51 protein-coding genes and 1 pseudogene (2 of these 52 running past the window's edge) are annotated in these 55,624 nt (G+C 60.7%); 29 read left to right on the top strand and 23 right to left on the bottom strand.

The features are described 5' to 3' along the window. A protein-coding gene (locus tag PPUTUW4_RS26310; RefSeq protein WP_015097258.1) for a transporter substrate-binding domain-containing protein crosses the window boundary here: on the bottom strand, positions 1–517 show its 5' portion. It extends 68 nt beyond the left edge of the window; only the first 517 of its 585 coding nucleotides appear in the window; its start codon is at positions 515–517; its stop codon lies beyond the left edge, outside the window. 135 nt (positions 518–652) lie between these two features. On the opposite strand from PPUTUW4_RS26310, the gene PPUTUW4_RS26305 reads away from it, so the two are divergent. Further along, on the top strand, positions 653–1,078 hold the full coding sequence (locus tag PPUTUW4_RS26305) for a DUF4399 domain-containing protein (protein WP_015097257.1): 426 nt from the start codon (positions 653–655) through the stop codon (positions 1,076–1,078). 59 nt (positions 1,079–1,137) lie between these two features. On the opposite strand, the gene serA is transcribed toward PPUTUW4_RS26305, so the two are convergent. Then, positions 1,138–2,367: a phosphoglycerate dehydrogenase gene (gene serA, locus PPUTUW4_RS26300; RefSeq protein ID WP_007976393.1), complete on the bottom strand. Its 1,230-nt coding sequence runs from the start codon at positions 2,365–2,367 to the stop codon at positions 1,138–1,140. A gap of 204 nt (positions 2,368–2,571) precedes the next feature. Between serA and PPUTUW4_RS26295 the strand changes: the two genes are divergently transcribed. The 4 genes from PPUTUW4_RS26295 (at position 2,572) to PPUTUW4_RS26280 (ending at position 6,869) form a co-directional block, all read left to right on the top strand. Next, positions 2,572–3,966: an FAD-binding oxidoreductase gene (locus PPUTUW4_RS26295; RefSeq protein ID WP_032829505.1), complete on the top strand. Its 1,395-nt coding sequence runs from the start codon at positions 2,572–2,574 to the stop codon at positions 3,964–3,966. A gap of 40 nt (positions 3,967–4,006) precedes the next feature. Beyond that, entirely contained in the window at positions 4,007–4,672 is a 666-nt protein-coding gene (locus PPUTUW4_RS26290) for a fumarylacetoacetate hydrolase family protein (RefSeq protein WP_015097256.1), read from the top strand. Positions 4,673–4,928: 256 nt separating this feature from the next. After that, a complete protein-coding gene (locus tag PPUTUW4_RS26285) occupies positions 4,929–5,855 on the top strand; it encodes an SdiA-regulated domain-containing protein (RefSeq protein WP_015097255.1) in 927 nt (308 codons plus the stop codon). Positions 5,856–5,951: 96 nt separating this feature from the next. Continuing rightward, on the top strand, positions 5,952–6,869 hold the full coding sequence (locus tag PPUTUW4_RS26280; protein WP_015097254.1) for an SdiA-regulated domain-containing protein: 918 nt from the start codon (positions 5,952–5,954) through the stop codon (positions 6,867–6,869). A gap of 145 nt (positions 6,870–7,014) precedes the next feature. Here PPUTUW4_RS26280 and rpiA read toward each other — a convergent pair whose 3' ends face one another. Further along, positions 7,015–7,689: a ribose-5-phosphate isomerase RpiA gene (gene rpiA, locus PPUTUW4_RS26275; RefSeq protein WP_015097253.1), complete on the bottom strand. Its 675-nt coding sequence runs from the start codon at positions 7,687–7,689 to the stop codon at positions 7,015–7,017. A 317-nt stretch (positions 7,690–8,006) separates the two neighbouring features. Here rpiA and ilvA point away from each other — a divergent pair, with 317 nt between their 5' ends. From ilvA to PPUTUW4_RS30450, 3 genes and pseudogenes are all read left to right on the top strand, one after another. Then, complete coding sequence (ilvA, locus tag PPUTUW4_RS26270; protein WP_007976404.1) at positions 8,007–9,521, top strand: threonine ammonia-lyase, biosynthetic; 1,515 nt, start codon at positions 8,007–8,009, stop codon at positions 9,519–9,521. A gap of 39 nt (positions 9,522–9,560) precedes the next feature. Beyond that, positions 9,561–9,986 carry a DUF2269 domain-containing protein gene (locus tag PPUTUW4_RS26265; RefSeq protein WP_015097252.1) on the top strand — a complete coding sequence of 142 codons (426 nt, stop codon included), beginning with the start codon at positions 9,561–9,563 and terminating at the stop codon, positions 9,984–9,986. An 8-nt stretch (positions 9,987–9,994) separates the two neighbouring features. Beyond that, positions 9,995–10,084: pseudogene (locus PPUTUW4_RS30450) on the top strand (outer membrane lipoprotein carrier protein LolA); the annotation flags it as partial. 8 nt (positions 10,085–10,092) lie between these two features. Here the strand turns inward: PPUTUW4_RS30450 and PPUTUW4_RS26260 are convergent. Further along, complete coding sequence (locus PPUTUW4_RS26260) at positions 10,093–10,749, bottom strand: HAD family hydrolase (protein ID WP_015097251.1); 657 nt, start codon at positions 10,747–10,749, stop codon at positions 10,093–10,095. Positions 10,750–10,892: 143 nt separating this feature from the next. Here PPUTUW4_RS26260 and PPUTUW4_RS26255 point away from each other — a divergent pair, with 143 nt between their 5' ends. Beyond that, on the top strand, positions 10,893–11,372 hold the full coding sequence (locus PPUTUW4_RS26255; protein WP_003229203.1) for an RNA pyrophosphohydrolase: 480 nt from the start codon (positions 10,893–10,895) through the stop codon (positions 11,370–11,372). Between the two features lie 22 nt (positions 11,373–11,394). After that, on the top strand, positions 11,395–13,674 hold the full coding sequence (gene ptsP / locus PPUTUW4_RS26250; protein WP_015097250.1) for a phosphoenolpyruvate--protein phosphotransferase: 2,280 nt from the start codon (positions 11,395–11,397) through the stop codon (positions 13,672–13,674). Between the two features lie 114 nt (positions 13,675–13,788). On the opposite strand, the gene PPUTUW4_RS26245 is transcribed toward ptsP, so the two are convergent. Next, positions 13,789–14,535, bottom strand: a complete 747-nt coding sequence (locus PPUTUW4_RS26245; RefSeq protein ID WP_015097249.1) for an NRDE family protein — start codon at positions 14,533–14,535, stop codon at positions 13,789–13,791. Between the two features lie 134 nt (positions 14,536–14,669). On the opposite strand from PPUTUW4_RS26245, the gene PPUTUW4_RS26240 reads away from it, so the two are divergent. The 3 genes from PPUTUW4_RS26240 (at position 14,670) to PPUTUW4_RS26230 (ending at position 17,377) form a co-directional block, all read left to right on the top strand. Continuing rightward, positions 14,670–15,452, top strand: coding sequence for a sulfite exporter TauE/SafE family protein (locus tag PPUTUW4_RS26240; RefSeq protein WP_015097248.1), 783 nt, complete (start codon positions 14,670–14,672; stop codon positions 15,450–15,452). Between the two features lie 97 nt (positions 15,453–15,549). Further along, positions 15,550–16,356, top strand: coding sequence for a prolipoprotein diacylglyceryl transferase (lgt, locus tag PPUTUW4_RS26235; RefSeq protein ID WP_015097247.1), 807 nt, complete (start codon positions 15,550–15,552; stop codon positions 16,354–16,356). 49 nt (positions 16,357–16,405) lie between these two features. Further along, entirely contained in the window at positions 16,406–17,377 is a 972-nt protein-coding gene (locus PPUTUW4_RS26230; RefSeq protein ID WP_015097246.1) for a thymidylate synthase, read from the top strand. 124 nt (positions 17,378–17,501) lie between these two features. Here PPUTUW4_RS26230 and cadR read toward each other — a convergent pair whose 3' ends face one another. After that, positions 17,502–17,951 carry a Cd(II)/Pb(II)-responsive transcriptional regulator gene (gene cadR, locus PPUTUW4_RS26225; RefSeq protein ID WP_015097245.1) on the bottom strand — a complete coding sequence of 150 codons (450 nt, stop codon included), beginning with the start codon at positions 17,949–17,951 and terminating at the stop codon, positions 17,502–17,504. Between the two features lie 93 nt (positions 17,952–18,044). Between cadR and PPUTUW4_RS26220 the strand changes: the two genes are divergently transcribed. The 7 genes from PPUTUW4_RS26220 to PPUTUW4_RS26190 all read left to right on the top strand — a co-directional run bounded on the left by PPUTUW4_RS26220 (position 18,045) and on the right by PPUTUW4_RS26190 (position 26,621). Next, the gene (locus PPUTUW4_RS26220) at positions 18,045–20,306 is read left to right on the top strand and encodes a heavy metal translocating P-type ATPase (protein WP_015097244.1); all 2,262 of its coding nucleotides are present in this window, start codon (positions 18,045–18,047) and stop codon (positions 20,304–20,306) included. Positions 20,307–20,322: 16 nt separating this feature from the next. Then, positions 20,323–21,186 carry a LysR family transcriptional regulator gene (locus tag PPUTUW4_RS26215; RefSeq protein WP_015097243.1) on the top strand — a complete coding sequence of 288 codons (864 nt, stop codon included), beginning with the start codon at positions 20,323–20,325 and terminating at the stop codon, positions 21,184–21,186. A 251-nt stretch (positions 21,187–21,437) separates the two neighbouring features. Beyond that, positions 21,438–22,514, top strand: a complete 1,077-nt coding sequence (locus PPUTUW4_RS26210; RefSeq protein WP_015097242.1) for a putative 2-aminoethylphosphonate ABC transporter ATP-binding protein — start codon at positions 21,438–21,440, stop codon at positions 22,512–22,514. Further along, positions 22,514–24,238, top strand: a complete 1,725-nt coding sequence (locus tag PPUTUW4_RS26205; RefSeq protein ID WP_015097241.1) for a putative 2-aminoethylphosphonate ABC transporter permease subunit — start codon at positions 22,514–22,516, stop codon at positions 24,236–24,238. Before PPUTUW4_RS26210 ends, PPUTUW4_RS26205 begins: the two co-directional genes overlap by 1 nt. Positions 24,239–24,271: 33 nt before the next feature. Beyond that, complete coding sequence (locus PPUTUW4_RS26200) at positions 24,272–25,297, top strand: putative 2-aminoethylphosphonate ABC transporter substrate-binding protein (RefSeq protein ID WP_015097240.1); 1,026 nt, start codon at positions 24,272–24,274, stop codon at positions 25,295–25,297. Positions 25,298–25,432: 135 nt separating this feature from the next. Then, positions 25,433–25,999: a phosphonate degradation HD-domain oxygenase gene (locus tag PPUTUW4_RS26195; protein WP_015097239.1), complete on the top strand. Its 567-nt coding sequence runs from the start codon at positions 25,433–25,435 to the stop codon at positions 25,997–25,999. 91 nt (positions 26,000–26,090) lie between these two features. After that, a complete protein-coding gene (locus PPUTUW4_RS26190) occupies positions 26,091–26,621 on the top strand; it encodes a hypothetical protein (protein WP_015097238.1) in 531 nt (176 codons plus the stop codon). 12 nt (positions 26,622–26,633) lie between these two features. On the opposite strand, the gene PPUTUW4_RS26185 is transcribed toward PPUTUW4_RS26190, so the two are convergent. Beyond that, positions 26,634–28,010 (bottom strand): GTPase/DUF3482 domain-containing protein, encoded by a 1,377-nt coding sequence (locus PPUTUW4_RS26185; protein WP_015097237.1) that lies wholly within the window; start codon positions 28,008–28,010, stop codon positions 26,634–26,636. Then, positions 28,003–29,373: a DUF2868 domain-containing protein gene (locus tag PPUTUW4_RS26180; RefSeq protein ID WP_015097236.1), complete on the bottom strand. Its 1,371-nt coding sequence runs from the start codon at positions 29,371–29,373 to the stop codon at positions 28,003–28,005. The genes PPUTUW4_RS26185 and PPUTUW4_RS26180 overlap by 8 nt, the downstream gene beginning before the upstream one ends. A gap of 98 nt (positions 29,374–29,471) precedes the next feature. Between PPUTUW4_RS26180 and PPUTUW4_RS26175 the strand changes: the two genes are divergently transcribed. Beyond that, complete coding sequence (locus PPUTUW4_RS26175) at positions 29,472–29,984, top strand: dihydrofolate reductase (RefSeq protein WP_015097235.1); 513 nt, start codon at positions 29,472–29,474, stop codon at positions 29,982–29,984. A 116-nt stretch (positions 29,985–30,100) separates the two neighbouring features. Here the strand turns inward: PPUTUW4_RS26175 and PPUTUW4_RS26170 are convergent, their stop codons facing one another. After that, positions 30,101–31,492 (bottom strand): L-cystine transporter, encoded by a 1,392-nt coding sequence (locus PPUTUW4_RS26170; protein ID WP_015097234.1) that lies wholly within the window; start codon positions 31,490–31,492, stop codon positions 30,101–30,103. A 242-nt stretch (positions 31,493–31,734) separates the two neighbouring features. Between PPUTUW4_RS26170 and PPUTUW4_RS26165 the strand changes: the two genes are divergently transcribed. Beyond that, entirely contained in the window at positions 31,735–32,790 is a 1,056-nt protein-coding gene (locus tag PPUTUW4_RS26165; protein WP_015097233.1) for a haloacid dehalogenase-like hydrolase, read from the top strand. Between the two features lie 464 nt (positions 32,791–33,254). Beyond that, the gene (locus PPUTUW4_RS26160) at positions 33,255–33,542 is read left to right on the top strand and encodes a DUF6124 family protein (RefSeq protein WP_015097232.1); all 288 of its coding nucleotides are present in this window, start codon (positions 33,255–33,257) and stop codon (positions 33,540–33,542) included. Positions 33,543–33,723: 181 nt separating this feature from the next. On the opposite strand, the gene ilvD is transcribed toward PPUTUW4_RS26160, so the two are convergent. The 4 genes from ilvD to PPUTUW4_RS26140 form a co-directional block, all read right to left on the bottom strand. Next, positions 33,724–35,565 (bottom strand): dihydroxy-acid dehydratase, encoded by a 1,842-nt coding sequence (gene ilvD / locus PPUTUW4_RS26155; RefSeq protein ID WP_007976450.1) that lies wholly within the window; start codon positions 35,563–35,565, stop codon positions 33,724–33,726. 362 nt (positions 35,566–35,927) lie between these two features. Beyond that, complete coding sequence (locus tag PPUTUW4_RS26150; RefSeq protein ID WP_015097231.1) at positions 35,928–36,386, bottom strand: transposase; 459 nt, start codon at positions 36,384–36,386, stop codon at positions 35,928–35,930. 193 nt (positions 36,387–36,579) lie between these two features. After that, the gene (locus PPUTUW4_RS26145; RefSeq protein ID WP_015097230.1) at positions 36,580–37,776 is read right to left on the bottom strand and encodes an MFS transporter; all 1,197 of its coding nucleotides are present in this window, start codon (positions 37,774–37,776) and stop codon (positions 36,580–36,582) included. Positions 37,777–38,012: 236 nt separating this feature from the next. Further along, positions 38,013–39,209, bottom strand: coding sequence for a class I SAM-dependent rRNA methyltransferase (locus tag PPUTUW4_RS26140; RefSeq protein WP_007978942.1), 1,197 nt, complete (start codon positions 39,207–39,209; stop codon positions 38,013–38,015). Positions 39,210–39,362: 153 nt separating this feature from the next. On the opposite strand from PPUTUW4_RS26140, the gene PPUTUW4_RS26135 reads away from it, so the two are divergent. Both PPUTUW4_RS26135 and mutM read left to right on the top strand, forming a co-directional pair. Continuing rightward, positions 39,363–40,232, top strand: coding sequence for an HDOD domain-containing protein (locus tag PPUTUW4_RS26135; RefSeq protein WP_015097229.1), 870 nt, complete (start codon positions 39,363–39,365; stop codon positions 40,230–40,232). 42 nt (positions 40,233–40,274) lie between these two features. Continuing rightward, positions 40,275–41,087 (top strand): bifunctional DNA-formamidopyrimidine glycosylase/DNA-(apurinic or apyrimidinic site) lyase, encoded by an 813-nt coding sequence (gene mutM / locus PPUTUW4_RS26130; protein ID WP_015097228.1) that lies wholly within the window; start codon positions 40,275–40,277, stop codon positions 41,085–41,087. A gap of 135 nt (positions 41,088–41,222) precedes the next feature. On the opposite strand, the gene PPUTUW4_RS26125 is transcribed toward mutM, so the two are convergent. From PPUTUW4_RS26125 to PPUTUW4_RS26105, 5 genes are all read right to left on the bottom strand, one after another. Further along, entirely contained in the window at positions 41,223–41,474 is a 252-nt protein-coding gene (locus PPUTUW4_RS26125; protein WP_003195146.1) for a YfhL family 4Fe-4S dicluster ferredoxin, read from the bottom strand. A 179-nt stretch (positions 41,475–41,653) separates the two neighbouring features. Then, entirely contained in the window at positions 41,654–42,133 is a 480-nt protein-coding gene (gene coaD / locus PPUTUW4_RS26120; protein WP_015097227.1) for a pantetheine-phosphate adenylyltransferase, read from the bottom strand. 115 nt (positions 42,134–42,248) lie between these two features. Then, the gene (locus tag PPUTUW4_RS26115) at positions 42,249–43,844 is read right to left on the bottom strand and encodes a GMC family oxidoreductase (protein WP_015097226.1); all 1,596 of its coding nucleotides are present in this window, start codon (positions 43,842–43,844) and stop codon (positions 42,249–42,251) included. Positions 43,845–43,996: 152 nt separating this feature from the next. Beyond that, a complete protein-coding gene (locus PPUTUW4_RS26110) occupies positions 43,997–44,542 on the bottom strand; it encodes a hypothetical protein (protein ID WP_015097225.1) in 546 nt (181 codons plus the stop codon). 28 nt (positions 44,543–44,570) lie between these two features. After that, positions 44,571–46,001, bottom strand: a complete 1,431-nt coding sequence (locus PPUTUW4_RS26105; protein ID WP_015097224.1) for a coniferyl aldehyde dehydrogenase — start codon at positions 45,999–46,001, stop codon at positions 44,571–44,573. A gap of 145 nt (positions 46,002–46,146) precedes the next feature. Here PPUTUW4_RS26105 and PPUTUW4_RS26100 point away from each other — a divergent pair, with 145 nt between their 5' ends. Further along, complete coding sequence (locus PPUTUW4_RS26100; RefSeq protein WP_015097223.1) at positions 46,147–46,818, top strand: TetR/AcrR family transcriptional regulator; 672 nt, start codon at positions 46,147–46,149, stop codon at positions 46,816–46,818. 34 nt (positions 46,819–46,852) lie between these two features. Continuing rightward, complete coding sequence (locus tag PPUTUW4_RS26095) at positions 46,853–47,707, top strand: sulfurtransferase (RefSeq protein ID WP_015097222.1); 855 nt, start codon at positions 46,853–46,855, stop codon at positions 47,705–47,707. A 129-nt stretch (positions 47,708–47,836) separates the two neighbouring features. Here PPUTUW4_RS26095 and PPUTUW4_RS26090 read toward each other — a convergent pair whose 3' ends face one another. Genes PPUTUW4_RS26090 through PPUTUW4_RS26070 form a run of 5 tightly spaced genes read right to left on the bottom strand, consistent with a single transcriptional unit; the run spans position 47,837 to position 53,181 of the window. Further along, the gene (locus PPUTUW4_RS26090; RefSeq protein ID WP_015097221.1) at positions 47,837–48,676 is read right to left on the bottom strand and encodes an AraC family transcriptional regulator; all 840 of its coding nucleotides are present in this window, start codon (positions 48,674–48,676) and stop codon (positions 47,837–47,839) included. Positions 48,677–48,679: 3 nt separating this feature from the next. Further along, positions 48,680–49,678: a hydrolase gene (locus PPUTUW4_RS26085; protein ID WP_015097220.1), complete on the bottom strand. Its 999-nt coding sequence runs from the start codon at positions 49,676–49,678 to the stop codon at positions 48,680–48,682. Between the two features lie 56 nt (positions 49,679–49,734). Next, positions 49,735–50,343, bottom strand: coding sequence for a 16S rRNA (guanine(966)-N(2))-methyltransferase RsmD (gene rsmD / locus PPUTUW4_RS26080; protein ID WP_015097219.1), 609 nt, complete (start codon positions 50,341–50,343; stop codon positions 49,735–49,737). Then, complete coding sequence (locus PPUTUW4_RS26075; RefSeq protein ID WP_015097218.1) at positions 50,343–51,833, bottom strand: pitrilysin family protein; 1,491 nt, start codon at positions 51,831–51,833, stop codon at positions 50,343–50,345. Before PPUTUW4_RS26075 ends, rsmD begins: the two co-directional genes overlap by 1 nt. After that, the gene (locus tag PPUTUW4_RS26070; RefSeq protein WP_015097217.1) at positions 51,826–53,181 is read right to left on the bottom strand and encodes a pitrilysin family protein; all 1,356 of its coding nucleotides are present in this window, start codon (positions 53,179–53,181) and stop codon (positions 51,826–51,828) included. Before PPUTUW4_RS26070 ends, PPUTUW4_RS26075 begins: the two co-directional genes overlap by 8 nt. A gap of 343 nt (positions 53,182–53,524) precedes the next feature. Between PPUTUW4_RS26070 and ftsY the strand changes: the two genes are divergently transcribed. After that, entirely contained in the window at positions 53,525–55,030 is a 1,506-nt protein-coding gene (gene ftsY / locus PPUTUW4_RS26065) for a signal recognition particle-docking protein FtsY (RefSeq protein ID WP_015097216.1), read from the top strand. Continuing rightward, positions 55,027–55,624, top strand: the 5' portion of a protein-coding gene (gene ftsE / locus PPUTUW4_RS26060; protein ID WP_007975383.1) for a cell division ATP-binding protein FtsE. Its footprint extends 74 nt past the window's final position; the window shows 598 of its 672 coding nt (coding positions 1–598); its start codon is at positions 55,027–55,029; its stop codon lies off the right edge, out of view. The genes ftsY and ftsE overlap by 4 nt, the downstream gene beginning before the upstream one ends.

Genomic DNA, 55,624 nt, shown 5'->3' with positions numbered 1-55,624 from the left:
CATCCTTGATTCGCTGCAGGGCGCTCTCCAGGCTGGCATGGAACGCCGGATTTCCCTTCTGAAAAGGAATCGCCAGGCTCACGACCGGGTTGGTTTTGGGCTTCTCTTCGGTCAACGACTGCACCAGCAGAATGGAGCGCGGCTCTTCTTTCTGCGCGATCAATTGAGCCTGGGCTTGAACGTAAGGTTCGCTGAAATCGAAACGATCCCTGAGATCCGGGGTCACTGCTATGTGGTTGATAGCGATGTCGTATTTGCCGCTTTCGACGCCGGTCAGCAGATCGCTGCCGTCGGTGACGACAAAGTCGGCCCGGACATCGAGTTCACTTGCCAGCAGTTGGCCCAGTTCGACTTCGAATCCGGCGAGCTTGTCGCCATCCTTGAAGTTGAATGGGGGAGTGTTGGCTTCAACGGCTATGCGCAACTCGCCCCGGTCGTTGACGTCATCAATCAGTTCGGCATGAGCCAAAGGGCTCAGAAGGGGTAGCAGGCAGATCAGGCCAGGCAGAAAGCGCATGGTCACTCCTTTGAATTTTTTATCGCGACCCTCTGATTCAGGCTCGCTTTGCTATGGTTGTCGAGTGCCTTCGACAACAAATGGCCATGAAGTTGTCATGGCCACGCGGATTTTACGAAAAAACTGGAGAAGAGAATGAAAACCTTTATGTCACGTGCTGCTTTGGCTGGCCTGTTGATGGGTGTTTCGGTGCTGGCCAGTGCTGCAACGCCGGCTCCGGAAGGCGCTAAAGTGTCGATCGTGTCTCCCAAGGACGGCGCGAATATTCCACAGACTGTCGTCGTCAAGTTCGCTGTCGAGAATATTGCCTTGGCACCGGCAGGCGATCCCACCAAGAACACCGGACATCACCATTTGCTGATCGATGTCGATGAGTTGCCAGCCGCCGGAGTACCGATTCCCAAAGACGCCAATCACCAGCATTTCGGCGCCGCGCAGACCCAGGCTGAAGTCACGCTCACGCCGGGCAAACACACCCTGCAGCTTGAACTGGGCGATAGCAACCACATGCCGTTCGATCCGCCGATCGTTTCCGAGAAGATCACCGTCAACGTCAAGTAACGTTGTTGCGTCAATGAAAAAGGGAGCCCGAAGGCTCCCTTTTTTGGCTCAAGCCGCAATCAGAACAACACACGACTACGGATGGTGCCTTTGACGTGTTGCAGCTTCTCTTGCGCCAGGTCCGAGTACTCGGCGTCGACGTCGATCACTACGTAGCCGACCTTCTCGTTGGTCTGCAGGAACTGACCGGAGATGTTGATGCCGTTTTCGGCGAAGACTTTGTTGATCTCGCTGAGTACACCCGGAATGTTTTCGTGGATGTGCAGCAGGCGGTGCTTGCCGGGGTGAGCCGGCAGGGCCACTTCCGGGAAGTTCACGGACGATACCGAAGTACCGTTGTCGCTGTACTTGACCAGTTTTTCCGCGACTTCCAGACCGATGTTGGCCTGGGCTTCAGCGGTAGAACCACCGATGTGCGGGGTCAGGATCACGTTGTCCAGGCCACGCAGCGGGCTTTCGAACTCTTCGTCGTTGGAGCGTGGCTCCACCGGGAATACGTCGATGGCCGCGCCGATCAGGTGCTTGTCCTTGATGGCAGCCGCCAGGTGGTCCAGTTCGACCACGGTGCCGCGGGCGGCGTTGATCAGGATGCCGCCTTTCTTGATGGCACGGATTTCTTTCTCGCCCATCATCCACTGGGTGGCGGCGGTTTCCGGTACGTGCAGCGAAACGATGTCGGACATCGCCAGCAGTTCGTGCAGGTTGCCTACCTGAGTGGCGTTACCCAATGGCAGCTTGGTGATGGTGTCGTAGAAGTACACCTGCATGCCCAGGCCTTCCGCCAGGACCGACAGTTGAGTACCGATCGAGCCGTAACCGACGATGCCCAGCTTCTTGCCACGGATCTCGAAGGAGTTGGCCGCGCTCTTGATCCAGCCGCCACGGTGGCAGGAAGCGTTCTTCTCAGGGATACCGCGCAGCAGCAGGATCGCTTCGGCCAGCACCAGCTCCGCTACGGAACGGGTGTTGGAGTAGGGCGCGTTGAACACCGCGATACCGCGTTCGCGGGCAGCGTCCAGGTCGACCTGGTTGGTGCCGATGCAGAAACAGCCGACCGCAACCAGCTTCTTCGCGTGATCGAAGATCTCTTCGGTCAGTTGAGTGCGCGAGCGAATGCCGATGAAGTGAGCGTCGGCGATCTTTTCCTTGAGCTGGGCTTCCGGCAGAGAACCCGTGAGGTACTCGATGCTGGTGTAGCCCGCCGCCTTGAGGACGTCGACAGCCGATTGGTGGACGCCTTCGAGAAGAAGGAACTTGATCTTGCTCTTATCGAGAGAAGTCTTGCTCATCTGCGTAAACCTGTATCCCGGAGAAAATTGGCAGGAAATGGTCAACAGACGCTGACCCGAGCGGCATGACAGCCGTCGCCGCAGAATAGCCGTTGGGCACTATGCTGCGGGGTCGGTATGCTAGCATATGCGCCCCGCTAAACACTCATTCCTGCGACGTGAAGCGTTCTCAGGATGACCATGAATTGTTCGAGAGTTCTGTCGATGACCAATCCTGCCCTGATTGAAGAGCTGAAGACCCTGGTTGAGCCTGGCAAGGTGCTGACCGATGCCGACTCCCTGAATGCTTACGGTAAGGATTGGACCAAGCATTTCGCCCCCGCTCCGACCGCCATCGTGTTCCCCAAGACCACCGAGCAGGTCCAGGCCATTGTCCTTTGGGCCAATAAACACAAGGTCGCGCTGGTGCCGTCCGGCGGTCGCACCGGCCTTTCCGCCGCAGCGGTAGCGGCCAATGGCGAAGTGGTCGTGTCGTTCGACTACATGAACCAGATCCTCGACGTGAACCTCACTGACCGCACCGCCGTGTGTCAGCCGGGCGTGGTCACCGAGCACCTGCAGAATGTGGCCGAAGAAAACGGTCTGTACTACCCGGTGGACTTCGCTTCGGCAGGATCGAGCCAGATTGGCGGCAATATCGGCACCAATGCCGGCGGGATCAAGGTGATTCGCTACGGCATGACCCGCAACTGGGTCGCTGGCATGAAGGTCGTCACCGGCAAGGGCGACGTGCTGGAACTAAACCGCGACCTGATCAAGAACGCCACCGGCTACGACATGCGCCAGCTGTTCATCGGGGCTGAAGGCACACTAGGGTTCGTGGTCGAAGCGACCATGCGCCTCGATCGCGCGCCGAAAAACCTGACCGCAATGGTCCTCGGCACCGCCGATTTCGACTCGATCATGCCAGTGCTGCACGCCTTCCAGAGCAAACTCGACCTGACTGCCTTCGAATTCTTCTCCGACAAGGCCCTGGCCAAGGTCATGGCCCGTGGCGACGTGCCGGCGCCGTTCGAGTCCGACTGCCCGTTCTACGCGCTGCTGGAATTCGAAGCGACCACCGAAGAAGTGGCCAACCACGCCCTGGAAACCTTCGAGCACTGCGTCGAGCAGGGCTGGGTGCTGGACGGCGTGATGAGCCAGAGCGAAACGCAGCTGCAGAATCTGTGGAAGCTGCGCGAATACATTTCCGAAACCATCTCCCACTGGACGCCGTACAAGAACGACATCTCGGTCACCGTATCGAAAGTCCCGGCGTTCCTGAAGGAAATCGACGCGATCGTCGGCGAACACTACCCGGACTTCGAAATTGTCTGGTTCGGCCACATCGGCGACGGCAACCTGCACTTGAACATCCTCAAGCCGGATAACCTGAGCAAGGACGAGTTCTTCGCCAAGTGCGCGACCGTGAACAAGTGGGTGTTCGAAACCGTCGAGAAGTACAACGGTTCGATCTCTGCCGAGCACGGTGTGGGCATGACCAAGCGGGATTACCTGACCTACAGCCGTTCGCCGGTCGAGATCGAGTACATGAAAGCGGTCAAGGCAGTGTTCGACCCGAACGGCATCATGAACCCGGGCAAGATCTTCGCGGTTTGAGCTGCAAACCTTAGGCACCCTTGAAGGCAGGAGACGGTAAATGAGCTATCAGCACCAGTATGTCGACGGAACGCGTATTCATTTCCCGTTGGGGAAAGTGGTGTGCATCGGCCGCAACTACGCCGAACACGCCAAGGAACTGGATAACCCGGTGCCGACCGAGCCGCTGCTGTTCATCAAGCCGGGTAGTTGCGTGGTGCCGCTGGAAGGCGGATTCAGCATTCCCACCGAGCGCGGCTCGGTGCACTACGAAGCGGAAATCGCGGTGTTGATCGGCAAGCCGTTGTCGACCAGACCGAGCCGTGAAGAAGTGCTCGACGCCATCTCCGGCTTCGCCCCGGCCCTGGACCTGACCCTGCGCGACAAGCAGGCCGAGCTGAAATCCAAGGGCCTGCCGTGGGAAATCGCCAAGTCCTTCGACGGTGCGGCGGTGATTGCTCCGTTCGTGTCCGGCAGCACCTTTGCCGACCTGACCGACATTGGCATCCGCCTGACCATCAACGGCGAAGTGCGCCAGGACGGCAACAGCAGCGCAATGCTCAACCCGATCGTGCCGATGATTCAGCACATGGCCGGCTGCTTTTCGTTGCAGGCCGGGGATGTGATCCTCACCGGCACGCCAGTGGGCGTTGGTCCGCTGAATGTCGGTGACGAGATCGTCCTGGAACTGCCGGGCGCCAGCCGCTTCACCAGCAGCGTTCGCTAGTTGTAGCGCCGCTGTACCTGTGGGAGCGGGCTTGCTCGCGAAGAGGGCGTGACAGTCGACATAAGTGTTGCCTGACACACCGCTTTCGCGAGCAGGCTCGCTCCCACATTGGTTTTGTCGTGGCCTGTATATAACTCACCCTGTCATTTCCCGTTTTTTTCACATCCAGTCTGGATAATTTCAGGGCTTTCGGCCTCTGAACCGGCCCCAAACTGTGCTATTACCCCTAGCCTGAATTTCTGGAACGCATTCCCCAATGGCCACTCCTCCGCTATCCACGCTTAATCCTGCCCGCCGCTCACGCTTCGCCCTGCGTTGGCACACCTGGCTTTTGTTGGTGGCCGTTGTCGCCTACGGCGTTGCATTTGCCATGCACTGGGATTCGCGGGGCGTGCTCTGGGTGAAAGAGCAATTCAAAAGCCCGGCCGAGCGTCAGGCCAGTATCTGGCTGCCGGACTATCGGGCGGTGATCGATGCCAAGCCGTTGCCGGGCATGGAGAAGGACGAAGCATCGGACGTGGCCTATGACCCTCAGACCAAGACCCTGTTTTCGGTCATGGGCAAGAACCCCTTCCTGGTCGAGTTGAACCTGCAGGGTGATGTGCTGCGCAAAATGCCGTTGGTCGGCTGGAGCAACCCTGAGGCCGTCACCGTGCTGGGCGACGGCCGACTGGCCATTGTCGATGAGCGCGAGCATCTGATCGCTATCGTCAAGGTCGATGCCGACACCCGCGAACTGAACATCGCCGATTTCCCGAAATACGACCTCGGCCCTTCCAAAGACCAGAACAAAGCCTTTGAAGCTGTTACCTGGGATCCGCGCAATCAGCAACTGGTGCTGGGTGAAGAGCGCCCGCCGGCATTGTTTGCCTGGAAGGGTGACGGCAAGGTCCTGACCGGCGACAAGCTGAAGCTGGCCAGCCATGCACTGGACATGCGCAACCTGTCGGCGCTGGCCATCGATCCGCGGACCGGCCACATGCTGGCGCTGTCCGCCGACTCGCACCTGTTGCTGGAGCTGGACAAGAAGGGCGAGCAGGTCAGTTTCATCACCCTGTTGCGTGGCTTCAACGGCCTGAAAAACACCATCCCGCGTGCCGAAGGCGTAACCATGGATGAAGCGGGCACGCTGTACGTGGTGAGTGAGCCGAACCTGTTTTATCGCTTCGAAAAACAGAGGTAATGCCTCTGTGTATGCGTAAAAGGCCCGCGGCCATTAAGCTTCAGTTCAGACGGGCGTGATATTTCATCCGCCTGTTTTGACCCTGAGTCCAACCGAATGCGTCGATTTGCCCGCCCCAAATCCCTGATTCTGATCCTGTCGGTGATCTCGCTGATCGCCGTGGTTGCGCTCGGCCAATACCTGCGTCTGTTCGAGCGTGCCTGGTTCAATCTGCATACGCTGTGGCAGCCGCTGAGTTCCCAGGCCATGGGCCTTGATCAATACCGGGTCGTGACCGAAGCGCAGGTGATCGATGGCCTGGCGGACAACGTTTCAGCGTTGACCTACGACCCGGTGCGCAAAAGCCTGTTCACCGTCACCAACAAACACAGCGAGCTGATCGAGTTGTCCCTCGACGGCAGGATTTTGCGCCGTGTGGCGCTGGTCGGTTTCGGCGATCCGGAGGCGGTGGAGTTCATCAGTGAGGACATCTATGTGGTCACTGATGAAAGCCAGCAGCGGCTGATCAAGATTCGTCTGGAGCAGGACACCACTTTCGTCGATGCGGCAGACGCCGAGCAGATGACCATTGGCGTCCACATGGGCGGCAACAAGGGTTTCGAGGGCCTGGCTTACGATTCTGTGGGCAAGCGCCTGTTCGTCGCGAAGGAACGCAACCCGATGCTGATCTACGAGGTGCACGGTTTCCCGCGTTTCAATCCTGAAGAATCCTACTCGATACACGTGATCAACGACCCCAAGCGTGATGCCGGGATGTTCGTGCGGGATCTGTCGAGCCTGCAATACGACGAGCGCAGCGGGCATTTGCTGGCGCTGTCGGATGAATCGCGGTTGATTCTGGAGCTGGATGTGAGCGGGCGTCCGCTGAGCACAATGTCATTGGGCAAAGGGCGCCAGGGCCTGCAAAACACCGTGCCGCAAGCGGAGGGGATCGCCGTGGACGACGACGGTACGTTGTACCTTGTCAGCGAGCCGAATCTGTTTTACGTGTTCAAGAAGCCCGCACAACTCTAACCGACACCACAAAATACTGTGGGAGCGAGCTTGCTCGCGATTGCGGTCTGTCATTCAACATTTCAGTCGACTGACACGGCCTCATCGCGAGCAAGCTCGCTCCCACAGGTATTTCATCTGCCCACAAACAGGTGGGTAGTCAGGCTTACTCGGCGCGCAGGGTCTTCACACCTTCGCTGGTACCCAACAGCAACAGATCCGCCGGGCGCGCCGCGAACAAACCATTGGTGACCACGCCGACGATCGCGTTGATCTGTGTCTCCAACTCCACCGGGTTGGTGATCTGCATGTTGAACACGTCGAGGATGATGTTGCCGTTGTCGGTCAGCACGCCTTCGCGGTAGACCGGGTCGCCACCGAGCTTCACCAGTTCGCGGGCCACATGGCTGCGGGCCATCGGGATGACTTCCACCGGCAGCGGGAAAGTACCGAGGACCGGCACCAGTTTGCTGGCATCGGCGATGCAGATGAACGTCTTGGCCACGGCCGCGACGATCTTCTCGCGGGTCAGCGCGGCGCCGCCGCCCTTGATCAGGTTCAGGTGCTCGTCGCTTTCATCGGCGCCGTCGACATAGAACTCCAGGTCGCTGACGGTATTCAGTTCGTACACCGGAATCCCGTGGCCCTTGAGGCGCGCGGCGGTGGCTTCGGAACTGGCGACGGCGCCATCGAATGCGCCCTTGTGCTGGGCCAGGGCATCGATGAAGCAGTTGGCGGTGGAGCCGGTGCCGACCCCGACGATGCTCTTGTCGTCGAGTTTCGGAAGGATGAAGTCGACGGCGGCCTGGGCCACTGCCTGTTTGAGTTGATCCTGGTTCATGCGGGCTCCGGGGTGCCGAGGAGGGAACGAAAGGCCGGCATTATAGGCTTCGGGGCGGGGAAGGTCATTGTCGGTGTGTCGAATGGTTCGTTGTGGCGAGGGGGTTTACCCCCGTTCGGCTGCGAAGCAGTCGTAAAACCGGCGAATACGGTACGCCTGAATATATGCAGGGGGAGCGCTGCGCACTCCAACGGGGGCAAGCCCCCTCGCCACAAGGTTTGTGTCAGTGCCTAAAACCACCGGTTTAGTGTGGTCGTGCGGCCGAAAGCCGGGTTAGACTCCTTGGTCCCGCCCAACCCGCTCAGTGATGCTTTCCGATGCTTGAACAGTACGTCAAAAAGATCCTCACCTCGCGCGTTTATGACGTTGCCGTAGAAACCCCGCTGCAGTCTGCCCGCCAGCTTTCCGAGCGGCTGGGCAACAGCATTTGGCTCAAGCGCGAAGACTTGCAGCCGGTGTTCTCCTTCAAGATTCGCGGCGCCTACAACAAATTGACCCAGTTGAGCGACGAGGAGCGCGCCCGCGGCGTAGTGACAGCTTCGGCGGGCAATCATGCGCAAGGCCTGGCGCTGGCGGCGAAGGTGCTGGGTGTGAAAGCGACCATCGTCATGCCAAAGACCACCCCGGAGATCAAGGTCGAAGGCGTGCGCTCGCGCGGCGGTAAAGTGGTGCTGCACGGCGATTCGTTCCCGGAAGCCCTGGCTTATTCGCTGAAACTGGTCGATGAAAAAGGCTACGTCTACATTCACCCGTACGACGATCCCCACACCATCGCCGGGCAGGGCACCGTGGCGATGGAGATTCTGCGCCAGCACCCGCAGCCACTGGATGCGATTTTCGTCCCGGTCGGCGGTGGTGGCCTGATCGCCGGCATTGCGGCGTACGTGAAGTACCTGCGCCCGGACATCAAGATCATCGGCGTCGAGCCGGATGACTCCAATTGCCTGCAAGCCGCCATGGCGGCGGGCGAGCGTGTAGTGTTGCCGACCGTGGGCATCTTCGCTGACGGTGTTGCGGTGGCTCAGATCGGTCAGCACACCTTTGACATCTGCAAGGACCATGTCGATGAAGTGATCACCGTCAGCACCGACGAAATCTGTGCCGCCATCAAGGATATCTACGACGATACCCGCTCGATCACCGAACCTGCCGGCGCATTGGGCGTGGCCGGGATCAAGAAGTATGTCGAGCAGCGCGGTGTCAGCGGCCAGACTTTCGTCGCCATCGACTCCGGAGCCAACGTCAACTTCGACCGCCTGCGCCACGTTGCCGAGCGCGCGGAACTGGGCGAGGGCCGCGAAGCCATCATCGCTGTGACCATTCCCGAGAAGCCGGGCAGCTTCAAGGCGTTCTGCGAAGCCATCGGCAAGCGCCAGATCACCGAGTTCAACTACCGCTACAACACCGGCAGCGAAGCGCACATCTTTGTCGGCGTGCAGACCCACCCGGAAAACGACCCGCGCAGCGCCCTGATCGCCAGCCTGAGCGAGCAAGGTTTCCCGGTGCTGGACCTGACCGACAATGAACTGGCCAAGTTGCACATCCGCCACATGGTCGGCGGGCGTGCGGCGCATGTGGTCGACGAAGTGATCCTGCGTTTCGAATTCCCGGAGCGTCCGGGGGCGTTGTTCAACTTCCTCAACAAGCTCGGCGGGCGCTGGAACATCTCGATGTTCCATTACCGCAACCATGGCGCGGCGGATGGCCGGGTCGTCGCGGGTCTGCAAGTGCCCCACGACGAGCGCCACCTGGTGCCGGCGGCGCTGGAGGAGATCGGTTACCCGTACTGGGACGAGAGCGACAATCCGGCCTATCAGCTGTTTCTTGGCTGAGGGGCTACGCTGATGGGCAGGTCATAAGGAAATCGAGCAATGGAAACGTTAACTGCCCTGAAAGCGGCGCACATGGTGGCAACGGTTGTACTGCTGGCCTGTGCGCTGGGTCTGGGCGTCTGGGTTTTGCTTGCGCGGCGCAAGGGTGATGCAACGGCGGGAAGCCGCACCCTGCAACGGCCACGTGTATTTGTCTGGCTGTTGATGGGGCTGGCGCTGCTGAGCATGCCGTTTACCGGCTGGTGGATGGTGCACCTGGTGGGCTGGCCGTTGGGACATACCTGGTTGCTAGCCTCCAGTGTGCTGTACACCGTGGCGGCACTGGCGTGGTTCTGGCTGCTGGTGCGGCTGAACAAGCTGCGCAAAGCGCCGGGTGGTGTGGGTAAGTTCACCTTTGCCCTGGCGTTGTTCAGTTTTGTCTGTTTTGTCGCCATTGCCGGGTTGATGGGCGCCAAGCCCGTGTAGGAGCGAGCCTGCTCGCGACGGGCGTTAACGAAAACGCGGGGCGCCTGAAGCCCCGCAACGATCTTGAGTTTTTCGCGAGCAAGCTCGCTCCTACAGTAAAGCGCTATCAGTCGCGCAACGAAATCACCGGCCAGCCGCGCTTCTCGGCCTCGGCCCGCAGGTTCGAATCAGGATCGACAGCGATAGGATTCGTCACCTGCTCCAGCAGCGGCAAATCATTCATCGAGTCGCTATAGAAGTAGCTGTCTTGCAGCGTAAACCCGGTTTCTTCCAGCCAGCGATTCAGCCGCGTCACCTTGCCTTCGCGGAAGCACGGAACATCGGTGCTGCGTCCGGTGTAGCGACCGTCGAGCATTTCGCATTCGGTGGCGATCAGGGTTTCGACGCCCAGGCGCTCGGCGATAGGCCCGGTGACGAAGCGGTTGGTGGCGGTGATGATCACCAGTTTGTCACCGGCGTCGCGGTGCTTGGCCAGCAGTTCGATGGCCTTGGGCAGCACGATCGGTTCGATGCAGTCGCGCATGTAGTCGCTGTGCCACTGATCCAGCGTGGCCATTTCGGTACGCCCGAGGACTTCCAGGCAGAAGTTCAGGTAAGCAGCGTTATCCAGTTTGCCGGCCAGGTAATCCTGGTAGAACTCATCGTTGCGTGCCTTGTAGGCGACGGCGTCGAGAAAGCCGCGCTCGCACAGGTAATCGCCCCAGGCGTGATCGCTGTCACCGCCCAGGAGGGTGTTGTCCAAATCGAATAAAGCCAGGCGCATTGCAGTTACCCGCTGAAAAGTCAGTAAAAAGGCGACAAGAATACGGTCTTTTCACAAGAGTGCACATAAGGTAGGAACCTTCGTTGCCGCCTTAACAACCTTTGTGGAACAATGCGGCGACATGCGTTTGCGAGGTTGTTGCCGTGATCGACCCCGATGGTTTTCGCCCCAATGTCGGGATCATTCTGACGAATGACGCCGGCCAGGTGCTATGGGCTCGCCGAATCAATCAAGATGCCTGGCAGTTTCCGCAGGGTGGAATCAACCCCGAAGAGACGCCGGAAGACGCCTTGTACCGCGAGCTGAACGAAGAAGTAGGCCTGGAGCGCGAAGATGTTGAAATTCTCGCCTGCACCCGGGGCTGGTTGCGCTATCGTTTGCCGCAACGTCTGGTACGTACCCACAGCCAACCGCTGTGCATCGGCCAGAAACAGAAATGGTTTCTCCTGCGCCTGATCTCAAACGAGCAGCGGGTGCGGATGGATTTGACCGGTAAACCGGAATTCGATGGCTGGCGCTGGGTCAGCTATTGGTATCCGTTGGGCCAGGTGGTGACATTCAAGCGCGAGGTGTATCGACGCGCTCTCAAAGAGCTTGCCCCGCGCCTTTTAGCGCGCGACTGACGACGGAGTTCGACCCCGAGCCATGCTCAATACGCTGCGCAAGATCGTCCAGGAAGTTAACTCCGCCAAGGATCTCAAGGCGGCGTTGGGGATTATTGTGTTGCGCGTCAAAGAGGCCATGGGCAGCCAGGTCTGCTCGGTCTACCTGCTTGACCCCGAGACCAACCGCTTCGTGCTGATGGCCACCGAGGGCTTGAACAAGCGCTCGATCGGCAAAGTCAGCATGGCACCCAACGAAGGTCTGGTTGGCCTGGTCGGTACGCGCGAAGAACCCCTGAACCTCGAAAACGCTGCGGACCACCCGCGCTACCGCTACTTCGCCGAGACCGGTGAAGAGCGCTTCGCCTCATTCCTCGGGGCGCCGATCATTCACCACCGCCGCGTCGTCGGCGTGTTGGTCATACAGCAAAAAGAACGTCGCCAGTTCGATGAAGGTGAAGAAGCCTTCCTCGTGACCATGAGCGCACAGCTCGCCGGTGTTATCGCCCACGCCGAAGCCACCGGCTCGATCCGTGGCCTCGGTCGTCAGGGCAAAGGCATCCAGGAAGCCAAGTTCGTCGGCGTACCGGGTTCGCCGGGTGCGGCAGTGGGTACGGCGGTGGTCATGCTGCCGCCGGCCGACCTGGATGTGGTGCCGGACAAGACCATCATCGACATCGACGCCGAACTCGGGCTGTTCAAGACCGCCATCGAAGGCGTGCGCGCCGACATGCGCGCGTTGTCGGCCAAGCTTGCCACGCAGTTGCGCCCGGAAGAACGGGCCCTGTTCGACGTCTACCTGATGATGCTCGACGATGCCGCGCTGGGCAGTGAAGTCACCACCGTGATCAAGACCGGTCAGTGGGCCCAGGGCGCGTTGCGCCAGGTGGTCACCGATCACGTCAACCGTTTCGAATTGATGGACGATGCCTACCTGCGTGAGCGCGCCTCGGACGTCAAGGACCTCGGCCGGCGCTTGCTGGCCTATTTGCAGGAAGAGCGCCAGCAAACCCTGGTCTACCCCGACAACACCATCCTGGTCAGCGAAGAACTGACGCCGGCAATGCTCGGCGAGGTGCCGGAAGGCAAGCTGGCAGGCCTGGTGTCGGTGCTCGGTTCCGGTAACTCCCACGTCGCCATCCTCGCCCGCGCCATGGGCATACCGACCGTGATGGGCCTGGTCGACCTGCCGTACTCCAAGGTCGACGGCATCCAGATGATCGTCGACGGCTACCACGGCGAGGTCTACACCAACCCGAGTGACGTGCTGCGCAAGCAGTTCGCCGAAGTGGTCGAGGAAGAGAAGCAACTGGCCCTCGGGTTGGATGCGCTGCGTGATCTGCCGTGTATCACGGTCGATGGCCACCGCATGCCGCTGTGGGTCAACACCGGCCTGCTGGCGGACGTTGCGCGGGCGCAGAAGCGCGGTGCCGAAGGCGTGGGCCTGTACCGCACCGAAGTGCCGTTCATGATCAACCAGCGTTTCCCGAGCGAAAAGGAACAGCTGGCGATCTACCGCGAACAGCTGGCCGCGTTCCACCCGCAACCGGTGACCATGCGCACCCTGGACATCGGTGGCGACAAGTCGCTGTCGTACTTCCCGATCAAGGAAGACAACCCGTTCCTCGGCTGGCGCGGCATTCGCGTCACCCTCGACCACCCGGAAATCTTCCTGGTGCAGACCCGTGCCATGCTCAAGGCCAGCGAAGGCTTGAACAACCTGCGCATTCTGCTGCCGATGATCTCCGGCATTCATGAACTGGAAGAAGCGTTGCACCTGATCCACCGCGCCTGGGGCGAAGTGCGCGACGAAGGCTGTGACGTGCCGATGCCGCCGATTGGCGTGATGATCGAGATCCCCGCGGCGGTGTACCAGACCAAGGAGCTGGCGCGGCAAGTCGACTTCCTGTCGGTCGGCTCCAACGACCTGACCCAATACCTGTTGGCCGTGGACCGCAACAACCCGCGGGTTGCCGATCTTTACGACTACCTGCACCCGGCGGTGCTTCAGGCATTGCAGAACGTAGTGCGTGACGCCCATGCCGAAGGCAAACCGGTGAGCATCTGCGGTGAAATGGCCGGTGACCCGGCGGCGGCCGTGCTGTTGATGGCGATGGGTTTCGACAGCCTGTCGATGAACGCCACCAACTTGCCGAAGGTGAAGTGGATGCTGCGCCAGATCAACCTGAGCAAGGCCAGGGAGTTGCTGGCCGAGCTGATGACCATCGACAACCCGCAGGTTATCCACAGCTCGTTGCAGCTGGCGCTGAAGAACCTCGGGTTGGCGCGGATGATCAATCCGGCGGCGATCAAGCCCCTATGAGCCTGTAGCGGCCTCTTCGCGAGCAAGCCCGCTCCCACAGGGGATTTGTGAACAACGCAAATCCCCTGTGGGAGCGGGCTTGCTCGCGAAAGGGCCCGCACGAACAACGCAAAACTATATTCTGATCTCCACTTCCCCAAGATGCCCGCCATACGGCCCGAAACTGCGTTCGACGATATGCCGCGTGCCATCCGCCTGCACAATCAACGCCGTACTCGCCCGCGTCCCATAACTCTGACTGGCAATGAACACACTCGACAGCAACGTCTCGGTCGCCAGCCCCACTCCAGTGTCCGGCAACTCGGCAAATGGCGCGGTCTGCGCATCGCTCAATAACGCCAGCAGTGCCTGAGGCTGCGGATCATCCAGCACCTCGCTCAACGCCGCCCTGGCCTTGAGCAGCTTTGGCCACGGCGTATCCAGCCCGGCATTGGATAACCCGTAGACCCCCGGGGCCAGCATGACGGCTTCCGATTCCCGTTGATTGAAGTGCCAGAGCTCATGGGGATTGCCGACCAGCAGGTTAAAGCCACCATATTCCAGCGAACGGTCGACAACGTCGGCTAAATATTCGTCAATTGGCATTTCCCCAGCGAGAAATCGCGCGACCAGTTCCCCACGAGACTTGCGCCCTGGCGGTCGATGGGGATCGCGGATGTTGGTCAGCGCCGCAAATCGTCCGTTGGCACCGACACCGAGCCAGGTACCACCGGCCTCGAGGTCACGCCCCGCATGCACGTGCGGTGCTTCGGGCCATGGCGCCAGAGGAAGGCTGGGGCGGGCGTAGAATTCATCGCGATTGGCCGCCACGACCAGCGGCTGGGCATGGCCCGGGCGCCAGGCAAAAACAATCAGGCACATAAGGGCGTCCTTGTGTGTTTTTTGCCCACTCTACGCAGACATCGCTCATCGATCCATCGCCTTGCACAGTGGAGCTTGAGGCTATGCATCCGTTACCATGCCGCTCCGGTTTTGGGGATGCGGGCGGGACAACCATGGAATTTCTGCTCTATCTGGCGCTCGGCGCCTGTGCAGGTGTGCTCGCCGGGCTGTTTGGCGTGGGTGGCGGAATCATCATCGTCCCGGTGCTGGTGTTCAGCTTCAAGGCCCAAGGCTTCGATCCATCGATCCTCACGCACCTGGCGGTGGGGACGTCCCTGGCGACGATCATCTTTACCTCGGTCAACGCGGTGCGCGAGCATCACCGCCGTGGCGCCGTGCTTTGGCCGATCTTCATGTGGATGACCGTCGGCATACTGATCGGTGCCGGGTTCGGCGCCTTGACGGCGGAAGCGATTTCCGGCCCCAACCTGCAGAAACTCATTGGTGTATTTGCCTTGGTGATCGCCGCTCAACTGGCACTGGACGTCAAACCCAGGGCCAGCCGAACCGTGCCGGGCAAACTCGGTCTGACCGTGGCCGGCAGCGTGATTGGCTGGGCCTCGGCGATTTTCGGCATTGGCGGCGGTTCGTTGACCGTGCCATTCCTGACCTGGCGCAGCGTACCGATGCAGCAAGCTGTGGCCACTTCATCGGCCTGCGGGCTGCCGATTGCCCTGGCCAGTGCATTAAGTTTCATGATTCTGGGCTGGCACGATCCGTTGCTTCCGGCCCATAGTCTCGGTTTTGTTTATTTGCCGGCGCTGCTGGGCATTGCCCTGACCAGCATGGTGTTCGCCCGTTTGGGCGCGCGACTGGCCCACAGGTTGTCGCCGAAGTTGCTGAAAAGGCTGTTTGCCGCTTTGCTGTTCTTTGTCGGCCTGAACTTTCTACTCTGAAGCATCTGCTCTGACGGGCAGCGCAATCCTGGCTTAATCCTGAGGTGGCAGCGTCGCCCGGGAATTTTTGAGATTTGAACTCTAACGAGGAGTCGCAATGCTGCCTTACCCGCAGATCGACCCGGTGGCTTTGGCCATCGGTCCGCTGAAAATCCACTGGTACGGCCTGATGTACCTGATCGGCATCGGCGGCGCCTGGCTGCTGGCCTCCCGCCGGTTGAACCGCTTCGACCCGACCTGGACCAAGGAGAAGCTCTCCGACATGGTGTTCTGGATGTCGATGGGGGTGATCGTCGGCGGACGCCTGGGTTATGTGCTGTTCTACGATCTGAGCGCCTATCTGGCCAACCCGACGCTGATTTTCGAAGTGTGGAAGGGCGGCATGTCGTTCCACGGCGGTTTCATCGGCGTGATGCTGGCGGCGCTGTGGTTCGGCAAGAAGAACAACAAGTCGTTCTTCCAGCTGATGGATTTCGTTGCACCGATGGTGCCGATTGGCCTGGGGGCCGGGCGTATCGGCAACTTCATCAACGCCGAGTTGTGGGGTAAGGCAACCGATGTGCCCTGGGCGATGGTCTTTCCGACCGATCCGGCGCAACTGGCGCGTCATCCGTCGCAGCTGTACCAGTTCGCCCTCGAAGGTGTGGCGCTGTTCCTGATCCTCTGGTTGTTCTCGCGCAAGCCGCGGCCGACCATGGCGGTATCGGGCATGTTCGCGCTGTTCTATGGCATCTTCCGTTTCATCGTCGAGTTCGTCCGCGTACCGGACGCGCAGCTGGGCTATCTGGCCTGGAACTGGCTGACCATGGGCCAGGTGCTGTGCCTGCCAATGATCGTCGGCGGCCTGGTCCTGATCTGGCTGGCGTATCACCGCGCCCCGGCAACGCCAGCGGCAGCCGTATAAAATTCGAACCCCGCAGCGATGGCTGCGGGTTCAAGGACACAGGTAATTCATGAAGCAATATCTCGAACTGGTCGCCCACGTCATCAAGAACGGCACCAAGCAGGCCAACCGTACTGGCGTGAACACCATCAGTTTTCCCGGCGCGATGCTGCGTTACGACCTGCAGGAAGGTTTTCCGGCGATCACCACGCGTAAGATGGCCTTCAAATCGGCCATTGGCGAAATGTGCGGATTCCTGCGTGGCGTGAACAACGCTGCCGAATTCCGCGCCTTGGGCTGCAAGGTCTGGGACCAGAACGCCAACGAAAACGCCCAGTGGCTGGCCAACCCGTTCCGCCAGGGCGAAGACGACCTTGGCGAAATCTATGGTGTGCAATGGCGCAAATGGCCGGCGTACAAGCAGATTCCGCTCAGCAACCCGGCCGCCATCGAGCAGACCCTCAAGCAAGGTTATCGCCAGATTGCCGAAGGCGAAGAAAACGGCCAGGCCTATGTGGTGCTGTACAAGGCTATCGACCAGGTTCGCCAGTGCGTCGACACCATCATCAAGGACCCGGGCAGCCGTCGCATCCTGTTCCACGGCTGGAACTGCGCCCAGCTTGATGAAATGGCCTTGCCGCCGTGCCACCTGCTGTACCAGTTCCACCCGAATGTCGAGACCAGGGAGATCTCCTTGACCCTCTACATTCGCTCCAACGACCTGGGTCTGGGCACGCCGTTCAATCTCACCGAAGGCGCCGCGCTGTTGAGCCTGATCGGTCGCCTGACGGGCTACACGCCACGCTGGTTCACCTATTTCATCGGTGATGCGCACGTCTACGAAAATCACCTGGACATGCTCAACGAACAGCTCAAGCGTGAACCGTTCCCGATGCCGAAACTGGTGATTTCCGACCGTGTGCCGGAGTTTGCCAAGACAGGCGTTTACCAGCCGGAGTGGCTGGAACTGGTCGAACCGGGCGACTTCTCGCTGGAAGGCTACGAGCACCACGCGCCAATGACCGCGCCGATGGCGGTCTAAAGTACAACACCTGAAACTGTGGGAGCGGGCTTGCTCGCGAAAACGGTGGATCAGTCGACGTTAATGTTGAATGAACAACCGTATTCGCGAGCAAGCCCGCTCCCACATTTGTTTTGTGGTGTTCTCAGTGGCCGTGACTACGGCCGACATGGGAGTGCTCAGCCTCTGTCGCCACAACCCCGCCGCTCACCTCCAGCCGCTGCAAAATCCCGCATTGATCGATACCCGGCCTCTCGCCGCAGCGTTGGCGCAGGTCGAGCAGTTGTGCCTGCAAGGCCAGCAGGCCGTCGATCCGCGCCTTGACGTGGTGGATGTGCTCGTCGATCAGTGCGTTGACGCTTTCGCACTGGTCCTGCGGACTGTCGCGAAATGCCAGCAGGCTGCGGATTTCCTCGAGGGTCATGTCGAGGGTGCGACAGTTGCGGATGAAGGTCAGGCGCTCGGCGTGGGTCTGGGTGTAGACGCGATAGTTGCCGTCACTGCGGGCCGGTTCCGGCAGAAGGTTCTCGCGCTCGTAGTAACGGATCGTCTCTACGGCGCAGTCCGTGAGTTTCGCCAATTCTCCAATCTTCATGACGACAATCTCCAAAACTCCAGAATGGGTGCTTGACCCTGTAGTGGCTACAGGGTCTTTACTGGGCAGCAGGCACTCTTATGGACGCAACCAATGAGCGATTCTCAGCATACCCACAAACCTGTGGCCGAACATGAAATCGGCGTTAAGCTTCGACCCTTACCCAAGCATGACCATGGCGGTCATGGCGACGCTTGCTGTTCATCAAAAACGGCAGCGCCTGCGCGGGTCACGCTGAGCGCATCGCCGACGGCGGGTGCCCGTCTGAGCAGCTTTCGCATCGAGGCGATGGACTGCCCGACCGAGCAGACGCTGATCCAGAACAAGCTAAGCAAACTGACAGGCGTGCAGCAGCTGGAGTTCAATCTGATCAACCGGGTGCTCGGCGTGACCCACGATTTGCCAGGCACCGAGCCAATCACCGAGGCGATCAAGTCCCTGGGCATGCACGCCGAACCGCTGGAGCAGGGGGCTGAAACACCGGCAGCGAAACCCGACAGGAAACACTGGTGGCCATTGGCGTTGTCCGGTGTGGGCGCATTGCTGGCGGAAGTCATCCACTTCACCGCGACCGCGCCTGATTGGATGGTAGCGGTAATTGCGCTGGTGTCCATCCTCAGCGGCGGTCTCGGCACCTATAAAAAGGGCTGGATCGCGCTCAAGAACCTCAATCTGAACATCAACGCACTGATGAGCATTGCCGTCACCGGCGCCGTCCTGATCGGTCAGTGGCCGGAAGCGGCGATGGTGATGTTCCTGTTCACCGTGGCCGAGCTGATCGAGGCTCGCTCCCTGGATCGTGCGCGCAATGCCATCGGCGGGCTGATGCAGATGGCGCCGGAGCAGGCGACGGTGTTGCAGGCCGACGGCAGTTGGGTCGAGCAGGATGTCAAAATCATCGAAATCGGCGCGCGGGTGCGTGTGCGTCCCGGCGAACGTATTGGTCTGGACGGCGAGGTCCTGTCCGGGCGTTCGACCATCGATCAGGCGCCCATTACCGGGGAAAGCCTGCCGGTAGAGAAAACCGTCGGCGACAAAGTGTTCGCCGGTACCATCAATCAGGCCGGTTCCCTTGAGTACGCGGTCACTGCCGTCGCGGGCAATTCGACTCTGGCACGCATCATTCACGCCGTTGAACAGGCGCAAGGCGCGCGGGCGCCGACCCAGCGATTCGTCGATCAATTTTCGAAAATCTACACCCCGGTAGTGTTTGTTCTTGCGCTGGCCGTGGCGGTCATCCCACCGCTGTTCATGGGCGCGTTGTGGTTCGACTGGATTTACCGGGCGCTGGTGCTGTTGGTGGTGGCGTGCCCGTGCGCACTGGTGATTTCCACGCCGGTGACCATCGTCAGCGGCCTCGCAGCGGCGGCGCGCAAAGGGATCCTGGTCAAGGGCGGCGTCTATCTGGAGGGTGGTTACAAGCTCGACTACCTGGCCCTGGACAAGACCGGCACCATCACCCACGGCAAGCCGGTGCAGACCGATTACCTGTCGCTGGACCCGACCGCCGATGCTTCGGCGCCAACCATTGCCGCCGCGCTGGCCGGGCGTTCGGATCATCCGGTTTCCCTGGCCATCGCCAAAGCGGCTGTGGATAACCAAAGCGCGACGCTGATTGTGGATAACTTCGAAGCCCTGGGCGGGCGCGGTGTGCGCGGCGAGATCAACGGCCAGCTCTACCATTTGGGTAACCATCGTCTGGTGGAGGATCTGGGCCTGTGCTCTCCGGCGCTGGAAGAAAAACTGTTTGCTCTGGAAAAGCAGGGCAAGTCGGTGGTGCTGCTGCTTGATTCGTCCGGTCCTTTGGCACTGTTCGCTGTCGCCGATACGGTAAAGGCCTCCAGTCGCGAAGCCATCGAGCAACTGCATGACCTGGGCATCAAAACCCTGATGCTCACCGGCGACAACGTCCACACCGCGCAGGCCATTGCCGCGCAGGTCGGCATCGATGAAGCCAGGGGCGACCTGTTGCCGGGGGACAAATTGCAGTCTATCGAGGCCCTATATGCTCAGGGGCACCGGGTCGGCATGGTCGGCGACGGCATCAACGACGCGCCTGCGCTGGCGCGTTCCGAGATCGGTTTCGCCATGGCCGCCGCAGGCACCGATACCGCGATCGAAACCGCCGATGTCGCCCTGATGGACGATGATCTGCGCAAGATCCCGGCATTCATTCGTCTGTCGCGGCAGACGTCGAGCATCCTCAAACAGAACATTGCCCTGGCATTGGTCATCAAGGCGATCTTTCTTGGGGTAACCTTCGCCGGGGTCGCTACCATGTGGATGGCAGTGTTCGCCGACATGGGCGTGAGTTTGCTGGTGGTGTTCAACGGTTTGCGCCTGCTGCGCAAGTAAAGAATGAGGGGCGGTTGTGCTGAGTGCCGAGCTGAAGGCGTTTTACATGGTGGCCCGCCTGGGCAGCATTACCCAGGCTGCCAAAAAGCTTGGCCTGAGCCAACCGACGGTGACGACGCAGATCCGCAACCTCGAGAGTCAGTATTCGGTTGAGCTGTTCTACCGTGGCGGTCGGCGTCTCAGCGTCAGCGAGGAGGGTGCGCGGCTGTTGCCGATGGTCAAGGTACTGATGCAGCAGGAAGCCGACATCGAGTTTTTCCTGCGTAACTGCGGCCAGGTCCAGGGCACATTGCGCATTGCCGCCACGGCGCCGTATTACATCCTCGACCTGGTGAAAACCTTTCGCGAGCGTTTGCCGCAGGTGGAGGTGTCGGTGGAAATCGGCAATTCCCAGCAAGTGCTCGAGGCGCTGGAAGATTACCGGGTCGATGTCGCGGCGTCGTCGCAGTTGCTCGATGACGCGCGCCTGATTCGCCGGGTGCTCGGCAGCGATCCGCTGGTGCTGGCGGTGCATCGCAATCATCCACTGGCGGTTTATGATCACGTACCACTTGGCGCCCTGGCCGGGCATACCTTGCTGATGCGCGAACCGGGCTCGACCACCCGCCGCCTGACCGAAGAGTTGCTGGCCAGCGCTGGAGTGAGTTTCGGGCCGCTGCTGGAGATCGGCAGCCGCGAATCGATCCGCGAGGCGGTGCTGCGCAACATCGGCATCAGCATCATCGCCCGCCAGGAAGTACCCCATGATCCGCAACTGCGGGTGCTGACCATCGAGAATGCACCGCAAATCCCCGAATACCTGTATTGCCTCAAGGAACGCAAGGGCGCGCGGTTGCCGGCGGCGTTTCTCGGGTTGGCGCAGGAAATGGCCCCGGCCTGAATTCTGGGGTGCCTGTACCAGCCTCATCGCGAGCAAGCTCGCTCCCACAGTGGGTTTGAGGTGAAACACAAATTGTGTGAACACCCAAAATCCCTGTGGGAGCGAGCTTGCTCGCGATGGCGGCTGATCAGGCGACTCAAAACTTAACCCCAAATCCTTGAATACCACTATCGGCAGTTTTTGCCTTACTGCCACATGACGGACTCATTACAACCCTAGGATGGCCTTCATCTGCCAGATGAGGTCCGTCCATGAACAACTCGATCGCAACTGCCCTGACCAATCCCGGCGCCCCGATGAAGGTGCGCGGCGTACAGAAACGTTTCGGCGCTTTCACCGCGCTGGATAATGTTTCACTCGACGTGGCAGCCGGTGAGCTGGTGTGTCTGCTGGGTCCGTCGGGCTGTGGCAAGACCACCTTGCTGCGCTGCATCGCCGGCCTGGAAAAGCAGGACAGCGGCGAGTTGTACCTGGGTGAACGCGACGTTTCCCACCTGGCTCCCCAGGCGCGGGACTACGGCATTCTGTTCCAGTCCTACGCGTTGTTTCCCAATCTCACCGTCGAAGCGAACATTGCCTACGGCCTGGCCGGCAATGGTCGCGACCAGATTCGCCAGCGTGTCGGTCAGATGCTGGAACTGGTCGGCCTGAGCGGCAGCGAGAAAAAGTATCCCGGTCAGTTGTCCGGTGGCCAGCAGCAACGGGTTGCATTGGCTCGCGCGCTGGCCCCGGCACCTTCGCTGCTGCTACTCGACGAGCCGATGTCGGCCCTCGATGCCCGGGTGCGCGAGCATCTGTGCACCGAACTGCGCCAGCTGCAACGCAACCTCGGCATCACCACCCTGATGGTGACCCACAATCAGGACGAGGCCATGTTGATGGCCGACCGTATCGCCGTGATGAACAACGGCAAGGTCGAGCAGTACGCCACGCCGCAGGAAATCTACAACCGCCCGGCCACGCCGTTCGTGGCGGAGTTCGTCGGCCAGGGCAACTGGTTGCCGTTCCAGCGCAGCAGCGACAGCCACGCCCAGGTCGGCGGGATGAACATGCGCCTGGCCGAAGGCAGCGCCAAGACCGCCTCGGGCCGCTTGTTCTGCCGCCCCGAAGCGATCAACGTCAATCCGCTGGTGCACGAGGAAAACCTGTTCCCGGCCAAGGTTCGCGAGATCACCTTCCTCGGCAACCGCTGCCGCATGAGCTTCGAGCTCGATCATTTGCCGGGCCATGCGCTGTTGGCGGAACTGGCACCGGAAGCCATGCCGCGCCTTGGCGCCCGGCAGATCATGGTCGCCTTGCCGCCACGCAGCCTGCAGGTGTTTGCCTGATGAGCGCGAATATCGCGCTGCCGCTGCCACACAAGCAGGTTCGGCAGACTTCCCGTGCCGAGATCGGTGACCGGCTGTTCGTGATCGGCGGCAAAGTGCTTCTGCTGGTGCTGTTGGGCGTTGCCGTATTGATGCCGTTGCTGGCGATCTTCTGGCGTGGTTTCAGCGCTGAAGCCGGGCAGGGTGGTGGTTGGGTTGCAGCGAAAGAACTGGTGACCAGCGAGAACTTCCACTGGTTGCTCGGCAACAGTCTGAAGGTTTCCCTCAGCGTCGCGGCCATTGTCGTACCCCTGGCTTATCTGTTTGCCTACGCGCTGCAACGCACCCTGATTGCGGGTAAAGGCCTCTGGCGTGGCATTTCCCTGCTGCCATTGATGGCGCCGTCGATGCTGCCCGGTATTGCGCTGGTCTACCTGTTTGGCAACCAGGGCATGCTGCGTGGCCTGCTCTCGGACAACATCTACGGCTTCTGGGGCATTGTTCTGGGTGAGGTGATCTACACCTTCCCGCACGCCTTGATGATTCTTCTGTCGGCCTTGTCCCTGGCGGATGCACGATTGTTCGATGCGGCTTCAAGCATGGGCGCCAGTCCGGCGAAAGCGTTCCGCAGCATCACCTGGCCGGCGACCCGTCAGGCGGTTTTCGCTGCGTTCTGCCTGGTGTTCACCCTGACCATCACCGATTTCGGTGTTCCGGTGGTGGTCGGCGGCGACTATCAAGTGCTGGCGCTGGAAGCCTATAAAGCCGTGGTCGGCCAACAGCAATTCGGCCGCGGTGCCTTGATCGGCATGGTGTTGTTGCTGCCGGCGCTGTTCAGCTTTGGTGTCGATGCCTGGTTGCGTCGCCGTCACGGCGACTCCATGAGCGGTCGTGCCCAGGTGTTCAAGCCTGCGCCATCGAAACTGCGCGACGCTTGCTACCTGGCCATCGTCCTGTTGATCAGCGCTGCGCTGCTGCTGGTGTTCGGCATGGCGGTGTTCTCGTCCCTGGTGAAATTCTGGCCGTACAACCTGTCGCTGTCGCTCAACCACTATCAGTTCAATGAAACCGCCGGCGGTGGCTGGCTGGCCTACGGCAACAGCTTGAAGATGGCCTTGGGCACGGCATTGATCGGCAGCCTGCTGATTTTCACCGGCGCCTACCTGATGGAAAAAACCAGGGGCCAGCGCGGCCTGAACCTGACCTTGCGCATGCTCAGTTTCGTACCGATGGCGGTGCCGGGCCTGGTGCTGGGGTTGGGTTATGTCTTCTTCTTCAACCTCACTGGCAACCCGCTGCACATGCTGTACGGGACCATGACCCTACTGATCGTCTGCACCATTGCGCACTATTTGACCACCGCGCAAATGACCGCCACCAACGCATTGCGTCAACTCGATGCCGAGTTCGAAGCCGCCGCGCTGTCGCTCAAGGCGCCGCTGTACCGCCACTACCTGCGCGTCACCGTGCCGATTTGCCTGCCGGCTTTGCTGGACATCGTGCGCTACCTGTTCGTCTCGGCCATGACCACCGTCTCGGCGGCGATCTTCCTCTACAGCCCCGACACCATCCTCGCGGCGGTGGCGGTACTGAACATGGACGACGCCGGCAACGTCGGCGGCGCGGCGGCGATGTCGACCCTGATTCTGTTCACCTCGGCGGGCGTGTCCCTGCTGCTGGCCGGGGCTTCGCGCGGTTTGCTGCGCCGCTCCCAGGCCTGGCGGCAGACCGCGCCCGGTCACTGATTCACTCCCTCAACTCAAATACAGGAAAAGATCATGTTCAAGCCTATGGCCCTGGCCGCCGCTGTCCTCACCGCTTTCAGCCTGAACGCCTTTGCGGCGAAAACCGAGTTGACGGTGTACACCGCCCTCGAAGCTGAACAGCTGAAAACCTATAAAGAAGCCTTCGAAAAGGCCAACCCGGACGTCGAAATCAAATGGGTGCGCGATTCCACCGGCATCATCACGGCCAAGTTGCTCGCCGAAAAAGCCCGCCCGCAGGCTGACGCCGTGTGGGGCCTGGCGGCCTCCAGCCTGGCGATCCTCGATCAGCAAGGCATGCTGCAAAGCTATGCACCGAAGGACCTGGGCAAGATCGGCGCCAACTACCGTGACGCCGCCAACCCGCCAGCCTGGGTCGGCATGGATGTCTGGGCCGCGACCATTTGCTTCAACACCGTCGAAGCCGAAAAGCAGGGCCTGACCAAGCCCGTGAGCTGGCAAGACCTGACCAAGCCTGAGTACAAAGGCAAGATCGTCATGCCGAACCCGGCATCGTCCGGCACCGGCTTCCTTGACGTCAGCGCCTGGCTGCAAACCTTCGGCGAGAAGCAGGGCTGGGCCTACATGGACGGCCTGCACCAGAACATCGGCCAGTACGTTCACTCCGGCTCCAAGCCTTGCAAACTGGCGGCTGCGGGTGAATTCCCGATCGGTATTTCCTTCGAGTACCCGGCCGTTCAACTGAAACGCCAGGGTGCACCGCTGGACATCATCCTGCCGAAGGAAGGCCTGGGCTGGGAAATCGAAGCGACTGCCGTGATCAAGGGCACTGCCCACGAAGAAGCCGCGAAGAAACTGGCTGACTTCTCCGCCAGCCCTGAGGCGATGGAACTCTACAAAGAAAACTTCGCAGTGCTTGCCCAGCCTGGTATCGCCAAGCCGCAGACCGAACTGCCAGCCGACTACGAACAGCGCCTGATCAAGAACGACTTTGCCTGGGCCTCGAAGAACCGCGACGAGATCCTGACCGAATGGCGCAAGCGTTATGACGGCAAGTCCGAGAAAGTGGCGGCCAAGTAAGATCTTTATCGGCTGAAAGGGCCTCTTCGCGAGCAAGCCCGCTCCCACAGGGAAATGCATTCCAATGTGGGAGCGAGCCTGCTCGCGAAAGCGGTCTACCATTCACCACAAATCTCACTGATCGGGAGACTTCTGATGCACAGCCATGAACAAACCGTCGCCAAGGTCTTCGCCCTCTACGAACGCTTTGGCGACAGCGATTACATCGGCGAGCCGGTGTCGCAGATCGAGCACATGTCCCAGGCCGCCCAATGCGCGATGGCCGAAGGCTTCGACGACGAAGTCGTGCTGGCGGCGTTCTTCCACGATATCGGGCACATCTGCGCCGAGGGTGCCGAGAACATGGGCGGCTACGGCGTGGTCAGCCACGAACGGCTGGGCGCCGATTATTTGCGCAATGCCGGCTTCAGCGAACGCATGGCCCGGTTGGTGGAGTACCACGTCCAGGCCAAGCGTTATCTGACACTCAGGGAACCTGGGTACTACGAACGCCTGAGCGAAGCCAGTCGCCGGACCCTGGAATATCAGGGGGGTGTGATGACCGAAGCTGAAGCCGATGCCTTCGAGCAGGACCCGTTGTGCAAAGTCAGTTTGCGCATGCGCCAGTGGGATGAACAGGCCAAGGAGATGCATGTGCCGGTGACTGATCTGGAGGTGTTGAAGCGCAAAGCCATCAGAGTCTTGTCTCTCGAGGCCTGCTGAAACGCCCTACAAGCAAAAGAAACTGTTCGCGCAGAGAGTTCCGACGAGACGGGCTAGCTTGATCGGCCCTTCTTCAATGAGAAACTCCACCATGCGTTATTTGAAAGTGACTGCCCAGGACCGCAGCGCGAACGGCAAGGCCGACACCGTCCTCCTGCATTTTTTCGAGGAGAGTAGCGGGGCAGAGGACAGACTCATCCATAAGGCCTATGCGCTGGATATCACGGCTGATGGCAAGGTTGATTTCCAGGTCGGTGATGTAAACAACGATGGTAAGGAAAACACCAAGGACGAGCGGTTGCTCAAGTCGTTTGCCAACGCCTACTTGCAGCTCAAATGGTTCAACCGCGGCGAGACCTGGGATCGCTATCTGAAGATATTCACCGAAGATTTCGCCAACGACGGTTCTCCAGACACCGTGCGCCTGCACTTTCATGAAGGCGTCGGCAAACCGTCGGATCAAACTATCGTTTACACCGCCTCCGCCTATGACACCAACAACGACGGGAAGCTGGATTGGCTGATCCACTTCGATATGGATAACGACGGTGACCAGGATGCGGTAGATCAGCAGCGCGTCTCACAGCTCAGCACTGCGTATCTGCAATTCAACTGGCGCTGACGATCAACAAGTTCACAACTGCTGCGCCAACACCTCAACCTGCTCCTGCCGCTCCGCCTGATTCAACTTCGCATGCGGATTCAACGACGACCACTGCGGATGCGCCCGAGCCTTGTTCAAAGCCTCGGGCAGTTTGCCTTCGCGCCAACTCTTTTCCTGAGGCGTGGCCACCTGGATGCTGTCCATCGCCGCATGCCCACGGGCGTTCAGCGCTTGCAGCAATTGCCGCTGGCGCAGCGCCAACAGGCGCAGCACGTTGTCATCCACCGTCAGTTCGCGCTGGCCCTTGATCTTGCCCAGCAAGCGGCTGCCATAACTGCGTGCGGTTTGCAGGGCGCCACCTGCGATGGCGCCGGCCAGTGCGGCGGCGCCGAGCGTAATCCCGCCCACCAGCAAATCGACCCCGGCCCCGGCAGCGGCGCCTGCGGCAATTCCACCGCCGACGCGCACACCCAGTTGCTTGAGGGTTTCCGGGTTGAACAGGTCATCGCCCCAACGGCCATCGAGCAACGGCAAATCACTGGCCGCGGCATCCTGTGGGCGGAAGGCGTAGAGCTTGAGCAGGGCCTCGACGCAACGCTGCTCACGCTGGCGTACGGCTTTGCGCAATTCGCTGATCGCCTGTTGTTCCTGCTCGGCTTCACTGACCACGCTGCGCCGGCAAGCCGCGCAATCGATCAGCAATTCGGCAATCAACCGCTCCGCGCTTTGCTGGCGAGCGAGACGCTGGGCCTGCTGATCGGCGATCAGGCGTTCGAGTTGCGGCCGGGCCGTTTCCAGCAGCAGGGCGAGACTTTCATAGAGTCGGCGCTCGCCGTCTTCCGGCGGCGCGACACTGTCGAAACGCACCAGGGCATGCAAGCCCAGCCGCGCCAACGCTTCACGCCAGGCCGGTTCGCGGTGGTTGGCGCTGCTGACGAAATTCAGCACCGGCAGCAAGGGTTTGCCGCAACTGGCCAACACTTCCAGCTCGTCGCGATACTTGGCCAGCACCGGCTCACGGGCGTCTATCACATAAAGACCGGCATCCGACGCCAGCAACTGGCGCAGCACCTTGGCTTCCTGTTCGAAGCGTTGCCGGGCTTCGCTGCCCTCCAGGAAACGCGCCAGGCGTGCCGGACCGTCGAGGCGTTCACCCGGGCGTTCCAGGCGTTCGAGGTAATCGAGCAGGGCGATGGCGTCTTCCAGGCCAGGGGTGTCGTAGAGGTCGAGCAGTGGCTCGCCGTCCACCGAAAGACGGGCACCTTCGACGTGCCGCGTGGTGCTGGGGCGATGGGACACCTCACCGAAGCCGACGTCGCGGGTCAGGGTGCGCAACAACGAGGTTTTACCGACGTTGGTGTGACCGACCACGGCGAGTTTCAGAGGCTGCTTCCTGGTGTCAGTCATGACCCGTCTCCAGCCAGTTCATCGGTGCACAATCGGCAAACGGCAACTCAAGCTGTTGCAGCGCCATGTGCCAGTCGCCCAGGCGCTCGGCGTCCAGCGCTTCACCGGGCGGCGCCTGCAACAACCAAACGCGGGAGGCGCTGGCGCTGCGGGCCAGTTCGGCAATCAAGGCCAGGCTGCCGCGATCCGGCGAACGCCGTGGATCGCAGGCGATGGCCAGGCGTGCCGGGGGAAAGCGGCTCAGTTGTTCGAGGAGTTTGTGCCGCGACTCGCGACTGTCGAGGATGCCGGCGTTGCTCACGCTTTTCGGCAATGACGGTGGCCACGGGCGTTGGTCGTCCAGTTCGATGGCGACCAACAGTGCACCGTTGCTTTGCTGCTCGGTCACACCGCTTTCCACGCGATGCAGTTGCGCCGGTGCCGCATCGCTGACGCCGAGGCGCTCGCTGGTGGGCATCAAGCGTTCACGCAGTTGCGCGTAACCGGGCAGGTTCAAATCCAGGCGCAGCGCCGTTTGCCCTGTCTTCCAGCGCCACAGGCAAAACAGTGCGAGCAGCAGGCGCGGCAAAACACCGTAGACCAGCAGTACGCCCACCAGCCAGGCGGCCCAGGCCTGGCGGGCGCTTTCGATGTTCAGTGCGGCATCGCCACTGGCGCGGATCATCTCCACGGTCGGCACGCTGAAGCCAAGCAGGGCCGGCAACGCACCCAGCGCCTGAGTGACGGCGATAAAGGTGTCGGCACCGAGGATCGTGGTTTCCCAGACAAAGCCGTAGCGCCGGGTCGCCATCAACATCAGCAGGATCACCAGCGCGCTGAGCATCGCCAGCAACCACAGGCTGTTGACCAGCACACCGATGGCCCAGCGATTGAGTTTCTGCCGTTGCAGTAACAGGAGCAGGGCGGGGGCCAACTGCGCGGCTTTGGCGTCCCGTGCGAGTTTTTCACTGAGCCATAGCCACAGGCGTCCGAGGCTGGCGCCGTGTTCGCCGACAAACACTAATCCCAGGGCCCAACTCAGCAACAGGACCAGATTGAGCCCGAGCAAGCTGCCCAAGGCCCAGAACACATTCACCGGGTGCAGGCCATCACCCATTGCGGCCAATGCCAGGCCGGCGCCGCTGATCACGGCCAGCACGGCCATTACGATCAGCGCCAGCCGCGCGCCTTGCAACCAGTGTTTGAGGGCTGTAGTCAGGCCATCGCGTTCAGCCAGCCACAGGGCGCGGCGTTGAATGCGCGCCGGCAAATCGCCGCCGGCGCTGCGGGCCAGTCGGTTGGCTTCCAGGTCTTCCAGGGGGCCTGCGTGTTCTTCGCGCAGGCGGATGGTTTCTGTCAGCCAGAGGGTATTGAGTTCAGTCACGCGGCATCCCGTCGCTTAAATGAGCTGTGAGCATAACCGCTGTGGCGCTGGTCGGGGGGCACGTTGCGAGATGTTGAGCCTCTGGTATCCTCGCCAGCATGAAAAAAACTCTTACTCTAAGTCTGATCGCAGCTCTCGGTGAAAATCGAGTGATTGGCGTGAATAACAGCATGCCTTGGCACCTGCCGGGGGATTTCAAATACTTCAAAGAAACAACGCTTGGCAAGCCGATCATCATGGGGCGCAAGACTTGGGATTCCTTAGGTCGCCCGTTGCCGGGTCGTCTGAACATCGTTGTCAGCCGTCAAGCGGAACTGCAATTGGAAGGTGCGGAGGTTTATCCGTCGCTGGAAGCTGCGGTAGTTCGAGCTGAAGAGTGGGCTCGTGAGCAATGTGTCGATGAAGTTATGCTGATTGGTGGCGCGCAGTTGTATGCGCAAGGGTTGTCACATGCTGATCGACTGTATCTGACCAGTGTTGCGTTGAACCCAGAAGGGGATGCGTGGTTCCCAGAGTTCGAATCGAATCAATGGAAGCTGGTATGGGAGAAATTGAATCTGCCTGAAGGTGACAAGCCGGCGTACACATTTGAGGTTTGGGAAAAAGCCTAAAAGCATCGCGAGCAAGCTCGCTCCCACAGTGTTTTGAGGTGAATCACAAATTGTGTGAACACCACAGATCCCTGTGGGAGCGAGCTTGCTCGCGATAGCGGTCTGTCAGGCGCTACTCAAGCCTGCGCCAACGCCGAATGCTCATCCACATCCAGCAGCGCCTTATCGGTCTGCTGCATCACCTGACTGGTGATCGCCCCGGCCGTCATCGAACCACTCACGTTCAGCGCCGTACGCCCCATATCAATCAGCGGCTCGACCGAAATCAGCAACGCCACCAGTGACACCGGCAAGCCCATCGCCGGCAGTACGATCAGCGCGGCGAACGTCGCGCCGCCACCGACACCGGCCACACCGGCCGAGCTCAGCGTCACAATCGCCACCAGCGTCGCGATCCACAGCGGGTCCAGCGGGTTGATGCCCACGGTCGGCGCTACCATCACCGCCAACATCGCCGGGTACAGACCGGCACAGCCGTTCTGGCCAATGGTCGCGCCGAACGAAGCGGCGAAACTGGCGATGGACTGCGGGATGCCCAAGCGGCTGGTCTGCGCTTCGATGCTCAACGGAATCGTCGCTGCGCTGGAACGGCTGGTGAAGGCAAACGTCAGCACTGGCCAGATCTTGCGGAAGAACCGCAGCGGGTTGATCCCGGCGGCCGACACCAGCACGCCATGCACCACGAACATCAGGCCCAGGCCGATGTAGGACACCACCACGAAACTGCCGAGCTTGATGATGTCTTGCAGGTTGGAACCGGCGACCACTTTGGTCATCAGCGCCAACACGCCGTACGGGGTCAGCTTCATCACCAGGCGCACCAGACGCATCACCCAGGCTTGCAGGGTGTCGATGGCGTTGATCACTTTCTGACCTTTCTCGGCATCATCCTTGAGCAGTTGCAGCGCCGCGACACCCAGGAACGCAGCGAAAATCACCACGCTGATGATCGACGTCGGCTTGGCCCGCGCCAGGTCGGCGAAGGGGTTTTGCGGAATGAACGACAGCAGCAGCTGCGGCACATTCAGGTCGGCGACCTTGCCGGCGTAATCGGTCTGGATGGTTTGCAGGCGCGCCATTTCCTGGGTACCGGCCACCAGGCCTTCGGCGGTCAGGCCGAACAGGTTGGTCAGGCCGATGCCGATCAGCGCCGCAATGGCCGTGGTGAACAGCAGCGTGCCGATGGTCAGGAAGCTGATCTTGCCCAACGACGAGGCGTTGTGCAGACGGGCCACGGCACTGAGGATCGAGGCGAACACCAGCGGGATCACGATCATTTGCAGCAACTGCACATAGCCGTTACCTACCAGATCGAACCAGCCGATCGAGGCTTTCAGTACCGGGTTGCCGGCACCGTAGACAGTGTGCAACGCCACACCGAACGCCACGCCCAGCACCAGCGCGAGCAGGACTTTTTTCGCCAGGCTCCATGTCGTGTGGCGGGTTTGCGCCAGGCCGAAGAGCAGGGCGAGGAACACCAGCAGATTGAGGATCAGCGGCAGATTCATGAAGACTCCGATAAGACTTGTGCCGGTTGCACCCTTGGGCAACCGCGAACCGGCAAGCCTAACAGCTTGAAAAATAATGAATTAATATCAAAAACGTATGATATCCGTCGCTTTTGGAATAAGCGGATGTCGCTGTCAGAAATGCAACTGGCGCGAAAGGGACGTGGGCGGTCGCTGACAGACGAGGACTGTCACACTTATTTGTTAGCGTCGATCTCTTTCACATTCAGGGAGAAACGCCAATGAAGTTCGCACCGAAATTACTGGCTGCAGCACTTTGCCTGGGCCTTGCCGGCCAGGTTTTCGCAACGGATCTGAAACACTGGCCCGCCGATCAGGCCAAGGCACTGGACGCGATGATCGCCGCCAACGCCAACAAGGGTAACTACGCGGTGTTCGACATGGACAACACCAGTTACCGCTACGACCTCGAAGAGTCGTTGCTGCCGTTCATGGAGAACAAGGGCCTGATCACCCGCGACAAGCTCGATCCCTCCCTGAAACTGATGCCGTTCAAGGACACCGCCGACCACAAGGAAAGCCTGTTCAGCTACTACTACCGCCTCTGCGAACTCGACGACATGGTTTGCTATCCATGGGTCGCCCAGGTCTTCTCCGGCTTTACCCTCAAGGAACTCAAGGGCTACGTCGACGAGATGATGGCGTCCGGCAAGCCGGTGCCGGCGACTTATTACGAAGGCGACGTGGTCAAGAAGCTCGACGTCAACCCGCCGAAAATCTTCACCGGCCAGCAAGAGCTGTACAACAAACTGATGGAGAACGGCATCGAGGTCTACGTGATGACCGCCGCCTCCGAAGAACTGGTGCGCATGGTCGCGGCCGATCCGAAGTACGGCTACAACGTCAAACCGCAGAACGTGATCGGCGTGTCGTTGCTGCTCAAGGACCCGAAGACGGGCGAACTGACCACCGCGCGCAAGCAGATCACTGACGGCAAATATGACGAAAAGGCCAACCTCGGCCTCGAGCTGACCCCGTACCTGTGGACCCCGGCGACCTGGATGGCCGGCAAGCAGGCGGCGATCCTGACCTACATCGATCAGTGGAAAAAACCGGTACTGGTGGGCGGCGATACCCCGAGCAGCGACGGCTACATGCTGTTCCACAGCGTTGACGTGGCCAAGGGCGGCATCCACCTGTGGGTCAACCGCAAGGACAAGTACATGACCCAGATCCAGGGCATGATGGCCAAGAACGCCGCGGCCCAGGCCAAGGAAGGGTTGACGGTGACTGCCGACAAGAACTGGGTGGTCGTGAAGCCTGAAGAGATTCAATAAGACCGAGTCGCCTCCATCGCGAGCAAGCTCGCTCCCACAAAGATCTCGGGTGAAACACAGACTGTGTGAACACCGTAGATCCCCTGTGGGAGCGAGCTTGCTCGCGATGAGGCCAGTCGGTGCAATGAAAGACTCCGCTTGAACGACATCTCCTGACAGTCGCAACCTACGCATTCTTGCGTAAGGGACTACGACTACGCCAGAATCCGCCGGCTTGTGCGCCTGTTTGGCGGGTTCTATCTTCTGCGCGTCGCTGCCCATCAGCGATCGGGTTTGGTAGCCCGGATTATCCAGGCGCATGACAACACCTTTGGCAGGTTTTTTCGTCTCTGCTTTTATGGTGGTCATGCGTAGGGCGCTTTCGAGCGCGCCGGCTCCCTGGACCGGTCTACCAACCTGCGTATGGCTGCCACCTTTCGTTTGGTAGCGAAGGTGATGGCTCTCTGCCTCCAGGAGATTCATCAATGCTAAAAATTACTCCCGATCCACCAAACTCCGACAACCTGTCCGCCCACATCAACGCCACCCCGCGCAAACCCAGCCAAACATTCGTCATCGCACCGGGCCTCGACACCGAAACCCTGTTGGCCCACGCCTGCGAATCCCTCGCCTCGGCCAATGTCATGGCCAGCGATTTCGCCGGACTGCTGGAAGGCTCGCAGCGCAGCACGATGCTGGGGATCGCGCAGGTCATCATGCTGGGCGAACTGGCGGTGAACCAGGCGTTGGATAACCTCGACCCGCAGGAATAATGGGAACGCTGTTAACTGTAGGAGCGAGCTTGCTCGCGATGGTCGTTAACGATGACGCGTTCTTTCTGGTTTAACGTGTCGTCCTTGCTTCCATCGCGAGCAAGCTCGCTCCTACAACGGATCCGTGCAAACAAAAATGCCCCGCACTTGGCGGGGCATTTTTATGTTCGACGCTTGAGGCTTACAGCCCGTCAAGCATCGCCTTGTTACGCACAGCACCCTTGTCGGCACTGGTGGCCAGCAGGGCGTAGGCTTTCAGGGCGGTGGTCACTTTACGTGGACGCACCTCAACCGGTTTCCAGCCTTTCTTGTCCTGCTCGACCCGGCGCGCGGCCAGTTCTTCGTCGCTGACCAACAGGTTGATCGAGCGGTTCGGAATGTCGATCAGCACTTTGTCGCCGTCCTGCACCAGGCCGATTGCGCCGCCGGCAGCCGCTTCAGGCGAAGCGTGGCCGATGGACAGGCCCGAGGTACCGCCGGAGAAACGGCCGTCGGTGAGCAGGGCGCAGGCTTTGCCCAGGCCTTTGGATTTCAGGTACGAAGTCGGGTAGAGCATTTCCTGCATGCCCGGGCCGCCTTTCGGGCCTTCGTAGCGAATGATGACGATGTCGCCTTCCTTCACTTCGTCGGCGAGGATGCCGCGTACGGCGCTGTCCTGGCTTTCGAAGATCTTCGCATTGCCTTCGAAGACGTGGATCGACTCGTCGACGCCAGCGGTTTTCACCACGCAGCCGTCCAGGGCGATGTTGCCGTAGAGCACGGCCAGGCCGCCTTCTTTCGAGTAAGCGTGCTCGACACTGCGGATGCAGCCGTTTTCACGGTCGTCGTCCAGGGTTTCCCAACGGGTCGACTGGCTGAACGCGGTTTGCGTCGGGATGCCCGCCGGACCGGCCTTGAAGAAGTGGTGCACGGCTTCGTCGTTGGTCTGGGTGATGTCCCACTTGGCGATGGCTTCTTCCATGCTGCGGCTGTGCACGGTCGGCAGCTGGGTGTGCAGCAGGCCGCCACGGGCCAGCGAACCGAGGATGCTGAAGATACCGCCAGCGCGGTGCACGTCTTCCATGTGGTACTTCTGGATGTTCGGCGCGACCTTGCACAGTTGCGGCACGTGACGGGACAGACGGTCGATGTCGCGCAGGTCGAAATCGATCTCGGCTTCCTGGGCAGCGGCCAGCAAGTGCAGGATGGTGTTGGTGGAACCGCCCATGGCGATGTCCAGGGTCATGGCGTTTTCGAACGCCTGGAAGTTGGCGATGTTGCGCGGCAACACCGACTCGTCGTTCTCGCCGTAGTAACGCTTGCACAGCTCGACGATGGTGCGGCCGGCCTGCAGGAACAGCTGCTCGCGGTCGCTGTGGGTGGCCAGGGTCGAACCGTTGCCCGGCAAGGCCAGGCCCAGCGCTTCAACCAGGCAGTTCATCGAGTTGGCGGTGAACATGCCGGAGCACGAACCACAGGTCGGGCAGGCGCTGCGCTCGTACTCAGCGACTTTCTCGTCAGAAGCGCTGGAGTCGGCGGCGATCACCATGGCGTCGACCAGGTCGAGGCCGTGGGAGGCGAGTTTGGTCTTGCCGGCTTCCATCGGGCCGCCGGAGACGAAGATCACCGGGATGTTCAGGCGCAGGGACGCCATCAGCATGCCGGGGGTGATCTTGTCGCAGTTGGATATGCACACGATCGCGTCGGCGCAGTGGGCGTTGACCATGTACTCGACGGAGTCGGCGATGATCTCGCGGCTCGGCAGCGAATACAGCATGCCGTCGTGGCCCATGGCGATGCCGTCATCGACAGCGATGGTGTTGAATTCCTTGGCCACGCCGCCAGCGCGTTCGATCTCGCGGGCGACCAGTTGCCCCAGGTCCTTGAGGTGCACGTGGCCCGGTACGAACTGGGTGAACGAGTTGGCAATGGCGATGATCGGCTTCTTGAAGTCGTCATCTTTCATCCCCGTGGCGCGCCACAGTGCGCGGGCGCCGGCCATGTTGCGGCCGTGGGTGGATGTTTTCGAGCGGTAATCAGGCATGAAGCACTCCGGGCGGCTAATCAGGTATCAAAAGGGAAGTGAGCTTCTATTGACGTCTGGAACACTCAGAAATGGCCGCGTGTCCGGAAGTTGCCGATAACTTTGCGGGATCGCCGCGCGCTTCAGCTTGAGCTCATAAACCCGCCGGGGATGACTGGCGATGAATGTTCGCGATTCTACACGGCTGGCGGCTGGAGGGAATGCCTGCAAACCTGGAGGTAGCATTCACAAGACGTGCGGGCGCGTTTTCTGTAGGAGCGAGCCTGCTCGCGATAAACCTGAGAGCGCCCCGGGGTGCCGGGTTTCCCGCGTTATCGTTGACGACCATCGCGAGCAGGCTCGCTCCTACAGTGATTTGTGCATCAGAGCCAGATGGCGTCCCAGAGTGGGTAGCCGCCGATATGGTCGACGAGGCCTGCGCGTAGGGGGTTGGCAATGATGTATCGGGCGATGGCTTTCAGATCTTCCTCGCGACGCAGGGCTCGGTCGAAGTAGCCCTTTTGCCATACAGGAGCATGTAGGTCCCGTTGCTGATTGATGAGGCGTGTGCAGCGAGATTTGGTGGCTTGCACCAGTTTCGGTAAATCACCGTTGTGCAATTCAATCAGCCAGTGGAAGTGATCCGGCATGACTACCCAGGCTATAGACGTGGCATAGCCGGCTTCCTGAGCTCTTCTGAACTCGTGCACCAAAAAGCGGCCAGTGCGCCAATCCTGGAAGAATGGTTGTCGTTCGTGGGTGACAGCGGTCAGGTGATAGATGCGACCGGATTGCGAGTGCCGACTTGTGCGTAATCGATGGGCTTTCGGCGTGTTGGACATTCCGTTGTCCTCTTCGGTGATGGGAAGAGAAAACGGTAGGCGTGGTGTGGGAGGTTGTCGCTTCGGCAGTGGATCAGGATGTGTCCTGCACCTGTAGGAGCGAGCTAGCTCGCGATGAAATCAAAGACACCGCGGGGTATCAGGTTCCCCGCGTTATCGTTGACGTCCATCGCGAGCTAGCTCGCTCCTACAGTCAGTGCCCTATCCTGGCATTCGTCAGCAACCCCCAAAGGCTGAAGGCGATGAAGCCAACAGCAATGGTCATCAGCAAATTGTGCCCGGTTTGTGCGAGCGCAGCGCTGCTGACCGCGGCGGTGACGAACATAATGCTATTGCCTGCAGATGCTGCCGTTCCGGCGCTGCTTGAGAACAGCAACATTGCTGCGGAAATTGCGGCAGGTCGCACAAGGGTGACTGCCAGAGCACTGATCAGCATCGGTATGAGCAGAGTGATAGTTGTCATCAATTCATAATTGACGATCAATGCTAACAACACACCGGCGGCACCCAGCAATCCGAGCCCGATGTTGATTTGCAGCGTGAGGGAGATGTGTTTCTGCACGGTGCTGGCAACTACTCCACCAAGGAAATAAGCCAACCCATACACCATAAGCACCAGCGCGTACTGGTATTCGGATAACTTGAACTCATCCATGAAAATCAGCGGCGTCACGCTGATCAATGCGAAATAACAGGCAAACACTAACGCGGCAATCCACCAGTAGCGGATGAAGTCTCGATTTCCAACAATGGATCTCAGCGTGCGTAGAACGGAAACCGGTGTTCTTTGATGGCTGACTGCTTTGGATGGCAGTATCACTTGGGTATGGATATACATGCCGAGCGCCATGAGCGCAAAACCATAAAAACTTCCCTGCCAATCGAACGTGGTTTGCAACCATGATCCCAATAACGGCGACAGTGCAACAAAGGAGCCGCTCAGTGTCATGTAATAAATTCGCACTCGGGCGCGATCCTGTTCTTCGAACAAGTCCTCCACCAGTGCATGACCCAGCACAAAGAAACCACACCCGATTGCCTGGATGACGCGAAACAACAGGAAGCTCAGGTAGTCCGTAGCCAGCACGCACCCTATCGAGCCGAGCGTAGAAACAACGATGCACCCAAGAAGAACTTCCTTGCGGCCCCACTTATCCGAGAGCGGGCCAGTTATTAATTGAGAAATCGCAAAAACCAGCGTGAACAGGCTGGTGGATAGGGCGATTTCTGCGGTTGAAGTATTGAACTCCCCGGCCAAGGCAGGAAAAGAAGGCAGGAGGATATTCAGCGGGAAAAAACTGATCAACGAGATATTGGTAATGAGGATAAAGCGGGAGGCCCGTTTGCGTTTCAGGTCGCTACTTAGAGCTGGGTAAGAGGACTCAGACATTATTTTTGTTTTCCGGAGTGATCAAGCGTTCGTGCTTGAAACCAGAAACCGATACTAGTCTGGGACGCAGGGAGTTCAATCAAAAGCGCTGTAGGAGGCTTCCTGTTTTGATGCCGGGAACCTCTGTAGGAGCGAGCCTGCTCGCGATGGACCCGAGAACACCGCGGGGCGCCAGGCTTCCCGCGTTATCGTTGACGTCCATCGCGAGCAAGCTCGCTCCTACATTGGTTTGCGTTTTAGCTGTTAGGCAACAAACGGCAGGTAATGCTCTTGATGTAACGGGTTTCCGCAATCGCCGGATGCACCGGATGATCCGGCCCCTGGCCGCCGCGTTCCAGCATCTGGATATTGCGGTCCAGGTGGCGGGCACTGGTCAGCAGGATGTTCTGCAGGTCGTCTTCCGGCAGGTGCATCGAGCACGATGCGCTGACCAGGATGCCGTCCTTGGTGAGCAGGCGCATGGCTTGCTCGTTCAGGCGGCGGTAGGCGCCTTCGCCGTTTTTCATGTCTTTCTTGCGTTTGATGAACGCTGGCGGGTCGGCCACGATCACGTCGAAGCGTTCTTCGCTGGCTTTCAGTTCTTTGAGGGCTTCGAACACGTCGCCTTCGATGCAGGTCATTTTCTCGGCGAAGCCGTTCAGCGCGGCGTTGCGCTCGACGCCGTCAAGGGCGAAGGCCGAGGCGTCGACGCAGAACACTTCGCTGGCGCCGAACGCGGCAGCCTGCACGCCCCAGCCGCCGATGTAGCTGTACAGGTCCAGCACGCGTTTGCCTTTGGCGTACGGCGCCAGGCGTGCGCGGTTCATGCGGTGGTCGTAGAACCAGCCGGTTTTCTGGCCCTGGATGACCGGTGCTTCGAATTTCACGCCGTTTTCTTCCAGTGCGACCCACTCCGGCACCAGGCCGAACACGGTTTCGACGTAGCGGGTGAGGCCTTCGGCGTCACGGGCGGCGGAGTCGTTCTTGAACAGGATGCCGCTTGGCTTGAGCACTTGGGTCAGCGCCGCGATCACGTCGTCTTTATGGGCTTCCATGGTCGCCGAGGCGATCTGCACCACCAGGATGTCGCCGAAACGGTCGACCACCAGGCCTGGCAGCAGGTCGGAGTCGCCGTAGACCAGGCGATAGAACGGCTTGTCGAACAGGCGCTCCCGCAGGGACAGCGCCACGTTCAGGCGATGCACCAGCAGCGATTTGTCCAGCGGCAGCTTGATGTCGCGCGACAGCACACGGGCGCAGATCAGGTTGTTCGGGCTCATGGCAACGATGCCCAGCGGCTTGCCGCCGGCGGCTTCGAGGATCGCCTGGTCGCCGGCCTTGAAACCGTGCAATGGCGTAGCGGCTACATCGATTTCGTTGCTGTAGACCCACAAGTGACCGTTGCGCAGACGACGGTCGGCGTTGGCTTTGAGGCGCAGGCTAGGCAGGGACATGTCGTCGCTCCGGAAAAAAGAGCGGGAGTATAGCGTGTTGAGACCCCGGATTGGCCTGCAAGTGGACATGTGGCGAGGGTTGTCTTGCGATTTGGTATGTCGGATCCAACTTCATAAAGGTTAGAATCGCCGTCTGACCCAGAGTGTGCACTTATGTCCCAAGAGTTGACTTCCGAACAGATCCAACAAGCCCTGCAGGGCATCAGCGTACCGGCCCAGCCGCAGATCATGGTGGATTTGCAGATGGAGCAGTACATGCCCGACCCGGATCTGGAAGTCATTGCCAAGCTGATATCCCAGGATCCGGGCCTTTCCGGTTCTCTGCTGAAGATCGTCAATTCGCCGTATTACGGGCTGAGCAACAAGATTGCCTCGATCCAGCGCGCGGTCAATCTGCTGGGCAGCCGCTCGGTCATCAACCTGATCAATGCGATGTCGATCAAGGGCGAGATGAATGACGACACCATTGTCACCCTGAACCGTTTCTGGGATACCGCTCAGGACGTGGCCATGACCTGCCTGACCCTGGCCAAGCGCATCGGCGTTGAAAATGGCGATGAAGCCTATGCCCTGGGCCTGTTCCACGACTGCGGCGTGCCCTTGATGCTCCAGCGTTTCCCCGACTACATGCGGGTTCTGGAGCAGGCCTATGCCAACGCCAGCGCCGAATGCCGGGTGGTGGACACGGAGAATCAGGTGTTCAATACCAATCACTCGGTGGTCGGCTATTACACGGCCAAGTCCTGGCGTCTGCCGGAACACGTGAGCGCGGCGATCGCCAATCACCACAATGCGTTGGCGGTATTCAGCGATGAGACTTCGCGCAACAGTTCGTTGAAGAACCTGTTGGCGATCCTGAAAATGGCCGAGCACATTTGCGCGTCGCATCGGGTGCTGGGCAATCAGGCCGAAGATCACGAGTGGAACAGCATCGCGCCGCTGGTGCTCGATTATGTCGGCCTATCGGACTACGACTTCGAGACCCTCAAGCAGACGATCCGCGACCTCGGCACTCATCGCTGAGTGTCGGACCTTTCCAGGCCATGCGCCTGATCCGAGAGCATCATGCCTGAATTGCCAGAAGTCGAAACCACCCGTCGGGGCATCGCGCCGTACCTGGAAGGCCAGCGCGTCAGCCGGGTGATCGTGCGTGATCGCCGTCTGCGCTGGCCTATCCCCGAGGACCTCGATGTGCGCCTGTCCGGCCAGCGCATCGTATTGGTGGAGCGGCGCGCCAAGTACCTGCTGATCAACGCCGAAGTCGGCACTTTGATCAGCCATTTGGGCATGTCAGGCAACTTGCGTCTGGTGGAGGCCGGGTTGCCGGCGGCCAAGCATGAGCATGTGGACATCGAACTGGAGTCGGGCCTGGCCCTGCGTTACACCGATCCGCGGCGCTTTGGCGCCATGCTCTGGAGCCTCGATCCGCTCAATCACGAATTGCTGATTCGCCTGGGGCCGGAACCGCTGACCGACCTGTTCGACGGCGAGCGCCTGTTCCAGCAGTCCCGTGGCCGTTCGATGGCGGTCAAGCCGTTCATCATGGATAACGCGGTGGTGGTGGGCGTCGGCAATATCTATGCGACCGAAGCGTTGTTCGCCGCTGGAATCGACCCGCGCCGCGAAGCCAAGAGCATTTCCCGTGCGCGGTATTTGAAACTGGCCATCGAGATCAAGCGCATCCTGGCGGCCGCCATCGAGCGCGGCGGTACCACGCTGCGGGACTTTATCGGGGGTGACGGTCAGCCTGGTTATTTCCAGCAGGAACTGTTCGTGTACGGCCGTGGTGGCGAACACTGCAAGGTCTGTGGCACGGGGCTGCGGGAAGTGAAGCTGGGGCAGCGCGCCAGTGTTTTTTGCCCGCGTTGTCAGAGCTGAAGGTCAGTTGGATCTTCAGTGAGGCTGATGACGCCTTCGCGAGCAGGCTCGCTCCCACAAGGGATTTGTGGGTGGCGCAGATTCAGTGTGGGAGCGAGCCTGCTCGCGAAGGCATTCTGAAGGTTGCCGAATGGCTTAAGCCTTACCGGTAATCTTGCGATATTTCTCCATCAACTGTTCTTCAGTCTCCGGATGGGCTTCGTCCAGTGGAATGCAATCCACCGGGCAGACCTGCTGGCACTGCGGTTCGTCGTAGTGGCCGACACACTGGGTGCACAGGTTCGGGTCGATCACGTAGATCTCTTCGCCCTGGGAAATGGCGGCGTTCGGGCACTCGGGTTCGCAGACGTCGCAGTTGATGCAATCGTCGGTGATGATCAGGGACATGCTAACTCCAGCCGGGGCGGCAGGCCCGGGCGCAATAAACCAATGGGTACAATTGTGCCGCATTGGCGCTGTGGGAGCGAGCCTGCTCGCGAAAAACCATCTGACACTGCGGTCTATCCGGTTTTACGCGTCAACGTTGACGTCCATCGCGAGCAGGCTCGCTCCCACAGTGGCGGGGGTTACTTCTTGAAGCGCTCGGTCAGGGCTTCCGCCACCGTAGGGTGTACGAACTTGGTGATATCGCCACCCAGGGCCGCAATTTCACGGACCAGCGTCGAGGAGATGAACGAATAACGCTCGGACGGGGTCAGGAACAGGCTTTCCACATCCGGCGCCAGTTGGCGGTTCATGTTGGCCAGCTGGAATTCGTATTCAAAGTCCGACACCGCGCGCAAACCACGCAGGAACACGTTGGCATTCTGCTCTTTGGCGAAATGCGCCAGCAGCGTCGAGAAACCGACGACTTCTACGTTCGGCAGATGTTTAGTAACCTCGCGCGCCAGTTCCACCCGTTGTTCCAGAGGAAACAGAGGGTTTTTCTTCGGGCTGGCGGCGACGGCGATGATCACGTGATCGAACAGGCGCGAGGCGCGTTCGACCAGATCGCCATGGCCCTTGGTAATAGGGTCGAAGGTACCTGGGTACAACACTCGGTTCATCGCGTCGTCCTGGCGGGAATCCGTTGGGGAGTCGGATGGTATCGCAGCCTTCCCGGTCGGCCAAGTCGCCTGTTGGGTAAGAAAGCACTATAGACGATGGGAATAATCGTCATTTTCATGGGTTTTTTAAACGCTCGGCCAGGGAAGTTGCCAGTTGTGCCGTCAGTCCGTAGACCGACAATTGCGGATTGGCGCCAATGCTGGTGGGGAACAGCGAGCCGTCGTGGATCGACAGATTGCCCAACTGATGATGCCGGCCGAGGCTGTCGGTCACCGCGTTTGCCGGGTCCTCACCCATTGCGCAGCCACCCATCACATGGGCACTGCCCAGGCGTGTGCGGTACAATTCCAGGCTCAGGCCGTCGATCAGCGTGCGGGCTTCAGCGAGGGTCTTCACGTAACGGGCGTCGGCGTGCATCGGCATGACGGCCTTGGCGCCACCGGCAAACTGGATCTCGGCCATGCTGTGGAATGCCCGGCGCAAGCCATCCCAGGCGTAAGGCGAGAGCTGGTAATCCAGCACCGGCGTGTCGTCGCTGCGCAATTCGACGCTGCCACCGGGGCTGTCCGGGTGAAAGCCGTCCCGCAGCAACGCCAGCATGGCGTGGGTATGGGGCAGATTGGCCATGTGTTGCGAATTCTCCTGACCGAAACCGCCAAGCAAGGTTGCGGCCAGCGCCGGATGCAATGGCGGAACCTCCAGCTTGAAGGACATCTTGCCCGTGGTGCCGTCCTGCCACTGGAAGTGGTCGGAATAGATCGACTGCGGCGCACCGTAGAACGGGTTGACGACTTCATCGAACAACGCGGCGGACATGTTCACCGGGTGCAGGAACGTACGTTTGCCCAAGCGCTTGTGCGGGTCGGGTGCCCCGGAGCGCATCAGCAAGGCCGGGCTGTTGATGCCGCCACCGGCCAGCACGAAATGCCGTGCCTTGACCGTGATGGTGCGCCCGGTCGGTGCGACGCAGCGTTCATCCATAGCCGAGCAGTGCAGGCCGGTGATTTTGTCGCCGCTGATCATGAGTTTTTCGGCGCGGGCCAGGTAAAGCAGCTCGCCGCCTTTTTCCAGGGTCGCCGGAATGGTGGTGACCATCATCGATTGCTTGGCATTGGTCGGGCAGCCCATGCCGCAGTAGCCGAGGTTCCAGCAGCCGCGAACGTTGCGCGGGATGACGTGCCAGCTGTATCCCAGTTCCTGGCAGCCCTTGCGTATCACATCGTTATTGGCGTTGGGCGGCACCATCCACGGCGCGACGCCCAGGCGCTGTTCCATTATCTCGAACCACGGCGCCATGTCCGCCGGGCTGTGACCCTTGACGTTGTGTTCTTTGGCCCAGTGTTCCAGGGTCGGCTCCGGGGTGCGGAAACTGGAGGTCCAGTTGATCAGCGTGGTGCCGCCCACCGCCCGGCCCTGGAGGATGGTGATTGCACCATCCTTGCTCATGCGGCCGATGCCTTCCTGATAGAGGCTGCTGTAGGCCTGGTCTTCAAGCAGCTTGAAGTCGCTGCTGGTCTTGAGCGGACCTTCCTCGATCAGCAGCACTTTGTAACCGGCCGCGCTGAGGATTTCGGCGGTGGTGCCGCCGCCGGCACCGCTGCCGATGATCGCCACGTCTGCTTCGAGTGTCAGGTCCTGGGTCAGTTGTGAGCCGTTGTAGGTTTTCCAGCCTCGGGCCATGCCTTCGCGAAACGGATCAGGTACGGGCATCTTTGATTCTCTTTTTATTGTTGGAGTAGACGGTGAAGCGGCTGACGCTATCGCGGGCAAGCCCGCTCCCACAGGGTCGAGTCGTTCACAAAAGGTGCGGCCACCTCAAACCTGTGGGAGCGTGGCTTGCCCGCGAAGGGGGCGACTCGGTATCAGACAGTGGGCGGCCCGGGATACCCGCAATGCGCCCACGATTCCTTGCGGCCGTACCAGGCCATCATCACCAGTTGCAGCAAAGAGCTGTGGCCCATGCGCAACAGGCTCAACGAGCTGTTTTCCCAACGATCGAGGAATTGCCGGATATCGTCGGCGCTGGCGTTTTCCCAGCTGCCCCAGATTCCGGTCAACGGTCCGCGGGTGACGGCCATGCCCAGCACATCGAACAGTTGGCGGGTCAGTTTGAGCATTTCCGGCGACAGATGCGCGAGGTTGTAATCCAGGCTTTCAAGTGTGCCTTCGACAGCCTCGGGCATCCGTTCGGAGGTCACGGCGCCATCGAGCATGACCGGAATCAACGCCCGCAAGAACAGCAGGTCGCCACTGCGCAGCGTGACGAAGCCACTGGCGGGGACGCTCGCCGAACACCCGCTGAGGCTTGCGCCCAATCCGGCAGTGGCGAGAAAGGCACTGGCGCCGAGGCTGAATTTAAGTAACCCGCGCCGTGACAGCGCGGGTGTATCGGACAGACTGGGATTCATTATTGTTATTACCCGGCGGTGATGATCGTTAGCGGATGAACAGCTTCTGGATCAGCTTCTGGATCGATTTGCCATACGGCGGATAAATCAGTTTCGCCGCGTTGAACCGCTGTTTGATCAAGACACCTTTGGCCTTGCTGAAGGTGAGGAAGCCTTCATGGCCATGGTAGTGACCCATGCCCGAGGCACCGATGCCGCCGAACGGCATGTCGTCCTGGGCGACATGCAACAGTGTGTCATTCAGGCACACGCCGCCGGAGTGGGTTTCGTGCAGCACACGCTGTTGTTCGCGTTTGTCGTAGCCGAAGTAATACAGCGCCAGTGGGCGCGGGCGTTGATTGATGTAGGCAAACGCCTGGTCCAGATCCTTGTACGGCACGATCGGCAGCAGCGGCCCGAATATTTCGTCCTGCATCACCGTCATCTCGTCAGTGACATTGAGCATCAGGCTATGGCTCATGCGGCGGCCCTGACCCTGGTCGAACAGCGGCATCAGCAGCGCCCCCTTGCTGGTGGCGTCGCTGATATAGCCGTTGAGGCGCGCCAGTTGTCGCTCATTGATGATTGCGGTGTAGTCCGGGTTGTCGGCCAGCGTCGGATAAAACCCGCGGACGGCAGAGCGGTAGGCTTCGACGAAACCTCCCACGCGATCCTCCGGCACCAGCACATAGTCCGGGGCCACGCAGGTCTGGCCGGCGTTCAGGGTTTTACCGAAGGCGATGCGCTCGGCGGCGTCCTTGAGCGGTACATCGCGGGAAACGATGGCCGGGGACTTGCCGCCCAGTTCGAGGGTCACCGGGGTCAGGTTTTCCGCAGCGGCGCGCATCACGTGTTTGCCGATGCTGGTGGCGCCGGTGAACAGCAGGTGATCGAACGGCAGGCGTGAAAACGCCACGCCAATGTCTGCCTCGCCAAGGACCACGCACACCAGGTCTTCGGGGAAGATGCGCGCCAGCAGTTGCTTCATCAGCAGGCCGGTCGCGGGGGTCGACTCACTGAGCTTGAGCATCACCCGGTTGCCCGCCGACAGCGCGCCGACCAACGGGCCGACGGCCAGGTACAGCGGGTAGTTCCACGGCACGATGACCCCGACCACGCCCAGCGGTTGGTAAACGACTTTGGCAGAGGCGGGCTGGAAAGCGACACCGACCTTGCGCCGCGAAGCTCGCATCCAGCCCTTGAGGTGTTTGCTGGCGTAATGGATGCCGTGCAGGCTGGGCATCAGTTCGGCGACCAGGGTTTCATCGGCGCTGCGATGGCTGAAGTCCTGGCTGATCGCATCGATCAAGGCCTGGCGTTCGCTGTTCAATAAATCCTTCAGGGCCTTGAGCCATTGCTGACGCTGCGCGGCGGGCGGCATCGGGTTGGCGGCGTAGGCGGCACGCTGGGCGTCGAACAGGGCCTGAAGCTCTTCCAGCGGCTGCTGTAGGTTTTGCAGGTAGGAAATGTCAGCAGTCATGGTCGGCTCCGGATTTATTGTAATAAGGTACTTTTTAGAGTCTATACTCTAGAAAGTCAAATAACATCCTGGAACAGCTTTGTTTTATCCGCTCGCGGATAGATCTAAGATGCCCGTCAACGCACTCTGAATTAAAGCTCAAGCCATGGCCCCACGGATCAAAACCAGCGAGCGCATCGTGCAGAACAGCCTGGAGCTGTTCAACCAGCAGGGCGAGCGCAGCATCAGTACCAACCACATTGCTGCCCATATGGAAATTTCCCCGGGCAATCTGTACTACCACTTCCCTAACAAGCAGGCGATTATCGCCGTGCTGTTCAGCGAGTACGAAAGCCTGGTGGACAGCTTCCTGCGCCCGCCCCAGGGGCGGGCCGCCACGGTGGAAGACAAACGCTTCTACCTCAAGGAGCTGCTGTCGGCGATGTGGCGCTACCGGTTTCTGCATCGCGATCTCGAACATTTGCTCGACAGCGACCCCGAGCTTGCCGACCGCTATCGACGCTTTTCCCAGCGCTGTCTGATCCAGGGTGGGGCGATCTATGAAGGTTTTGTCGCCGCCGGCATTTTGAAGATGGACAAGGTGCAGATCGAATCCCTGACCCTCAATGCCTGGATCATCCTCACGTCCTGGGTGCGCTTCCTGTGCACCACGCGGGAGAACTCCAGCCACTTGAGCGAACAGGCCATTAAACGCGGGGTTTATCAGGTGCTGGTGCTGGAAGCCGGGTTCGTCACGGATCAGTCCCGCGATGCGGTCAAGGCCTTGTTCGAAGAGTTTTACGTGCCCCTGGCCCAGGCGCTCGAGGAAGTGTCGTAGGATCGACGTCTGATAAAAATCACAGGAGCCCGTTATGCCCATTGCGCAACTGATCAGCCCGCAAGCACTGGACCTGAAAAAGGACCAGCCGGGGCTGGTGATTCTGGATTGTCGTTTTGCCCTTGAAGACCCGGTTTACGGTCAGCGCAGCTATGCCGAAGGGCACATCGCCGGTTCGAGCTACGCCGACCTCGAGCGTGATCTGAGTGGCGCGGTGGTCAAGGGTGTGACCGGGCGCCATCCTCTGCCCGAGCCGGCGCAACTGATCGAGCGCCTGCAGGCCTGGGGCATCAACGCCGACAGCGAGGTGGTTCTGTACGACGACGGCCCGGGTGCCTATGCGGCGCGGGCCTGGTGGTTGCTGGCCTGGTTGGGCAAGCGCGACGGTGTATTTATCCTCGATGGCGGCCTCAAGGCCTGGCACGCGGCCGGTTTACCGCTGAGCCTGGATGCGCCGGCGATCACTCGTGGTACCTTCACCGGCAGTCCTGACACGGCGTTGCTGATCAGTGCCGAACGGCTGCAGAAGCGCCTCTCCCGGCCGGAACTGACCCTGCTCGATGCCCGCGCACTGCCGCGTTTCAAGGGGGAGGTGGAACCGATCGATCCGATTGCCGGGCACATTCCTGGCGCTCAATGTGCGGCGTTTACCGACAACCTGGGTAGTGACGGGCGTTTTCTGCCGGCCGATCAGCTCAAGCAGCGCTTTGCCGCAAAACTGGGCGATCGTTCGCCGAAGGATCTGGTGGCGTACTGCGGTTCCGGCGTGACGGCGTGCCACAACCTGTTTGCGTTGTGTCTGGCGGGTTATCCGTTGGGTTCGTTGTATGCAGGCTCGTGGAGCGAGTGGATCAACGAGCCTGCGCGGGGCATTGCCACAGGCGAATAAACACACATCCCCTGTGGGAGCTGGCTTGCCAGCGATGGCGGTGGCACAGTCAACATCATCGTTGAATGTGATGGCCTCATCGCGAGCAAGCTCGCTCCCACAGGGGGCGTCGCTGTTTGTGAAATATCGTCAGGATTCGAATGACTGCCGAGCTGTGCGATACGCCCCCGGTCCAACCCCATACACCTGCTTGAACTGCCGGCTCAGATGGCTCTGGTCGGCAAACCCCAGTTGCGTCGCGACTTCCAGCGGCAGACAACCACTTTGTAATAACCCTCGTGCCCGGGCGATGCGCTGTTGCATCAGCCAGGTGTGCGGCGGCATGCCGGTGGCCCGGCGGAACACCCGGGCGAAATGGAAGGGCGAGAGGTTGACCGCCGCCGCCAGCGTCTCCAGTGAGGGCGGCGCTGCCAGTTGCGCGTGCAGCAATTCCTTGGCCAGGCTCACAGCCCGGTGTTCCTTGCCGGGTTTACCGGCATCGGGCACCGCCGCATGACGCTGCAACAGCGACAGCACCAGTTCGCGCCAGACCGTTTGTTGCTGCAAGGCGGTGGCGGGGCTTTCCAGCAAGCGATGGAGTTGGCAGAAGCCGTTCACCAGATCCTGGTCGCGATACAGTGTGGCGCCGAAGGCCGGCAGGTGGTGGGTCGGCAGTTCGAGTTCGGCCAGCAGCGAGGTTATCTGCCCGCTGTCCGGATAAAACGCCCGGTAAAGCCAGCCATCCTCGGTGCCTTTGTGGCCGGTGTGCAATTCATCGGGGTTGATCAGCACCAGCGTGCCGCTGCCCGCGAGGTGTTCGGCACCGCGATAGCGGTAACGCTGGGCGCCGGCCATGATCATGCCGATCACATAGCCGTCATGCACGTGCGGGGCAAAACGATGATCGATGTAGCGGGCGGACAATAACTCGACCCCGGTCAGGGGCGGGGTTTGCCAGAAGTGGATTGACTCGCCCTGGTCAGCGTCCATGATTCAAACGCGCCCGGTGAGGGCCAGCCACTCGGGGATGCGCCGTTCAAGGTAGTAACCCGGTTGCCTGAGCGTGCCGTCGACGAAGCCGACATGCCCGCCCTTGGCTTGCAGCTCGAATTGCGTGGATGCGGACAACTCATCGGCGTGCGGCAAGCTGTGGGGAAACACGAAGGGATCGTCGGCGGCCTGTATCATCAAGGTCGGCGTACGAATTTCGCCAAGGAAATAGCGACTTGATGCGCGGCGATAGTAATCCTCGGCATCGGCGAAGCCGTGCAGTGGCGCGGTGACGCGGCCATCGAAATCCCAGAACGTGCGCATGTTTTCCAGCGAGCCAAGCGCAGCTAATGCGGCCAGTCCATCCTCGCGTCCGTCGTGCTGGAACTGTCGCTGTTTGTTCTTGATGTAGGCGACCATCTCGCGCATGAAATGTGCCTGGTAAACCTTGGAGAAACCCTGGCCGATGCGGTCGGCGCACTGGTCCAGGCGGAACGGCACCGATACCGCCACGGCTGCCGCCACACCGCTGTCGCTGCCGGTTTCGCCCAGATGCTTGAGCAGGACATTGCCCCCCAGGGAGTAACCCACTGCATACAGGGGGGCGAGAGGTCGTTTGGCCCGCAAGTGTTTGATCGCTTCGGCCAGGTCTTCACTGGCACCGGAGTGGTAACTGCGTGGCAGCAGATTGGGTTCGCCAGAGCAACCGCGCCAGTTCAGCGCGACGCTGGCCCAACCCCGGTCACCCAGGGTTTTTTGCAAGCCAGCGACATAAGGTGAATTCGAGGACCCGGTGAGCCCGTGCAGCACCAGCACCAAGGGCGCGTCGACGCTGTGCGGACCGTGCCAGTCCAGATCGAGAAAGTCGCCATCTTCAAGCCACAGGCGTTCGCGCTCGCGGCCGATGTGCACGGTTTTACGCCACAGCGGCCCCCACAAGGTTTGCAAGTGCGGGTTACCGAGGCCGAAGGCTGGGGTGAAGCGTTCTGGCGGATGGGGCACGTTCTTTCTCGATGCAGCGGTGCGTAGCGGGTACGCACCTTTTTCAGGCCGGTCGATTAACCGGCGATCTCTGCCATACGTTGCCACAACGAGTAGTAGACGCGCCCGGATTTCTGTTCCCGGTGCAGGCGCCAGTTCTCCGGCAGGCCTAGGGTCGACGGCGCGGACTCGCTTTCGGTGTACACCCAGGCATCTTCGGCCAGCCATTGGCGCTCTTCGAGCAACTTGCAAACGGCGGGCAGCAGGTTCTGGTTGAACGGTGGGTCGAGGAACACCAGGTCGTAGGCCGTTGCGGTCTGGGTTTCCAGATATCGCAGGGCATCGGCGGTCTGGACCTGGCCGTTGGTGCACCGCAGGGTGCCCAGGTGCTCCTTCAGGCTGGACACCGCGATGCTGCTGGCGTCCAGCGCCTGGCCCATGGCCGCGCCGCGGGACAGGGCTTCGAGGAACAGCGCGCCGCTGCCGGTGAACGGGTCGAGCACCTTGGCGCCCGGCACGTAAGGCGCTAGCCAGTTGAACAGGGTTTCACGCACGCGGTCTGGCGTCGGGCGCAGGCCCGGGGCGTCGGGGAAGCTCAACTTACGGCTGCGCCATTCGCCACCGATGATGCGCAACTGGTTCACGCCGTTATGGACGTTTTTGGCGGGTTTCTTGGGACTGGCCATTAATGCTCCGGAACCCCGAGCGGCTGCTCGGAAGGTTTATCAGTAGGGGCCGGTAACGGCTTTTGCGGCACGGTCGGGCCAGCGCTGACGATGACCATTTTGTCTGTGCCCAGGTGTTTGTTCATGGCGGCTTTGACCTGTTCGACGGTCAAGGCCTGGGACTGTTGCATGAATTCTTCCAGGTGGCTCAACGGCAGGTTGTAGAAACCGATGGCGCCCAGTTGGCCGACAATATCGGCGTTGCTGGCGGTGGACAGCGGGAAGCTGCCGGCCAGTTCGCGCTTGGCGTCGTCGAGCTCCTTTTCGGTCGGGCCGGTTTCAAGGTAGTCGGCCAGGACGTCCTGCACCAGCTTCAGGGTGCCCTCGCTCATCTCGGCGCGGGTCTGCAGGTTGATCATGAACGGGCCGCGCACCTGCATCGGGGTGAAGCCCGAATACACGCCGTAAGTCAGGCCACGCTTCTCGCGCACTTCGCTCATCAACCGGGTGCCGAAACCGCCGCCACCGAGAATCTGGTTACCCATGGACAACGCCGCGTAGTCCGGATCGTCGCGATCGATGCCCAATTGCGCGAGCATCAGGTTGGTCTGCTTGGACGGGAACTCGATGTGGCCGATGCTCGCCTTCGGCTCAGTCGGCTGCGCGACTTTTGGCAGTGCCGGACCTTTGGGCAGGGCGGCGGAAACCTGTGCGGCAATCGTTTCGGCTTCGGCGCGGGACAGGTCGCCGACCAGCGCGATCACCACGTTACCCGCTGCGTAGGCTTTCTCGTGGAAAGCACGCAGCTGTGCCTGGGTGATCGCCGGTACGCTTTTCGCCGTGCCGTCGCTGGAATGCGCGTACGGGTGATCACCGTACAAGCGGCTCATCAGTTCCAGGCTCGCCAGTTTGCCGGGGTTCTGTTTCTGGTATTCGAAACCGGCGAGCATCTGGTTCTTGATGCGCAGCAGTGAGTCAGCCGGGAAGGTCGGCTTGCCGATGACTTCGGCGAACAGCTTCAGGGCCGGCTCGCGCTTGTCCTTGGCACTCAGGCTGCGCAGTGAAGCGATTGCCATGTCTTTGTAAGCACCGTTGCCGAAATCGGCGCCCAGGCCTTCGAAGCCCTGGGCAATGGCGCCGACGTCCTTGCCGGCCACGCCTTCGTTGAGCATGGCGTTGGTCAACAGCGCCAGGCCCGGTGCATCGCCGTCCTGGCTGCTGCCGGCGGCGAAGATCAGGCGCATGTCGAACATCGGCAGCTCATGGGCTTCGACGAACAGCACCTTGGTGCCTTCGGCCGTGTTCCAGGTCTGCACGTCCAGCTTGCGGTGGTCCGGCGCCTTGCCGTTGAGTTCGGTCAGCGATTGCAGTTTCTGGCTGGCCTTGGCTTTGTCCAGGGCTTCACTGGCACTGGTTTCGCCGGAGCGTGACAGATAGAACGCGGCAGAGCCGATAACGGCGGCAGCGATCAGCCCGATCAGGGCCAGGCGGGAGGGTTTACGCTCACTCATGAGTCGTCTCCAGAGGCAGTACATGGGCGACGCTGAGACGTTCGCGGGTGAAATACAGCTTGGCGGCTTTCTGGATATCTTCCGGAGTCACGCTTTCCAGGTCGGCCAGTTCGGTGTCCATCAGCCGCCATGACAGGCCGACGGTTTCCAGTTGGCCAATGGCGGTGGCCTGGCTGGTGATCGAGTCGCGCTCGTAGACCAGGCCGGCGATGACTTGTGCGCGAACCCGTTCTAGCTCTTCGGCCGTCGGCGCGGTGGTTTTCAACTGATCGAGTAGCTTCCACAATCCGGCTTCGGCCTGGGCGATGGTCTTGTGTTTCTGCGAATTTGGCGATGCCGACAGGGTGAACAGGCTGTCGCCACGGGTGTAGGCGTCGTAACTCGACGAGCCGCCGGACACCAGTTCTTCTCCGCGCTCCAGTTGCGTCGGGATGCGCCCGCTGTAGCCGCCATCGAGCAGCGCCGAGATCAGGCGCAGGGCATTGACCAAGCGTTTGTCTTCGGCGGTGGCAATGCTTGGCACGTTGAAGGCCAGCATCAGGCTGGGCAGTTGGGTTTGCACATGCAGGGTGATCTGGCGCTCGCCCGGTTCGGCCAGCTCCAGCGGCTTTTTCGCGGCCGGTACATCACGCTTGGCGATCGGACCGAAATAGCGTTGGGCCAGCGCCTTGACTTCGTCAGGCGTCACGTCGCCGACCACCACCAGCGTGGCGTTGTTCGGCACGTACCAGGTCTGGTACCAGTTGCGCAGTTCTTCGACCTTCATCCGCTCAAGATCGGCCATCCAGCCGATGGTCGGCGTGTGATAGCCACTGGCCGGGTAAGCCATGGCCTTGAAGCGCTCATAGGCCTTGGACATCGGCTTGTCGTCGGTGCGCAGACGACGTTCTTCCTTGATGACCTCGATTTCCTTGGCGAACTCGTCGGCCGGCAGGCGAAGGCTGGCCATGCGGTCGGCTTCCAGTTCGAAGGCTACGCCCAGGCGATCCCGGGCCAGTACCTGGTAGTACGCGGTGAAGTCGTCGCTGGTGAATGCGTTCTCTTCGGCGCCGAGGTCGCGCAGGATCAGCGAGGCTTCACCGGGGCCGACCTTCTCGCTGCCCTTGAACATCATGTGTTCCAGAGCGTGGGACAGGCCGGTATTGCCCGGCGTCTCATAGCTGGAGCCGACCTTGTACCAGACCTGGGAAACCACAACAGGCGCACGATGGTCTTCGCGCACGACCACCTTCAAGCCGTTATCGAGAGTGAATTCGTGGGTGGGTTGCGGGTCGGCAGCCAGGGCCGAAAGGGGCAGGCAAACTGTGCTGAGCAGCAGGCCTGCGGCGCGGCGGGCAAGAGCATTCATTCGTTTTCAAACCTTTGGGGCTGCCCGCTTGTTCTTAGCGTCAGCGGGCGAGAGGGTGCTAGGATACTGATCCGTTTTACTGGCGGCCACGCCTATCAGGCCTTTGATTGGCCTGCGGGTTGTATGGGTTACCGGCAGAAACTTTGAGTTTGTCAGCTAAACTCTGCGTTTTCGCCGACGATGCCGTTTCAGTCCTTCGTATTAGTCGACCTTTGAGGCGCCGTTGGCACCTCGACAAAATGTTGCGCGTGAACAAGCTGGGTCAATCACAGTCTGTTCTGCATCGATTATTTATTTGCCGGGGCGCCATTGGCGCGTCGCTACCGTGAGATAGCCGTCCTCCATGTTTGGTTCCAACGACGACAAGAAGACCCCAGCTGCGGCTGGCGAGAAGAAAAGCCTGTTCGGATGGCTGCGCAAAAAGCCGCAGGAACCCGTCGTCGAACAGCCACAAGCCATTCCTGAGCCAGCGCCGACGCCGGTCCCGGTAATAGATGAAGCGCCCGCGCCGGTTGTTCTGCCGGTTGCCGAGCCGTTGCTGCAACCCAAGGTTGAAGCCGCTCCCGAACCCGTAAGCAAAATTGTCACCGAGCGGCCGCTGGCCCCTACAGCCGAACCGTGGTTGACTCTGCCGGTAGCCGAAGAGCCCGTGGCATTGGTCGAAAATGACCTGGCCCCCCACGTGACCCCGCCGATTCCGGCCCCGGCAGCGTTTACGCCTGCACCGGTTCACGCGCCTGTGGTCGAAGCGATTGTTGAACCAGTCGTCGTGGCCGAGCCTGTTCCCGTTGTCAGCCAGGCAGAGGTTCCGGTATTCGTTGCTCCGGTTGCTCAAGCGCCGGCCCCCGCTCCGACGCCTGCGCCGATCACGACGCCCGTCGAAACCCCGGTAGAACCTGTACGCACCGAAGAAACCAAAGCCGGTTTCTTCGCCCGCCTCAAGCAGGGCCTGTCCAAGACCAGCGCCAGTATCGGCGAAGGCATGGCCAGCCTGTTCCTGGGCAAAAAGGTCATTGATGACGAACTGCTCGAGGACCTCGAAACCCGTTTGCTGACCGCCGACGTCGGTGTCGAAGCCACCTCGGTGATCATTCAGCGTCTGACGCAGAAGGTTGCGCGCAAGGAGCTGGCCGACGCCGATGCCCTGTACAAATCCCTGCAAGCCGAGCTGGCCGCGATGCTCAAGCCCGTCGAGCAGCCGCTGAAAATCACTTCGCAGAACAAGCCGTTCGTGATTCTGGTCGTCGGCGTCAACGGTGCCGGCAAGACCACCACCATCGGCAAGCTGGCGAAGAAACTGCAGCTGGAAGGCAAGAAAGTCATGCTCGCCGCCGGCGACACCTTCCGCGCCGCGGCGGTAGAGCAGTTGCAGGTCTGGGGCGAGCGCAACAAGATCCCGGTGATCGCCCAGCATACTGGCGCCGACTCGGCCTCGGTGATCTTCGATGCCGTGCAGGCCGCCAAGGCTCGCGGCATCGATGTGTTGATCGCCGACACCGCCGGCCGCCTGCACACCAAAGACAACCTGATGGAAGAGCTGAAAAAGGTTCGCCGCGTCATCGGCAAGCTCGACGCCGACGCACCTCACGAAGTGCTCCTGGTGCTTGACGCCGGCACGGGCCAGAACGCCATCAACCAGGCCAAACAATTCAACCAGACCGTCGAACTGACCGGCCTGGCGCTGACCAAGCTCGACGGCACCGCCAAAGGCGGGGTGATTTTCGCCCTGGCCAAGCAATTCGGCCTGCCGATCCGCTACATCGGCGTTGGCGAAGGCATCGACGATTTGCGTACCTTTGAAGCAGAACCCTTTGTCCAGGCATTGTTTGCCGAGCGGGAGCGTTCATGATTCGTTTCGAACAGGTCGGTAAGCGCTACCCGAACGGTCACGTCGGCTTGCATGAGCTGAGCTTTCGAGTCCGTCGTGGCGAGTTTCTGTTTGTCACCGGCCATTCCGGCGCCGGTAAAAGCACCTTGTTGCGGCTGTTGCTGGCCATGGAGCGTCCGACCAGCGGCAAATTGCTGCTCGCCGGGCAAGACCTGAGCACCATCAGCAACGCACAGATTCCTTTCCTGCGTCGGCAGATCGGTGTGGTATTCCAGAATCACCAGTTGTTGTTCGATCGCACGGTGTTCAATAACGTCGCATTGCCTTTGCAGATCCTCGGGCTGTCCAAGGCCGAGATCGCCAAGCGCGTGGACTCGGCACTGGAGCGTGTGGCGCTGTCGGATAAAACCGATCTGTACCCGGGCGACCTGTCCACCGGTCAGCAGCAGCGCGTCGGCATCGCCCGCGCCATCGTCCATCGCCCGGCTTTGCTGCTGGCGGATGAGCCGACCGGTAACCTCGACCCGCGTCTGGCCGCCGAGATCATGGGTGTGTTCGAAGACATCAATCGCCTGGGCACCAGCGTGCTGATCGCCAGTCACGACCTGGCCCTGA

It is taken from the genome of Pseudomonas sp. UW4, assembly GCF_000316175.1.
Classification (GTDB): Bacteria; Pseudomonadota; Gammaproteobacteria; order Pseudomonadales; family Pseudomonadaceae; genus Aquipseudomonas; species Aquipseudomonas laurylsulfatiphila.
The sequence above is the reverse complement of the archived record's forward strand: the minus strand, read 5'-3'. Positions and strand labels throughout refer to the sequence as shown.

Excerpts from the sequence above, each read along its gene's own strand:
- PPUTUW4_RS26295 (WP_032829505.1), top strand. The coding sequence starts at position 2,572 with ATGACCAATCCTGCCCTGATTGAAGAGCTGAAGACCCTGGTTGAGCCT.
- PPUTUW4_RS26245 (WP_015097249.1), bottom strand. The coding sequence starts at position 14,535 with ATGTGCCTGATTGTTTTTGCCTGGCGCCCGGGCCATGCCCAGCCGCTG.
- rpiA (WP_015097253.1), bottom strand. The coding sequence starts at position 7,689 with ATGAACCAGGATCAACTCAAACAGGCAGTGGCCCAGGCCGCCGTCGAC.
- PPUTUW4_RS26305 (WP_015097257.1), top strand. The coding sequence starts at position 653 with ATGAAAACCTTTATGTCACGTGCTGCTTTGGCTGGCCTGTTGATGGGT.
- ilvA (WP_007976404.1), top strand. The coding sequence starts at position 8,007 with ATGCTTGAACAGTACGTCAAAAAGATCCTCACCTCGCGCGTTTATGAC.
- PPUTUW4_RS26070 (WP_015097217.1), bottom strand. The coding sequence starts at position 53,181 with ATGAATGCTCTTGCCCGCCGCGCCGCAGGCCTGCTGCTCAGCACAGTT.
- PPUTUW4_RS26260 (WP_015097251.1), bottom strand. The coding sequence starts at position 10,749 with ATGCGCCTGGCTTTATTCGATTTGGACAACACCCTCCTGGGCGGTGAC.
- PPUTUW4_RS26190 (WP_015097238.1), top strand. The coding sequence starts at position 26,091 with ATGCGTTATTTGAAAGTGACTGCCCAGGACCGCAGCGCGAACGGCAAG.
- PPUTUW4_RS26100 (WP_015097223.1), top strand. The coding sequence starts at position 46,147 with ATGGCCCCACGGATCAAAACCAGCGAGCGCATCGTGCAGAACAGCCTG.
- mutM (WP_015097228.1), top strand. The coding sequence starts at position 40,275 with ATGCCTGAATTGCCAGAAGTCGAAACCACCCGTCGGGGCATCGCGCCG.
- PPUTUW4_RS26290 (WP_015097256.1), top strand. The coding sequence starts at position 4,007 with ATGAGCTATCAGCACCAGTATGTCGACGGAACGCGTATTCATTTCCCG.
- serA (WP_007976393.1), bottom strand. The coding sequence starts at position 2,367 with ATGAGCAAGACTTCTCTCGATAAGAGCAAGATCAAGTTCCTTCTTCTC.
- PPUTUW4_RS26095 (WP_015097222.1), top strand. The coding sequence starts at position 46,853 with ATGCCCATTGCGCAACTGATCAGCCCGCAAGCACTGGACCTGAAAAAG.
- PPUTUW4_RS26220 (WP_015097244.1), top strand. The coding sequence starts at position 18,045 with ATGAGCGATTCTCAGCATACCCACAAACCTGTGGCCGAACATGAAATC.
- PPUTUW4_RS26170 (WP_015097234.1), bottom strand. The coding sequence starts at position 31,492 with ATGAATCTGCCGCTGATCCTCAATCTGCTGGTGTTCCTCGCCCTGCTC.
- PPUTUW4_RS26125 (WP_003195146.1), bottom strand. The coding sequence starts at position 41,474 with ATGTCCCTGATCATCACCGACGATTGCATCAACTGCGACGTCTGCGAA.
- ftsY (WP_015097216.1), top strand. The coding sequence starts at position 53,525 with ATGTTTGGTTCCAACGACGACAAGAAGACCCCAGCTGCGGCTGGCGAG.
- cadR (WP_015097245.1), bottom strand. The coding sequence starts at position 17,951 with ATGAAGATTGGAGAATTGGCGAAACTCACGGACTGCGCCGTAGAGACG.
- PPUTUW4_RS26105 (WP_015097224.1), bottom strand. The coding sequence starts at position 46,001 with ATGACTGCTGACATTTCCTACCTGCAAAACCTACAGCAGCCGCTGGAA.
- PPUTUW4_RS26110 (WP_015097225.1), bottom strand. The coding sequence starts at position 44,542 with ATGAATCCCAGTCTGTCCGATACACCCGCGCTGTCACGGCGCGGGTTA.
- PPUTUW4_RS26090 (WP_015097221.1), bottom strand. The coding sequence starts at position 48,676 with ATGGACGCTGACCAGGGCGAGTCAATCCACTTCTGGCAAACCCCGCCC.
- PPUTUW4_RS26175 (WP_015097235.1), top strand. The coding sequence starts at position 29,472 with ATGAAAAAAACTCTTACTCTAAGTCTGATCGCAGCTCTCGGTGAAAAT.
- PPUTUW4_RS26115 (WP_015097226.1), bottom strand. The coding sequence starts at position 43,844 with ATGCCCGTACCTGATCCGTTTCGCGAAGGCATGGCCCGAGGCTGGAAA.
- PPUTUW4_RS26150 (WP_015097231.1), bottom strand. The coding sequence starts at position 36,386 with ATGTCCAACACGCCGAAAGCCCATCGATTACGCACAAGTCGGCACTCG.
- PPUTUW4_RS26135 (WP_015097229.1), top strand. The coding sequence starts at position 39,363 with ATGTCCCAAGAGTTGACTTCCGAACAGATCCAACAAGCCCTGCAGGGC.
- ptsP (WP_015097250.1), top strand. The coding sequence starts at position 11,395 with ATGCTCAATACGCTGCGCAAGATCGTCCAGGAAGTTAACTCCGCCAAG.
- lgt (WP_015097247.1), top strand. The coding sequence starts at position 15,550 with ATGCTGCCTTACCCGCAGATCGACCCGGTGGCTTTGGCCATCGGTCCG.
- PPUTUW4_RS26145 (WP_015097230.1), bottom strand. The coding sequence starts at position 37,776 with ATGTCTGAGTCCTCTTACCCAGCTCTAAGTAGCGACCTGAAACGCAAA.
- PPUTUW4_RS26265 (WP_015097252.1), top strand. The coding sequence starts at position 9,561 with ATGGAAACGTTAACTGCCCTGAAAGCGGCGCACATGGTGGCAACGGTT.
- ilvD (WP_007976450.1), bottom strand. The coding sequence starts at position 35,565 with ATGCCTGATTACCGCTCGAAAACATCCACCCACGGCCGCAACATGGCC.
- PPUTUW4_RS26240 (WP_015097248.1), top strand. The coding sequence starts at position 14,670 with ATGGAATTTCTGCTCTATCTGGCGCTCGGCGCCTGTGCAGGTGTGCTC.
- PPUTUW4_RS26165 (WP_015097233.1), top strand. The coding sequence starts at position 31,735 with ATGAAGTTCGCACCGAAATTACTGGCTGCAGCACTTTGCCTGGGCCTT.
- PPUTUW4_RS26280 (WP_015097254.1), top strand. The coding sequence starts at position 5,952 with ATGCGTCGATTTGCCCGCCCCAAATCCCTGATTCTGATCCTGTCGGTG.
- PPUTUW4_RS26160 (WP_015097232.1), top strand. The coding sequence starts at position 33,255 with ATGCTAAAAATTACTCCCGATCCACCAAACTCCGACAACCTGTCCGCC.
- PPUTUW4_RS26205 (WP_015097241.1), top strand. The coding sequence starts at position 22,514 with ATGAGCGCGAATATCGCGCTGCCGCTGCCACACAAGCAGGTTCGGCAG.
- PPUTUW4_RS26140 (WP_007978942.1), bottom strand. The coding sequence starts at position 39,209 with ATGTCCCTGCCTAGCCTGCGCCTCAAAGCCAACGCCGACCGTCGTCTG.
- PPUTUW4_RS26200 (WP_015097240.1), top strand. The coding sequence starts at position 24,272 with ATGTTCAAGCCTATGGCCCTGGCCGCCGCTGTCCTCACCGCTTTCAGC.
- PPUTUW4_RS26195 (WP_015097239.1), top strand. The coding sequence starts at position 25,433 with ATGCACAGCCATGAACAAACCGTCGCCAAGGTCTTCGCCCTCTACGAA.
- PPUTUW4_RS26230 (WP_015097246.1), top strand. The coding sequence starts at position 16,406 with ATGAAGCAATATCTCGAACTGGTCGCCCACGTCATCAAGAACGGCACC.
- PPUTUW4_RS26285 (WP_015097255.1), top strand. The coding sequence starts at position 4,929 with ATGGCCACTCCTCCGCTATCCACGCTTAATCCTGCCCGCCGCTCACGC.
- PPUTUW4_RS26075 (WP_015097218.1), bottom strand. The coding sequence starts at position 51,833 with ATGAGTGAGCGTAAACCCTCCCGCCTGGCCCTGATCGGGCTGATCGCT.
- coaD (WP_015097227.1), bottom strand. The coding sequence starts at position 42,133 with ATGAACCGAGTGTTGTACCCAGGTACCTTCGACCCTATTACCAAGGGC.
- rsmD (WP_015097219.1), bottom strand. The coding sequence starts at position 50,343 with ATGGCCAGTCCCAAGAAACCCGCCAAAAACGTCCATAACGGCGTGAAC.
- PPUTUW4_RS26210 (WP_015097242.1), top strand. The coding sequence starts at position 21,438 with ATGAACAACTCGATCGCAACTGCCCTGACCAATCCCGGCGCCCCGATG.
- PPUTUW4_RS26185 (WP_015097237.1), bottom strand. The coding sequence starts at position 28,010 with ATGACTGACACCAGGAAGCAGCCTCTGAAACTCGCCGTGGTCGGTCAC.